This is a genomic window from Mesorhizobium sp. f-mel, assembly GCF_053850215.1.
In genome coordinates this window covers 1-47,526 of the sequence record NZ_JBSPTO010000035.1, presented here as the reverse complement: position 1 = coordinate 47,526, position 47,526 = coordinate 1, and the positions used below count along the sequence as shown (strand labels likewise).

At 58.0% G+C, this 47,526-nt stretch carries 29 protein-coding genes and 16 pseudogenes; 13 read left to right on the top strand and 32 right to left on the bottom strand.

Annotated features, from left to right (window positions below; all coding sequences use genetic code 11):
• Positions 1-731 (top strand): annotated as a pseudogene (locus tag ACWUKX_RS27750) (ATP-grasp domain-containing protein); the annotation flags it as partial.
• A gap of 230 nt (positions 732-961) precedes the next feature.
• Here the strand turns inward: ACWUKX_RS27750 and ACWUKX_RS27745 are convergent.
• Both ACWUKX_RS27745 and ACWUKX_RS27740 read right to left on the bottom strand, forming a co-directional pair.
• Positions 962-1,180 (bottom strand): SDR family oxidoreductase, encoded by a 219-nt coding sequence (locus ACWUKX_RS27745; RefSeq protein ID WP_456009876.1) that lies wholly within the window; start codon positions 1,178-1,180, stop codon positions 962-964.
• Positions 1,181-1,562: 382 nt separating this feature from the next.
• Positions 1,563-1,950: pseudogene (locus ACWUKX_RS27740) on the bottom strand (ATP-binding cassette domain-containing protein); the annotation flags it as partial.
• A 73-nt stretch (positions 1,951-2,023) separates the two neighbouring features.
• On the opposite strand from ACWUKX_RS27740, the pseudogene ACWUKX_RS27735 reads away from it, so the two are divergent.
• The 3 pseudogenes from ACWUKX_RS27735 to ACWUKX_RS27725 all read left to right on the top strand — a co-directional run.
• A pseudogene (locus ACWUKX_RS27735) lies at positions 2,024-2,647 on the top strand (IS110 family transposase); the annotation flags it as partial.
• A 66-nt stretch (positions 2,648-2,713) separates the two neighbouring features.
• Positions 2,714-3,788: pseudogene (locus ACWUKX_RS27730) on the top strand (IS630 family transposase).
• Positions 3,785-4,079: pseudogene (locus tag ACWUKX_RS27725) on the top strand (transposase); the annotation flags it as partial. The pseudogenes ACWUKX_RS27730 and ACWUKX_RS27725, both read left to right, overlap by 4 nt.
• Before the next feature lie 238 nt (positions 4,080-4,317).
• On the opposite strand, the pseudogene ACWUKX_RS27720 reads toward ACWUKX_RS27725, so the two are convergent.
• The 3 genes and pseudogenes from ACWUKX_RS27720 to ACWUKX_RS27710 form a co-directional block, all read right to left on the bottom strand.
• A pseudogene (locus ACWUKX_RS27720) lies at positions 4,318-4,580 on the bottom strand (transposase); the annotation flags it as partial.
• Positions 4,581-4,807: 227 nt separating this feature from the next.
• The gene (locus ACWUKX_RS27715) at positions 4,808-5,374 is read right to left on the bottom strand and encodes a GNAT family N-acetyltransferase (protein WP_456009872.1); all 567 of its coding nucleotides are present in this window, start codon (positions 5,372-5,374) and stop codon (positions 4,808-4,810) included.
• Between the two features lie 118 nt (positions 5,375-5,492).
• A pseudogene (locus ACWUKX_RS27710) lies at positions 5,493-5,685 on the bottom strand (IS630 family transposase); the annotation flags it as partial.
• A gap of 162 nt (positions 5,686-5,847) precedes the next feature.
• Between ACWUKX_RS27710 and ACWUKX_RS27705 the strand changes: the two are divergent.
• From ACWUKX_RS27705 to ACWUKX_RS27695, 3 genes and pseudogenes are all read left to right on the top strand, one after another.
• On the top strand, positions 5,848-6,156 hold the full coding sequence (locus tag ACWUKX_RS27705) for a transposase domain-containing protein (RefSeq protein WP_456009875.1): 309 nt from the start codon (positions 5,848-5,850) through the stop codon (positions 6,154-6,156).
• Positions 6,157-6,180: 24 nt separating this feature from the next.
• Positions 6,181-6,444 carry an IS66 family transposase zinc-finger binding domain-containing protein gene (locus ACWUKX_RS27700; RefSeq protein WP_456009871.1) on the top strand — a complete coding sequence of 88 codons (264 nt, stop codon included), beginning with the start codon at positions 6,181-6,183 and terminating at the stop codon, positions 6,442-6,444.
• A pseudogene (locus ACWUKX_RS27695) lies at positions 6,345-7,038 on the top strand (IS66 family transposase). The gene ACWUKX_RS27700 and the pseudogene ACWUKX_RS27695 overlap by 100 nt, the downstream one beginning before the upstream one ends.
• A gap of 208 nt (positions 7,039-7,246) precedes the next feature.
• On the opposite strand, the pseudogene ACWUKX_RS27690 reads toward ACWUKX_RS27695, so the two are convergent.
• From ACWUKX_RS27690 to ACWUKX_RS27680, 3 pseudogenes are all read right to left on the bottom strand, one after another.
• A pseudogene (locus tag ACWUKX_RS27690) lies at positions 7,247-8,071 on the bottom strand (M20/M25/M40 family metallo-hydrolase).
• A gap of 722 nt (positions 8,072-8,793) precedes the next feature.
• Positions 8,794-9,148: pseudogene (locus tag ACWUKX_RS27685) on the bottom strand (transposase); the annotation flags it as partial.
• 110 nt (positions 9,149-9,258) lie between these two features.
• Positions 9,259-9,935 (bottom strand): annotated as a pseudogene (locus ACWUKX_RS27680) (integrase core domain-containing protein); the annotation flags it as partial.
• A gap of 460 nt (positions 9,936-10,395) precedes the next feature.
• Between ACWUKX_RS27680 and istA the strand changes: the two are divergent.
• Positions 10,396-11,854: pseudogene (gene istA, locus ACWUKX_RS27675) on the top strand (IS21 family transposase).
• A gap of 15 nt (positions 11,855-11,869) precedes the next feature.
• Positions 11,870-12,260 (top strand): annotated as a pseudogene (locus tag ACWUKX_RS27670) (ATP-binding protein); the annotation flags it as partial.
• Between the two features lie 571 nt (positions 12,261-12,831).
• Here the strand turns inward: ACWUKX_RS27670 and ACWUKX_RS27665 are convergent.
• The 7 genes from ACWUKX_RS27665 to ACWUKX_RS27635 all read right to left on the bottom strand — a co-directional run bounded on the left by ACWUKX_RS27665 (position 12,832) and on the right by ACWUKX_RS27635 (position 22,103).
• Positions 12,832-13,422 (bottom strand): integrase catalytic domain-containing protein, encoded by a 591-nt coding sequence (locus tag ACWUKX_RS27665; protein ID WP_456009870.1) that lies wholly within the window; start codon positions 13,420-13,422, stop codon positions 12,832-12,834.
• Between the two features lie 832 nt (positions 13,423-14,254).
• Entirely contained in the window at positions 14,255-15,256 is a 1,002-nt protein-coding gene (locus tag ACWUKX_RS27660) for an ABC transporter ATP-binding protein (protein ID WP_456009869.1), read from the bottom strand.
• On the bottom strand, positions 15,249-16,259 hold the full coding sequence (locus ACWUKX_RS27655) for an ABC transporter ATP-binding protein (RefSeq protein ID WP_456009868.1): 1,011 nt from the start codon (positions 16,257-16,259) through the stop codon (positions 15,249-15,251). Before ACWUKX_RS27655 ends, ACWUKX_RS27660 begins: the two co-directional genes overlap by 8 nt.
• Positions 16,256-17,188, bottom strand: a complete 933-nt coding sequence (locus tag ACWUKX_RS27650; RefSeq protein ID WP_456009867.1) for an ABC transporter permease — start codon at positions 17,186-17,188, stop codon at positions 16,256-16,258. Before ACWUKX_RS27650 ends, ACWUKX_RS27655 begins: the two co-directional genes overlap by 4 nt.
• The gene (locus ACWUKX_RS27645; RefSeq protein ID WP_456009866.1) at positions 17,185-18,186 is read right to left on the bottom strand and encodes an ABC transporter permease; all 1,002 of its coding nucleotides are present in this window, start codon (positions 18,184-18,186) and stop codon (positions 17,185-17,187) included. The genes ACWUKX_RS27650 and ACWUKX_RS27645 overlap by 4 nt, the downstream gene beginning before the upstream one ends.
• A 1-nt stretch (position 18,187) precedes the next feature.
• Positions 18,188-19,816, bottom strand: a complete 1,629-nt coding sequence (locus ACWUKX_RS27640; RefSeq protein ID WP_456009874.1) for an ABC transporter substrate-binding protein — start codon at positions 19,814-19,816, stop codon at positions 18,188-18,190.
• Between the two features lie 559 nt (positions 19,817-20,375).
• On the bottom strand, positions 20,376-22,103 hold the full coding sequence (locus ACWUKX_RS27635) for a CocE/NonD family hydrolase (protein WP_456009865.1): 1,728 nt from the start codon (positions 22,101-22,103) through the stop codon (positions 20,376-20,378).
• 842 nt (positions 22,104-22,945) lie between these two features.
• On the opposite strand from ACWUKX_RS27635, the pseudogene ACWUKX_RS27630 reads away from it, so the two are divergent.
• Positions 22,946-23,116, top strand: a pseudogene (locus tag ACWUKX_RS27630) (IS5/IS1182 family transposase); the annotation flags it as partial.
• Between the two features lie 219 nt (positions 23,117-23,335).
• Here ACWUKX_RS27630 and ACWUKX_RS27625 read toward each other — a convergent pair.
• The 13 genes and pseudogenes from ACWUKX_RS27625 to ACWUKX_RS27565 form a co-directional block, all read right to left on the bottom strand.
• Positions 23,336-24,505: a M24 family metallopeptidase gene (locus ACWUKX_RS27625; RefSeq protein WP_456009864.1), complete on the bottom strand. Its 1,170-nt coding sequence runs from the start codon at positions 24,503-24,505 to the stop codon at positions 23,336-23,338.
• Between the two features lie 112 nt (positions 24,506-24,617).
• The gene (locus ACWUKX_RS27620) at positions 24,618-25,781 is read right to left on the bottom strand and encodes a M20 aminoacylase family protein (RefSeq protein WP_456009873.1); all 1,164 of its coding nucleotides are present in this window, start codon (positions 25,779-25,781) and stop codon (positions 24,618-24,620) included.
• A gap of 383 nt (positions 25,782-26,164) precedes the next feature.
• On the bottom strand, positions 26,165-27,043 hold the full coding sequence (locus tag ACWUKX_RS27615; protein ID WP_456009863.1) for a M24 family metallopeptidase: 879 nt from the start codon (positions 27,041-27,043) through the stop codon (positions 26,165-26,167).
• A 67-nt stretch (positions 27,044-27,110) separates the two neighbouring features.
• Positions 27,111-27,962 (bottom strand): alpha/beta fold hydrolase, encoded by an 852-nt coding sequence (locus ACWUKX_RS27610; RefSeq protein WP_456009862.1) that lies wholly within the window; start codon positions 27,960-27,962, stop codon positions 27,111-27,113.
• 32 nt (positions 27,963-27,994) lie between these two features.
• A complete protein-coding gene (locus ACWUKX_RS27605; protein WP_456009861.1) occupies positions 27,995-29,650 on the bottom strand; it encodes an MFS transporter in 1,656 nt (551 codons plus the stop codon).
• Positions 29,651-30,087: 437 nt separating this feature from the next.
• Positions 30,088-30,189: pseudogene (locus tag ACWUKX_RS27600) on the bottom strand (M20/M25/M40 family metallo-hydrolase); the annotation flags it as partial.
• Positions 30,190-30,307: 118 nt separating this feature from the next.
• Entirely contained in the window at positions 30,308-31,201 is an 894-nt protein-coding gene (locus ACWUKX_RS27595; RefSeq protein ID WP_456009860.1) for a polysaccharide deacetylase family protein, read from the bottom strand.
• A gap of 289 nt (positions 31,202-31,490) precedes the next feature.
• Positions 31,491-31,685, bottom strand: coding sequence for a hypothetical protein (locus tag ACWUKX_RS27590; RefSeq protein WP_456009859.1), 195 nt, complete (start codon positions 31,683-31,685; stop codon positions 31,491-31,493).
• Positions 31,686-31,837: 152 nt separating this feature from the next.
• Complete coding sequence (locus ACWUKX_RS27585; protein ID WP_456009858.1) at positions 31,838-33,022, bottom strand: M24 family metallopeptidase; 1,185 nt, start codon at positions 33,020-33,022, stop codon at positions 31,838-31,840.
• A gap of 407 nt (positions 33,023-33,429) precedes the next feature.
• On the bottom strand, positions 33,430-34,833 hold the full coding sequence (locus ACWUKX_RS27580) for an aminotransferase (RefSeq protein WP_456009857.1): 1,404 nt from the start codon (positions 34,831-34,833) through the stop codon (positions 33,430-33,432).
• A 13-nt stretch (positions 34,834-34,846) separates the two neighbouring features.
• Complete coding sequence (locus ACWUKX_RS27575) at positions 34,847-36,325, bottom strand: NAD-dependent succinate-semialdehyde dehydrogenase (RefSeq protein WP_456009856.1); 1,479 nt, start codon at positions 36,323-36,325, stop codon at positions 34,847-34,849.
• Between the two features lie 777 nt (positions 36,326-37,102).
• Positions 37,103-38,251, bottom strand: coding sequence for a M20 family metallopeptidase (locus ACWUKX_RS27570; protein ID WP_456009855.1), 1,149 nt, complete (start codon positions 38,249-38,251; stop codon positions 37,103-37,105).
• Positions 38,252-38,293: 42 nt separating this feature from the next.
• Positions 38,294-39,466 (bottom strand): aminotransferase class V-fold PLP-dependent enzyme, encoded by a 1,173-nt coding sequence (locus ACWUKX_RS27565; RefSeq protein WP_456009854.1) that lies wholly within the window; start codon positions 39,464-39,466, stop codon positions 38,294-38,296.
• 955 nt (positions 39,467-40,421) lie between these two features.
• Between ACWUKX_RS27565 and ACWUKX_RS27560 the strand changes: the two genes are divergently transcribed.
• From ACWUKX_RS27560 to ACWUKX_RS27550, 3 genes are all read left to right on the top strand, one after another.
• Positions 40,422-40,889, top strand: coding sequence for an Lrp/AsnC family transcriptional regulator (locus ACWUKX_RS27560; protein WP_456009853.1), 468 nt, complete (start codon positions 40,422-40,424; stop codon positions 40,887-40,889).
• A gap of 66 nt (positions 40,890-40,955) precedes the next feature.
• Positions 40,956-42,131, top strand: a complete 1,176-nt coding sequence (locus tag ACWUKX_RS27555; RefSeq protein WP_456009852.1) for a M20 aminoacylase family protein — start codon at positions 40,956-40,958, stop codon at positions 42,129-42,131.
• 300 nt (positions 42,132-42,431) lie between these two features.
• Positions 42,432-43,862, top strand: coding sequence for an amidase (locus ACWUKX_RS27550; RefSeq protein ID WP_456009851.1), 1,431 nt, complete (start codon positions 42,432-42,434; stop codon positions 43,860-43,862).
• Between the two features lie 612 nt (positions 43,863-44,474).
• Here ACWUKX_RS27550 and ACWUKX_RS27545 read toward each other — a convergent pair.
• The 4 genes and pseudogenes from ACWUKX_RS27545 to ehuC form a co-directional block, all read right to left on the bottom strand.
• A pseudogene (locus ACWUKX_RS27545) lies at positions 44,475-44,848 on the bottom strand (lipoyl synthase); the annotation flags it as partial.
• Positions 44,849-45,178: 330 nt separating this feature from the next.
• The gene (ehuA, locus tag ACWUKX_RS27540) at positions 45,179-45,955 is read right to left on the bottom strand and encodes an ectoine/hydroxyectoine ABC transporter ATP-binding protein EhuA (protein WP_456009850.1); all 777 of its coding nucleotides are present in this window, start codon (positions 45,953-45,955) and stop codon (positions 45,179-45,181) included.
• A gap of 115 nt (positions 45,956-46,070) precedes the next feature.
• Positions 46,071-46,739 carry an ectoine/hydroxyectoine ABC transporter permease subunit EhuD gene (gene ehuD, locus ACWUKX_RS27535; RefSeq protein ID WP_456009848.1) on the bottom strand — a complete coding sequence of 223 codons (669 nt, stop codon included), beginning with the start codon at positions 46,737-46,739 and terminating at the stop codon, positions 46,071-46,073.
• On the bottom strand, positions 46,736-47,526 hold a 791-nt coding region (gene ehuC / locus ACWUKX_RS27530; protein WP_456009847.1), incomplete at its 5' end, for an ectoine/hydroxyectoine ABC transporter permease subunit EhuC. The genes ehuC and ehuD, both read right to left, overlap by 4 nt.

Sequence of the window (47,526 nt, the reverse complement as noted above, 5' to 3'; positions counted from 1 at the left end):
ACGGGAAGCACATTTGGCCGTCTTCGCCGAGGATACTGGTCGAAGAATTCGCACAAGGCCCCTTTTATGGCGCTCATATAATGGGAAACGAGGTCATTGGGATTGGTGCCGCTGACTTCGGGCCCCTGCCGCATTTTGTCTTCCGTGAATCGACCTTTCCGGCCCAGCTGGCTGATGACGAGCATGAGCGTATCGCAGATGTTTCGCTGAGCTGCTTGCAAGCTCTCGGCCTTGCCTGGGGGCCAACGAACATCGAACTCCGGTGGACGAAGCGTGGCCCGGTCGTCATTGAAGTCAATCCGCGTCTTGCCGGTGGGACCGATCCTCAACTCATTAAGCTGGCTTACGGTATCGATCTCATCACCGAGCACATCAAGCTTGTTATTGGCGAGGAATGGGATTTGCGCAGAAGGCATTCGCACACGGCGGCCGCACGGTTCCTAGTTCCTGACCGCGATGGCACCCTCGAGTGGATCGGTGGCGACAGTCGGGCGGCTGCTGTACCAGGCGTCGCCGAGGTCAAGTTGTATGTTAAGCCCAAAACGCCGATCATCAGGAAAGGCGATTACCGAGATTTGATCGGGCGTGTCGTCGCTTCTTCACCCAGCCTTGCTCAGACCGAGGCGATACTTCAACGCGCCGTAGACTTAATCAGTTGGTCGAGCACTACTGGCGAACAGGACTCTGAGGCCTCTTCACCTCCCCGCACCAGCTCAGGTGGCGCCGGGTAACGATACCTTGTCGACGCCCGGACCCTACGAGCAACATTCCTGCGCCCGAAGACGATTGTTCACAACGGGGGGGATGCCTGCCTCATCCAGGGCTTCGGCAAGCAGGTGCGAGTCCAGTGACGCTTCCGGTTCGGCGATCGCAGCCGCGCCCGGAAAGTTGGCGCTAATGCGGCCTCGCCTTGCGCCCGCGCTTCCGTGCACCAGCCGCAGCCCGCCAGCTGAGTCGACAATCATTCCACGTCTTCGGTTGCCTCCTGATCGAGTTCGCTGACGAATCCTGCATCGCCGAACGAGGTCAAGCCGCCGTCCACGTACAGGATTGAGCCGTTGACGTATGAAGCGTCCGGCGAAGCCAGGAAGAGCACTTCGTCCGCGACCTCTACCGGCTGTCCCATCCTGCCCATCGAGATGACGGCGCCTAATCGGCCGCGCCGGGCATTGGCGGCGATGTCGGCAAGTTCGACGAACTGACGTCTGGTGCGGCTCCAGCACAGCGCCGGCGTTATCGCTCCCTGGGATCCGCGACGGATCGTAGCACCGCGGTTCAGTCTGCGCTACTTCGATTTCAATTAGCGCGCGATGGTAGCGGAGGGCGCACGCCTTTCCCCAATGACCTCCGAGAGCCGACCTTCGTTCTCCGAAGGCCCAGAGCGTACTACGCTGAGTCTGCAGAACTTTAAAGGACTTTATCTCGTGCGTTCTCGCTCCCGCCGCCCGACTGACCGTTCCGGTCGCGCCGATCATTCCGGCTGTCGCCGCCCGCACCTAAGGACTCACGGGGCGATGCGCCGCCCTGGCAACCGGGTGCACAGCGCGCGGCCCGCTCGGCGCTCAGGCAAGGCCCTTCGTCAATTCCAAAGCCTGCCGCTCGAAGAGGCGGCGATAGATGCCGCCCTCCAGACGGACCAGCGCGGTATGATCGCCATCCCTCGACGATGCGGCAACGCTCGAAGACGAACAGCCTGCCGAGCGCGCGGACGGTCGACAGCCGGTGTGCGATGACCAGCGTGGTCCGACCGACCATCAGCCGATCCATCGCCTTCTGAACCAGCACCTCCGACTCCGAATCGAGGCTCGATGTGGCCTCGTCCAGGATCAGCATCGGCGCGTTGGCGAGGAAGGCGCGCGCGATCACCATCCGCTGGCGCTCGCCCCCGGAGAGCTTCACGCCGCGTTCGCCGACCAATGTCCCATAGCCCTTCGACAGGCGCGCGATGAACGCATTAATGGGATGGTCCGCCCCGTCCCTCCTCGCTCATCATGTGGAGGTCAGATCAATGGAGGGAAGTAGCATGGCTCATCGTAATTTGCCGCGACCCGCGGCTGTCTATGGAATCGATATTGGCAAGAACATCTTCCACGTCGTTGGCCTGAGCTGCGACGGCACACCTGTTCAGAAAGCTCGCTTTCGGCGAGACCACCCTTCTGCAGTTCTTTACACGCGCAGATCCGAGTATTGTCGGCATGGACTCCCGCGCAGGTTCACAGTGGCTCGCCCGGAAGATAAAGCACTTGGTCACAAGGTGCGCTTGATCCCCGCGCAATTCGTGAAGCCCTACGTGAAGTCGAACAAGAACGACATCATCGACGCTGAGGCGATCGCGGAGGCGCTGCACCGGATCCGTGACCAAATGGTCGGCTCGAGGACGCGCTTGATCAACCAAATGCGGGCTTTCTGCCTCGAATACGGCGTGACGAGGAGAACGATTTGTCGCCGACAATGCGCCGGCTGCTGGGCGATCTAAGCGCCGATCTCTCTCGCCTTGAAGAGCGTATCCGCCAAGTGACGAAGGAGATCGAAGCGATAGCCGATCGAGAGGACGTCGCACGGCGGCTGATGACAATCCCTAGTAGGTGCGACTGCATTGCTCGCCGCTATCGGCAACGGGCAGCAGTTCCGCACAGCCCGCGATCTAGTTTACGCCTGACATAAGAGTCCGGCTGGGGATTCCCTTTTGTGAGTGCGCATGCGAGTCTGGCGCATGCGCACAGGAATATTGCTCACCGTTTCTTCGATTGATCGTCAGCGTCTGGGCGCGCTGATCAGAGATCGCAATGCGCGGCAGAAGCACGTTTGGCGCGCCGAGATCATTCTGTTGAGCAGCGACGGCGTGGGCACCGTCGAGATCATGCGGCAAACTGGTAAGTCCAAGACCTGCGTGTGGCGCTGGCAGGAGCGCTTCGCCGCGGAAGGCTTCGAGGGACTGTTGCGCGACAAGACGCGCCCCTCGCGCATTGCCCCACTCGGACCTGAAGTCGCCGAGCGCGTGGTGGCACTGACGTTGCAGGACCCGCCTGGCGAGACGACGCACTGGACCGCCGACATGATGGCGGCCGCGGCCGGCATCAGCGCCAGCGCGGTGCGCCGCATCTGGAAGGCGCACGGGCTGCAGCCCAACCGCTGGCGCCAGTTCAAGCTCTCCAACGATCCGCAGTTCGTCGACAAACTGCGCAACGTCGTCGGCCTCTATGTTGATCCGCCGGCTCACGCCATCGTGCTGTCGGTCGACGAGACGAGCCAGATCCAGGCGCTCGACCGCACCCAGCCCGGCCTGCCCATGAAGAAGGGTAGGCTCGGCACTATGACCCACGACTACAAGCGCAACGGCACGACCACCCTGTTTGCCGCCCTCAACGTACTCGACGGCACCGTCATCGGCAGGAACATGCAGCGCCATCGTCATCAGGAATTCATCCGCTTCCTCAACGCTATCGATGCCGAGGTGCCGGCCAGCAAGGCCATCCACGTCGTCCTCGACAACTACGCCGCTCACAAGCACCCCAAGGTGCGTGCCTGGCTCGGCCGCCATCAGCGCTTCACCTTCCGCTTCACACCGACCTCATGCTCGTGGCTCAACGCGGTTGAGGGCTTCTTCGCAAAACTGTCGAAGCGTCGTCTCAGGCGCGGCGTCTTCCACTCCGTCGTCGACCTTCAGGCGGCGATCAACCGCTGCGTTGCAGAGCACAACCAGCAACCTAAACCCTTCACTTGGACCGCCGATCCAGACCATCGCTGCCGTCAAACGCGGGCACCAAATGTTAGATTCCATCCACTAGCGGCATGGCTGGGTTTGGTGCCCAGACAATACTCGACTGGAGCGTTGCTGGCCATCAGCAAACGCGGTAACCGCTACGTGAGAAAGCTCCTGGTGCATGGAGCGCGATCCTGCTTTCGGCATCTGGACCGAACGCGCAATCGCTTGGGAAGCTGGCTCAACGGCCTTCAGTTCTCGCATGCATCCGAACAAGGCCGTCGTCGCAATTGCCGCCAAGATGGCACGCATTGTCTGGGTGGTTTTAGACAAGCCGGGAGCACTCTACGAACGCAGAGATCCTGCATTCGCCTGACGCTTACGGCTCGATTGCAAGGCTCGGGAATCGTGATGACGAGACGGTGGATCAGCATGCCGTAAGCCCTGTGCAAAAAAGCGGGCTTCGTGCCCGAACCATTTATTGGGAACGACGTGCGCGGATCTCATCATGGCCTGGCTGCAACAGCAGTCCACTCGCGAGAGGCCGGATACATTTATGCAACTGAAATCGTCATTAGTGATGTCGCGAACCCTTGCACCGACGGGGCGGACCATACATTTTTTGACAGAAGCTCGCGGAGCGCCGAGACTTCCAGCATCTGGTCGGCGAGCAGCTTCTTCAGCTTCGCATTCTCGTCCTCCAGAGCGTTCAGGCACTTGGCGCCGGAAATATCCATGCCGCCGAACTTGGCCTTCCAGTTATACAGCGTGGCCTCGCTGACCCATGCTTGCGGGCGAGATCGCCGGTCTTCGCCCCTGCCTCGTGCTCGCGCAGCACCGCAATGATCTGCTCCTCCGTGAACCGCTTCCGCTTCATCTGACCGTCCTTCAATCGAGGGACTCTAACTCCAGGTGGAGGAAAAACTCAGTGGCAGGTCAAGTGCGTTCGATGGTCGAGTTGTACAATGCCGCGAGGCCACTCTCCTCGCTGCGCTAGACCAGATAGCCTTTGCCGGGATGATCACCGCAACCGGCTTTCGACGCTCCGCGGATCAAAGGCTCAGCTCTGGGTCGTAGCACTACTGATTTTGAGTGACCCTGTATCTACGCAGTAGAAACGACTAATTTCTCCGGTTGTACAGCAGTCGTCGGGCACACCTCAAAATATCTCATCGACATGTTGTTGTAAGTTCTATCTCCAACATAGCAAAATCCGACTTTCCGAGCTTTACGGAGTGAACGCGTGTTCGTTGGACGAATGAACCCAGTGACCTTCTCAAGCTTTAAGTGCTCGAAAGCAAATCGCACTGTTGCCCTGCTGGCCTCGGTGCCAATCCCGCTCCCGGAGTATGCAAGGTGGAGGCAGGTTACATGTTCCACGTTGTTAGGATCTTCTGGAAGATTCAAGCCGCTGCACATCAATCCACAATAGCCAGCGAATTTTCTCGCATGCGCTTCATCTTTGACGAACACCATCCACAAGCCGAAACCATTGTGCTGCCAATGATTGATGAACTGAAGCAGTGCGGCTTTCGACTGCTCTAGCGTCGGATAGACTCCATCCCCGACGGCGTTTACCACAAACGGATCACTATGAAGTCCATGTAGAAGAAGCTCGTCGCTATGCGACGGCGGCCTTAGGATCAGGCGCGGCGTTTCTAAGATGTGCATGAGAAGATCCCTTTTCCAAGCGGCAGTTGTCACTGAGCGGCACCGACAACCAACGTGGGGACCATAATCTCCTAGAACGCGCCTTCCTTGGGTTAAAGTTGTGATAAATATCTGCAATCACGGCGGCGATGATCTTGTCGGATCGGCGGTCCAGGTGAAGGGCTTTGGCTGCTGGTTGTGCTCGGCGAGGAACGGTTGATGGCGGCCTGGAGGTCGACGACGGAGTGGAAGACGCCGTGTTTCAGGCGCCGCTTCGACAGCTTGGCGAAGAAGCCCTCTACCGCGTTGAGCCAGGAGCACGAGGCCGGGGTTCATGAAGCCCGCCGGACGCTCGCTTCGGCGCAGGCTGGTTGATCCGCAACCAAGTGAATCAGCCTGGATTCCGCTGTCGCCCGGCACTGGCGAATATCGTCTGATCCGATCATGGTGATGACGGCGGACCAGCTTTTCGACGATCCGAATTGCTGAAGGCGATGGTCCTGGCGCGCGATGTCGAGTATGCTCGCCTGACCCAGATCATCAAGGAATTGCAGCGTCACCGCTTCGGTCGCCGGGCCGAGATCCTGCCCGAAGATCAACTGCTCCTTGGCCTCGAGGAGGCAGAGCAGATCGAGGCTGCCGGCGAGGAAGACGCCGAACGTGCCGATTCTGCCGTGCGCAGGGTGCGCACCGCAAGCGGCGGACGAACCGGGGTGCGCTTCCGCCGCATTTGTCTCGCGCATCGAGAGGTCATCGACATCGAGGACCATGCCTACCCATGCTGCCGCAACGGACTACGGTGAGACTTCAGCGAGCGGCTCGACATCGTGCCGGCGCAGCTGCGCGTGATCGTCGTGCGCCGGCCCAAATATGCCTGTCGTGCTTGCGAGGACGTGGTCGTGCAGGCTCCGGCGCCCGCCCGGCTGATCGAAGGCGGTCTGCCGACCGAGGCGACGGTCTCCCAGGTTCTGGTCCCAAATATGCCGATCACGTGCCGCTCTATCGTCAGGCGCAGATCTATGCTGGGCAGGGTATCAATCTGGATCGCTCCACGCTCGCTGACTGGGTCGGCCGCGCGGCCGGGAATCTAGTTCGGTTCACGAGCGGCTGCTGGAGAAGCTGAAAGCCTCGCCGAAGCTCTTTGCCGACGAGACACGGCGCCAGTGCTGGATCCTGGCCGCGGCAAGACCAAGAACGGGCAGCGCCCGTGATGACCGACCATGGGACGGAAGCGACCCACCGGGCGTCGCCTATTTCTATGCGCCGGACCGAAAGGCGGAGCGACCGATTGTTCATCTCGCAGGCTTTGCCGGAATCCTGCAGGTCGACGGATATGGTGGATATCGGGTGCTCGCCGACAAGAGCGGCGTATGGCCCACGTGCGGCGGCGCTTCTACGAACTCGCCGCGGCTGGCCCAGCGCCGATCGCGAGCGAGGCGCTCCGTCGCATCGCAGAGCTCTATCACGTCGAGGACGACCAGTCGGCCGACGCACGTCGTGCCCGCGCCAGGAAAGGAGTCAGCCGATCCTGGCCGAGCTCCGATTTTGTCGTGTTCCATGAAGTCTCATGCACGGCCGCCGGCGCATCACATTTGCGCAAAATGAAAGTCGGCTCCTGTTCTCGAATGGAAACTACAAGCGCCTGCGGGACATACGACGATAGCACTGTGTACCCAGATCGATAGGTGATATTGTTGGGGTCCGAGACCACGAGTGTCTCAACGCTCCGGCAGTCCATTTCGGCTTTTACCGCGGCAACTCTGCGCAGATACTCCGAACGCGGAAAGGCCTGAGGTCCTCGGCTAATAGTCATGAATCCCTCCATTGGAATGTGACAGGATACGTTTCTAACGCCCAGAGTTTGTCGGCTTATAGGGTAGCTCGGGTTAATCCTCAAGCTGCCAGCGTCGACTCGACAAGGTTGACCCAATACCCAATGCCATAGGGGAGTGCCTCGTCATCAAAGTCATAGGCTGCATTGTGCAGGCCTGCAGACGATCCATTGCCCGCAAAAATAAGAGCCCCTGGCCGCGCCTGCAGCATGTAGGCGAAATCCTCGGATCCCATAAGCGGAGGGATCTCGTCATCGACGTTATCATCGCCGACCAGATTTCAGGCTGCGGCGGCCGCAACACTGCTTGGTCCGGTGTGATTAAACGTCAAAGGCTCAAGCCGGCGGTGTCTGAATTCGATCTTGGCACCGAAGCCGTTCCCAATTCCTCGGGCGCAGGCTTCGATCTGCAGTTCGGCGAAGTCTCGCAAAGCCGGCGACAGGCTGCGAACTGTGCCCCCGAGTTCGACGCTGTCGGGGATAGGTTGAAAGATTAGAGCCACTGCCCCCCTAAAATTGCGAGTTGATGCGAGATACTTGGCGGCTCCCAAGAGCATCGAGGTATGACCATCGTGTCCGCAGGCATGCATTTTGCCTTCATTCTCTGATATCCAAGGCTTCTTCGAAGCTTCGAGGATGGGCAACGCATCCATGTCGGCTCTCAGGCCAATTGTCGGACCATCTCCGTCGGCACCCTGAATGACGGCCACAATCCCGGTTTCGGCTATTCCGGTCTCAATGCGATCGATTCCGAAGGAAGCCAACTTCTCAGCGACATAACTGGAGGTAATATAAAGACCGTACTCCAGCTCAGGATTTTGGTGCAGGTAACGACGCCACTCTGTCGCTTCAGCTTGAATATCTCGGAATTCTTCAATGCCACGCATGCTGTGTAGCCTATGTCTCTTGGGAACGCGGTGATGATCTGGCATTAATGTGTCCCAACCGTTTAGATCATCGCTGGCACTTGTATCTCCTTGTGACATACATCTTGTCGCTCTGGCCTTGCATGACGATCGAAGGTCGGATCCGCCATTCGTTTTCCAGAGGATCAGTTGCCAAATGGAGTGTTTATATCGGCACCATCTTGGTTCGAGATAAACTCATGCGCATAGTCGGGCCAGATGACTTCAGAGCTGGTTCGCCACGTTTGTGGCCCTACAATTCTGATGAGAAGCGCACAACAATCGTGACTGACGATTGACGCTTGGATCTCATCCTGGTCGCCGCGCCGCACACCAGCGTCCTGTGATCGTGTGAACGCCAGGTAACAGCTTCCGTGGTTCGTTCCCGACCCCGCTTGAGCTTCTGCGGACGTACCTCGCTGGTCGTCCGAATTTCGAGCGTTGGTTCCAGCATGTAGCCCGTCATATTCATGAGCCTTGCGGTTCGAGCACCGCTGAGTGTTTGGGTCATGCAGGTGTGAGGCCTCTTTTTCACCGCAGCTGAGACTGGAGTTTTGGAACACGCTGAAGTCAAGGTTTAGGTTTCGGTGGGCCTTGATGCCTCGGCGCTCATGGTGCCGCGGGCTGCAGCGTGAGACCGATTTGTCCGAACAGGCTGGCGTCGGGACAGGCGGCGGCGAAGGCCAGGCGGACGCGCGAGACGGTTTCGAGCAGGTCGGCTGCGAGCACAGATCAATCCCGCTGTCGGGCAGCCGCCCGCAGGCGAGCTTGAAGGCCGGGTCGGTGCGCTGCCGATCGAGATCGTTGGCATCCTCGTGGCCGCATGCGATCGCAAAGATACGGGCGCGCAGAATGTCGGCCATAGCGTGCTCACCCGCTGTGGGTCGCGCGGATCGTGGTTCGCTGCGGCCAGCCTGTCGGCCAGTTGCAGGCGTCGCTCGGCTGCGGCCAAAAGCCTGACGCCGCCATCCGAAGTGATGCGTCCGTCATCAAACGCAGCTGTAATTTCTTGCGCCCAACGGCTGGAAATGAAAGCGGCAGCAACGTATCGCCGGTCATGGAGGGTGTGGCTCGCGACATGTGGCGGCAGGACTGGCTTAGTATAGAAGTTTGCATTTGATCGGACAGTTGGGGTCTGAGAATGGTCCGTTTTTGCCTGTCCGATGGGATTAGGCAGCGATCATTTTCTCCTTCGCCAGGGGGGCTGTGTCAAGGAAGGTCTGCATCGGCGTCTTGCCGAAGCACCAGCGGCCCTGATGTGGGCGCTCCTCATTGTAGCTTCTGACCCATTCATCCAGATCGGCCTGCAGCTCCTCGATCGAGCCGTAAATCTTCTTACGGAAGGCGACCCGGTAGAACTCGTCCAGCACCGTCTTGTGGAAGCGCTCGACGATTCGGTCCGTTTGCGGATTCTTGGTCTTGGTCCTGGAATGGTCGACATCCTCCACCGCCAGGTAGAGTTCGTATTCGTGGTGCTCGGGATTGCCGCTATATTCGGTGCCGCGGTCAGTCAGCACCCGGCTTAGCCTCACGTCGTGGCGTCGAAGAACCGCACCACGCGGTCGTTGAGGAGATCGGCGGCGGTGATCGGCGTCTAGCGGTCATAGAGCTTGGCCGAAGGCGACCTTCGAATAGGTGTCGAGGAAGGTCTGCTGATAGATGCGTTCCAACCCCCTTCATGTTGCCGACATAGAAGGTATCCTGGCCGCCGGAATAGCCCGGGTATTCACTCTCGAACTCACCATGCGCCTCCTTGTCCAGCTTGGCCCAGTGCCGCAAGTTGGGTCTCGGTGAGCACCAGCCCTTCCTGTGCGACCTTGGCCTCGAGCGCCTTGAGACTTCTTCGACGAAATCGGCGACCCACGCCGTATTGGCCGGAGTTGGCAGCACGAGCGTATGATATCAAGAAAGCCGGACATTGATGCGCGGCGAGAGCGTACGCCATCGAGTATCTGTCCCGTTCAAGGATTGGCCGAACAGGATGCAAGCGGACACGCGGGGTAGTAGACCCGGCGCTTGCTGGCCAGCAGAGCCATGTCAGGCGACATGCACAATTGACCCCTCTATTGCCTCACCGATCAATGTTACCGAGGGCTGCGGTGGCGACAGTGTGCGTATTTCAGGCGATCGTGAGCACGGATTTCACCGCATCGTGAGCACGGATTTCACGGGATCATGAGCAACGATTTCAGACGAGCGTGAGCAACGATTTCAGGTGATCGTGAGCACGTTTTCGGAGGTGCGGGATGCTTCGGCCGACAACTCAACCGGTTTACAGGATGCCTCGTTCAAAACGAGGAAGCCTGATGCCAACCCAGAGATTGTCGCTGCGCCGGATCAGAGAAGTTTTACGTCTAAGGCATGTCCAGGGCCTGACCGAACGCGTCATCGCGCACACTCTCGGGGTGAGCAACGGCGTCGTGCATGGTTATCTGCGGCGCGCCCGTCTTGCCGGGCTGAGCTGGCCCTGCCCGAAGGGATTGATGACGAAGGCCCCTTGAGCTGCTCCTCTTTCCGGCGCCCAAGGCTGCGTCGCAAAGTCCCCGGCGGCCGGTGCCTGATTGGAGCTATGTGGAGAGGGAGTTGCGCCGCCGCGGTGTAACGCGGGTGCTCCTGCGGGAAGAGTATCGCGCCGTCAATCCCGACGGCTTGGCTATACCTGGTTTTGCACGACCTTTGAGGCCTGGAAAGGGCGCACCCGCCCGACGATGCGCCAGACACACCTGGGCGGCTGAGAAGGTGTTCGTCGATTTTGCCGGCTACACCATCGACATCTTCGACCCGTCACCGGCGAAGCACGCCCCATGAAGCTGTTCGTCGCGACGATGGGCGCATCGAACTACACCTATGCCGAGGCCTGCCCGAGCGAGAGCCTCGCCGACTGAATCGGCGTGCATGCAAGCCTTTTTAGCTTTCTGGCTGGCGTGCCGAAGTTCGTCGTCTGCGACAATCTCAAGGCCGCTGTCACAAACCCAGATCGCTACGATCCCGGCCTCAACCGGACCTATGCCGAGATGGCGAGCCATTACGGCACAGCAGTCCTCGCGGCGCGGCCGAAATTGCCCAGCGTTGGGTGCTGGCGCGTCTGCGCAATCAGCGCTTCTTTTCCCTGGCCGAGTTGAACGCCGCCATCAGCGTGCTCGTCGCCGAACTCAACGCCCGCCAGATGCGTGGTTTCGGCTCCAGCCGTGCCGAACTCTTCGCCGAGCTGGACAGGCCGAAGCTGGGACAACTGCCGGACCAGCCATACGTCTTTGCGCGCTGGAAGCGGTGCCGCGTCGCGCCCGACTATCATGTCGAGGTCGACGGGCACTGGTATACCTCATCCGCGAACTCGTCGATGTGCGCATCGCCGACAACACCGTCGAGATCTTCCAGAAGGGTCAGCAGATCGCCAGCCACGCCCGCGCGCCCAACCGGCGCGGCCATACGACCCTTGCCGATCACATGCCGAGCGCGCATCGCCCCTACGGCCGGCGAGAAGATCGGTCCTTCCACGCCGCCTTCTTCGAGGCCGTCATCGCTGACCGGCCGCACCCCGAGCAGGGCTTTCGCACCTGTCTCGGCATTCTGGCACTGACCAAGAGTTTCGGTGATGCGCGTGTCGATGCAGCCTGCCAACGCGGCATCCTCATCAAGGCACGCTCCGTCGCCTCGATCCGTTCGATCCTCAAGAACGGCCTTGATCGCAGCTTCCTCGACGAGACCCCCGATCACCAACCCCTGCGCTACGGCAACATTCGCGGTCAGGGCTATTTCCACTGAACCAGGGAGAACCCAATGCTCACCCATCCCACCCATGAACGGCTGATCGCACTCGGCCTGACCGGAATGGCCAAAGCCTTCGAGGAGCAACGACGATCACCGGATCTCGATGCCCTGTCATTCGAGGAACGCATCGGGCTGCTTGTCGATCGCGAAGCCGCCGAGCGCGACACCAAACGGCTCACGACGCGCCTCAAATTCGCCGCGCTGCGACAAAGCGTATGCGTGGAGGATGTCAATTTTGCGCACGCCGCGCGGCATCGACCGCGCTGTCTTCGCCAGGCTCGTCAACGGCGACTGGATCGACCCCCACGAGAATCTCCTGGTCACCGGCGCAACCGGCGTAGGCAAGAGTTGGCTTACCTGCGCGCTCGGCCACAAAGCCTGCCGCGACAATCGCTCGGTGCACAGTGCTCATTTCACCTGCCATCGCGGCGGCAGGTGGCAGGGGCAAGCTCGTGGTCCAGCCCCCGTCGAGGATGGCCAGCCCAGCCATTTCCATGCGCCAGACCTTCACCAGCCGTTGCACCATTCTGATGTTCTTGTCTTCGAAGCGAGCTGGATCGATGTCCTTCAGCCGTTGTAGCACGGCGGCTGCCGAGAGGGCGGGATCTTCCTTCAGCCATTCCTTGATCCGCGCCTCAAAGGGCTCCTACATGCTGGGTCTTTTCGGCCAGGGCTTCGTCCGCCGATAGGGTCGCCGACGCGTTGGCCGTGTCTCGCGTTCTTCCAGGCTGTTTTCAAGTTCGCGGCGAAGCTCTGGAGATCGACGACCAACGGCTCCTCGATTTTCGCATTCAGGCCACGACGATCGACCCGCTTTCCAAGCTCTTCCTGTGCGGCGCGGATGCAGGCAAACAGCAGCACAGGGTCAGCTGTCTCCATTATTGCCCGTAGCCGCTCCTTATCAGTCTCGGCCACTTTCGGATGCGCAAGAACACGGGCCGCGGGTGGAACTGGCGGATGATAGCGCTTGATCACACGGGCGCCGATCCGTGTCTTCTCCTGCAACTTGAATGACGGTTGGAACAGATTGGCGTAAGCCGCACCACAGCGTAGAAGCGTTCAAGGGCAGCCGTCGCATCCATGCCGACAAACCGGCCATAGCCCACTAGGCGGCGCACGATGGCGCCGTTCTTCTGCTCCACATGCGCTTGGTCGTGCTCTCGATAAGCGCGAGAGCGTGTCACCTCCAAATCCTCGCTGCGGCACCAGGAAACAACCGACGCGTTCATGAACGCGCTGTCGTTGTCAAAGTGGACACCCAGCAGTCGAAAGGGAAACCGCGAGCGGGCCTGCTTGATCGCCATGATCACATTGCCGCTGTCGCGCGTGCGGACCGGCATGCATTCGGTCCAGCCGCTGGCAACGTCGGTCAGCACCATCGTCTGCACGAAGCTCCCCGATGAAAACGGGCCCGATTGGGCCACAAAATCGACCTCAACAAAGCCGGGCGGCGGATCATTCCAATCGCCGAAGGTGCGAACTGGCACCGAGCGGCGAACTGCCGAACTCATTCCTGCCCGGCGGCGCTGGCCGCCGCGAGCGACGATGCGGACCTCGATCAAAAGCCGATCTATCGTCGCCGGGCTTACTGGCAGCAGTTTGCCGCGGAGCGCCTCATCGAGTGCTAACCGGCCATGTCGCTCAAGCGCGGGCAATAAGACAGGGATCAACGGCTTAAGACGTTTGGAACACAGCCGCTCCGAAGCCTCCCACAACACGATCAGCGCTTCGCGGACATCGCTATCGTAACGGCGGCTGTGGCTCTTGCCCGCAGACGGCCTCTGCTCACGATGTTCATAACACGGATCGCGTGCTTGCGATGATAGCCCGTTACCGCCACGAACTCATCCAGAATGCGCCGCTTGTCATCTCGACACGCCCGCTCGATAACGCTCCACGATCGCCGCTGTCAGTTCCGACCGTGTCGCCATGCCGAGCCCGCCATCCGTCCCCCGAACCGGAATGGCACGACCTCTCCATCCCTTTCGGAACAGGGACAGTATCGGTAACATTTTGATTGAGGCAATGCGCCCGGAGGGTTGCAATGAAGTACCTCTTCCGGGCCGAGCGGCTTGCCTTCTCTTGCTGAAGAAGCGCAGCGGCCGACGAAGTCGGCAGTGCAGTCCATTTTAGCTGCCATGTTTGCCCTTGAACTGCGCGATCATCGGCGTCCCGTGACCGCTTGAACGCCATGGGTAGCAGTCTCCCTGGGACAAGATTCGCAAAGGAACCCGTTGGACGCCTCTTCATTGCTCTATTTCGCTTGTGTTCGGAAGTTCGAACTCGGTAGCAGCGTCCAGGCCCCCCCAATGCAGGATGGCGTGTCGGTCTGTGGATCGTGGGGCAAGCCGCCCAGCGAAAAAAGCGGGTCGCCCGAAAGGCTGCATACAGCCTTCAGTTCGCCCGCCAGCACGCGGCTATGTGTTGCGCCCCCACTTCGATGGCTGGCGGTTCTTGTTCTCGGCAGCGGTCGAAGGCCTGTGGGCAGCGCGGATGGAAACGGCATCCCTTCGGCATTCGCGCAGCACTTGGAACCTCGCCTTGCAGGGTGGGCAGTTCCCTATGACCTGCCTCGCCGCCAATCTGCGGCGTTGCGTTACGCAAGGCGACAGTATAGGGATGGCGGGGGTTGAATGTGATCTCGTCGGCGCTACCGATCTCAACCACACGTCCCAGATACAAGACCGCAATCCTGTCGGCTATCAGCCAGGCGAGCGGCAGATCATGAGTGATGAACAGCAGCGCCATGTTGCGCTTATCGCGCAGATCCACCAAGACCTGAAGGATTTGTGCGCGTATCGACACATCAAGCATCGACACAGGTTCGTCAGCCACGATGAGTTCTGGCTTGACGGCAAGCGCTCCGGCGATCACGACCCGCTGTCGCTGCCCGCCGGACAGTTCGTGCGGAAAGCGGGAAAGGAAGTCACCGGGAGGATTGAGCCCGGCGGCCGCAAGCGCCTCGCTCACACGATCTGCAAGCTGTTTGCCATTCTCGACCAACCGCAGGGAGCGCAACGGCTCCGCCACGACATCGAATACGCTGTGTCGCGGGTTGAGCGCCTGATATGCGTCCTGGAAAATCATCTGCACGCGATGCCGGTAAGGACGTAGGGCCGAGGTGCCTCGCTCCGAGGTCATGTCACGGCCATTGAACAGCAACCTGCCGCCTGTTGGCTGAGCAAGTTTGGTGATGACTCGGCCCACCGTCGTCTTGCCGCTTCCCGATTCCCCAACCAGGGCGACGATCTCGCCGCAACCTACATTGAGGTCGATCCCGTCCACCGCGCGCACGGCGCCAGCAGGTCGGCCCAGAACACGGTCGAACATCCCGCCCTGGATAGGAAAATGGACCTGCAGGTTCTCCAGACGCAGAATATCGGCGGTGTCAGGCATGAACGGCAACCTTGTCTTCTTGCGAGGGCCGGCAAAGGTGACAGGCGACCCGTCCCTGCCCCAATTTGTCGAGATTCGGGACTTCAGTCCCGCAAACCCCGATCGCTGACGGGCAACGTGGATGGAAGGAGCACCCTGACGGTCGATTCATTAAGTTAGGGGCATCACCTGGAATGGGTCGGATCACCTTTTTGCCATTAGCGGGGTTCGGGATCGAGTCGATGAGCAGACGGGTGTAAGGATGTTTGGGCTTGGCGAAGATCTCAGCGACAGTGCCATCCTCGACGATCCGGCCCGCATACATGATCATCACGCGATCGCAAGTTTCGGCAACGACTGAAAGATCGTGGGTAATCAGGATGAGGGCGAGATTGAGCTGTGATCGCAACTCAGCCAGCAGTTTGACTATCTGAGCTTGCGTAATGACATCCAGTGCGGTCGTGGGCTCATCGCCGATAATGATTGAGGGGCGACATGCGAGCGCCATCGCAATCATCACCCGTTGTCGCATCCCGCCCGACAACTCGTGAGGATAGGCGGCGCCGCGATCGGCCGGGATGCCGACAAGTTCGAGCAACTCCCTTGCTCGGGCGATCGCGTCAGCCTTCGGCATCCCGAGCTTCAGCATGCATGGCTCGGCGATCTGCTTTATGATTCGGTGAACGGGATTGAGCGCATTCATCGCGCCTTGAAAGACGACGGACGTCTCGCTCCAGCGGTGTGACCGCATTGCCACATCATCGTCGATCGGCAGTCGCTCTCCACGATAACGGACCACGCCATGGCTGACCTTTGCATTTGGTGACAGCAGACCCGCGATCGCCATTGCAGTCGTGGTCTTGCCACTGCCCGATTCTCCGACGAGGGCAACGGCTTCTCCGGCTTGGAGATTAAAGCTCACGCGGTCGATCGCACGCAATGAAACGCCCTTGAGTCCATAATCAACGGAAAGTCCGTCAACCGACAGAAGCGAGGCGACGGCGTTTTGAGAGATGTCGTTCATGGAATCAGACGCCGGCGTGGATTGAAGGTGTCGTCAAGCGCATTGCCAAGAAGTACGAAGCCAAGTGCAACCGTGAGCACGCAGACTCCCGGTGCGCCGAGATACCACCAGGCTCCAACACTTGCCGCGCCAGCGCGCTGTGCGAGGGAAAGCAAAGTGCCCCACGAAGGCTGCAGTGGATCTCCGAGTCCGAGAAATGAGAGTGAGGTCTCGATATAGATCGCGTTGGCGACGACGAGGGCGCCATTGGCGGCGATCTGCGGCACGAGGTTGGGCAGAATGTGCCGCACCATGATGCTGAAGTCACTGGTGCCCGCGACCCGGGCGCGATCCACGAAAAGCCGCTCCCGAAGCGACAGTGTCTGGCTGCGGATTACGCGCGCGATAAAGGACCAGCTGGTCAAGCCGATGACTATAACCACTACAAATAGAGAGGTACGAAAGCCAAGGATCTCACGGCCGCGGCCCACGACTTCGACGAACACTGGCGCAATCACTAGCGCCAGCACGAATGGCGGGACGATGAAGAAGAAATCAGTCATTCGCATCAGCCAATTGTCGACCCTGCCGCCGAAGTAGCCTGCCGTTATGCCGACCGTGGTTCCGACGATGACACTGATAACGGTCGCTATCAGTGCGATGGTCAGGGAGATCCGCGCACCATGGACCACGAGATTGAGAACATCCCGCCCGACCTCATCCGCGCCCAGCAGATGCTCGCTGTCGGGCGGTGTAAGGAAATCCCCGGTTGCGGTGGCTGCCGTCTCGAGTGGACCGACCAGCGGACCAGGTACTGCGGCAAATACGAGGAAGAAGGTCAAAGCCGCCACGCCAACCCAAGCGCCGCCCCGTTGAAAGAGCCGGCCGACGAAGGCTTTCATTGCGCGCAATCGGACCTGCCTACGAGTTTCCGCAACAACTTCGCTCATTGCCTTACCCTGGGGTCAAGAAGGCCGTAGGCCAAGTCGGTGACAAGGTTTGCGACAACGATAGAAGCACCGAGCAACAAGAAGACACCCTGAAGCACAGGATAGTCTCGAGCGTTGAGTGCCTCGACCGTCAGACCGCCGATCCCCGGCCAGGCGAACACGGATTCAACAGTAATGGCACCCGCCACTACATAGCCCAAGTTGAGCGTCACCAAGGTCAAGACAGGCAGCATTGCGTTGCGGAAGGCATGACGCATCAGCATCTGACCACTAGTCAGCCCCTTAGCCCGGGCTGTCACCATATAGTCCTCGGCCACAACCTCGCTCATGGCAGCACGCGCCACCAGCACATATTGGCCCATCAGCCCCAAGGCCGCCGTGGAGGCTGGAAGGACGAGATGCCGCACGTAGTCGGCTAACCAGTCCAGAAAGCCTGTGGTGGCCCCTGGCGAAGATGCACCGTAGCCCGGGAGCCAGCCTAATGACGTGCTGAAGGTCACCACCAGCAGCATGCCGAGCCAAAACGATGGCGTAGAGTAGAGCACCAACGAGGCACCGGTGGCGATATGATCAACAACTCTGCCTCGCCGCCAACCAGCGTAGATGCCGAGCATGACCCCAGAAACGATGGCGAGGACCTGGGCGACACCGACTAGCGCAATGGTGGCGGGCAGCCGCTCCAGCAGAAGGTCTGCGACACGCCTGCCCTTGAACTTGAAGCTATAGCCCAAGTCGCCCTTTGCCGTTGCCGAGACATAATCGAGGAACTGATCCGGGAAGAGCGGCCGATCGAGGCCCCAGCGCTGGCTCTGCGCCTCGATCTGCTCAGCAGTCACAGCGGCGCGCGCGCCCCCCAACAGCAGTCTAGCAGGATCGCCCGGAATGACTCTGAACAAGATGAAGTTCAGGATCGCAACCATCAGAACCGTCACAACCGCCCTAAGGATGATACCTCCAATGCGCCGGCTGGTCGGACCTGCCTGTCCGTTGTTAGCCACCTCAGACCGGCCTCAACCGATCAAACGGATAGTAGGCCTGCTGCGACACAATGTCTGTCGTCCCCCATCCTCCGAAGCAATCCTTGCGACGCGCCTCAAGCACGAACGGATAGCTCAGCATGATGTAGGGCGCTTCGGCGTAGATGAGGCGCGCCGCCTGATCCACCAGTTTCTGGCTCTGCTTAAGGTCGACGGTGACCGCGACATGAGATAAAAGTTGATCGAACTGTTCGCTGCTCCAGTAAGAGGTATTAGAGACGTCAGCACTTTTTCCGAATTTGAGTATGCCAACAGCGCTGGGAGAGTTCCAGCTAGAAGAGACAAGCAGATCCCAGCCTCCTCCACCCTTCGCCGGAGTTGCCGCCCGGGCATCAAGTGCGCCGGAGTCTAGCTGTGTCACCGACACGGGAATGCCGATTTGCCCCAACCAGCCAGCGATAAGCTGCACGGCCGCGATTGGGATTTCGAGAGTACCAGACACTGTTCCGGTGATCAGCTCAAGCTGGAAGCTCTTGCCCTCCTTGTCCTCTCGGACGCCGTCCCCGTTTGCGTCCCGATAGCCAGCGGCATCCAGCCGGCGGCCAGCCTCAGCAAGATCAAAGTGGCGCGTGACGTCGCCTAGGTCAGAGTAGTAATCGGTAGCCACTGGCATCACCACCCCCACACCCGGATCTGCGTGACCGCGGTACGCTCGATCCACGATGGTCTTCTGGTCGATGGCGTAACCGATCGCATCGCGAAACGCCCGATCCTGCAGGGCCTTGGTGCTGCCTGCGCCATCTCCCGACGCCGTGTTGAATGCCAGATAATCTCGCTGCTCGACGCGCGATTCACCCACGACGATGTCAGGATTCTTCGAAAGATCGACCCACTGGGCAGCCGTCAGGCTCACTCCATAGTCCAGGTTGCCGCTCTTCAGGCCTTGAGCGATGGGATCCGCCGTGTTGAAGTTGTGGTAAATCATGCCGGCCGTCCCTGGCCGCCCCGTGCGGAAGTACGGATTCGGGGAGAGGCGTACAAACTGGCCCTGCCGGAACTCGGAAACGATCATCGGCCCCGTGCCTACCAGCGGCGGGTCGTTGCGGAAGGTGCTGACCACGTCCGTATAGCTGATATCCTTCCAGATGTGCTCGGGGACAATCATATTAGCGTTGTCGATCGGCCAGCGGGTGGGGACCTTGGTCGTAATTTGCAGCGTCTCGTCGTCAAGGGCCACTATCGATTGCACCTGATCGAAGCCACTGGTGTTGTTCCAGCCACTGCCGGTCAGTTCGTCTGGCCTGCCCACTGAGGCGCGGATGTAGTTATAGGTGAACGCAGCGTCCCTGGCCGTGGCAGGCTCGCCATCCGACCACTTCATGCCGGGCCAGATTTTGAAGGTCCAGGTGACATTGTCATCGGCGACGGACCACGATTTGGCGAAGCCCTTTCGATCTTCGTGTCGCTGGGGATCCACGCCGACCAAGAAGTCGTAAGTGAAGACCAGCGGCCAGAAGTTGCTCCAGGAAGCGAAGGGATTCATAGTATCAGGGGCGCCGATTGCGCCAATGCGCACGATGTGATCCTCGCACGAGGACGAGGCGAACGCCCTTGAGCACATGCTCCAAGTTACTGTCGATCCGAGCAGCATCGCTTTCAATGCAGTGCGGCGGCTAAGTTGCCATTTCTCCACCTTGTAAGTCCTCCCAAGCTCACGTTGCGCCGTTAGCCTCACAAACAAAATAACAGCATAATTCTTCGCCTTCCGCGAAATCGGCCTCTTTTTTGCAGGGAAGCTGCGTTTATTTCCAGCTTACGCCAATTTCCGGCGAGCTCGCAGCAGCCCCCTGGTGCGAGTCAGTCACACCCAGGGAAATTCTCCGTGACCTAAAGGGCTAAAAGGCGCACTGTGCTCGCCCGCAATTCAGCTGCTGCGTCACGTGTTTTGAAGATGGGAACAGACGCCGCCGGAAACACAGCATCGAGCGTTTCATCGACTACTTCAACAAGACCAGGGAACGCCTTTCAAATGGACCTGGCCGGCAAACCCTTGACCGCACACCAATGCGTCCAAACTTCCACCGACGGTCCTAGTCGTTGAGTGTGTTCTCATTGACGACTCAATGACCGCCTAGTGTGAACTGCGAATTGGCGGCACTCCGAACGCCCTTGGCGCCGATAACTGCCGGGTCAATTTGTTCCGAGTCGACCTACTGAATGGGCAGCCCCCCCGGGACAAATTCAGCTTCTTTTCGACAAGGCTGATTTCGCTGCGCGCCCCGTGCAGGTGCGGGCGCTTGCGCTTTTACACCCGGGATGATGGGAAGGAGAATTTTCGACGGATATCTCTCCGAGTGAAAAACTCTATTGATGGAAGCGGCGCCGGTCGGCATCACGCCGGAGATAGGATTCGGAGCGCCGATGGTTAGCTCAAGGCAATGCCCTTGCCGGACTACGTGAGCAATTGGCGACACTAGCGACATTCGTATCTCGTAAATTTCACCTGGAACGAGTTTCTCCCTTTCGCAAAATACATGAACGACTTCGTCAGAATAGGTCCGCGTTTCGTCGACGGCGCGAAGGGAAGCGCGCAGACGTCCTGCTACTAGGAAGAGTACATTGCCGGCAGGATCGACGTCCTTCAACGTCAATTCCAGGTCGGTGTCATCTCCATTATCGATGCTGAGATATAACGTGACTTCCGGGTTTCCAAGCAGCGCCATCTCGGCCGTCGCCGGGGCAGTCCGATAATTCAGTACGCCTCCGGCATAAGGCTTAATCGCGAACAGCTGATTGCTTCGGTAGAATTCTGTACCCGCGGGATAAAGGTAGGCGCGAGGGCCCTCGTTCGAGCTAGCACCGGGTTTATCAGCTGAAATCTTGGCATCGGCCGTTAGATAGTAGCAATGTCGCTCGACTGCCGGTTCTGGCCAAGACTCGTGTCTTGTAACCCAACCCGCAACTGACTTTTTGGAGTCTCCATCGGGTTCCCAGACTTCCCAATAGACGGTGACGGGCAATTCCTGTTCTATTCCGTTCTCAACGCCCTTCACCCAGCGATCCAGGAATCTCATCCGCTCTTCGTCCACAATTCTATAACTCTGTGGCCCAGGCCCACCAACTCTATGATCGCCATTCATCAGGACAAGTTTCTTATGCTTGACGTTCGGCATCAGCTGAGTAAATAGGCGAGCACTTTCCTTAACCGCTGCACCGGATTCGTCCTGCCACGAGGCAATAAGCATAGTGGGCACAGCGACCTTGCCGGCGACCTCATCGCGGGCCAAATAGATCGAATCCCACCACTCATCCTTCAATGGGCGCTCTCGCACTTCGTTGAAGAATGAACGTTTGACGAGTTGCCGGCTGCCTCTACGAATTGCCGCGCATTCAGTATCGCCGGCCCTGAGCCGGCTCTCCACTCCGCTAACCTCGTGAACGTATTGACTATCAATGGACCATGTTATCGCTCCGACCGTCGGCATTCCGCCCACAGCGAAGCAATCCTCGTAGGCATCCTCGACGCCGCTTCCCACAATGGCCTTGAGATGAGGAGGCTGTTCTGCTGCGATCCAGAATTGAACCGTACCGGCAGATGAATTCCCGACAAGCCCAACATTGCCGTCGCTCCAGGGCTGCTCGGCGATCCATTCAACGATTTCCGCACCATAGATTCCTTCCTTGCGGTCGCCCCAATGCTCGATGATGCCTTCCGAACAACCCGTCGCAGGGAAGTTGGCGCCAACGAAAGCGTAGCCAGCTTCCAGAAATGGCTTCACTAGATTGAAAGGTGAGGCACTCGCCGCGTATGGGTCGTAGAGGAAGACTGTAGGATATCGGCCCGACTTTTGCCGCCATGAAACATAAGCGATCCGGGTTCCGTCCTTCATAGGCACGTAGCCGATGTCGCGGATCACGTCAGCTTCATCAAGCTTCATCTTTGACCCCCATTTGATCTTTTGGCCTTAAACTTCGCGAGTGTGAACTCTTCATCGTATGCGTCCGAGGCTGAGATTGAGTCACTTGCGCCAATCCTGAACGAGTCCCTCAGCAATAGGGGTCCGTTCTGGAGTGCACGGTTCCGTTTCTTAAACGGTAGCATCGTCCAATGTGCGGCTTGCGCGAATTCTCGTCCGCGCACGCAGAAAACCTTCGTTCTCTTGCTTCAGCGCATACATCCCGGTGATGGCCAGCGCGATTCATGGCCTACGATGATTGGGCAGACACCAAAATCACCTCGATTCAGGTTTATGCATATTTCGACATCGACGTCAGGTTGCCTGTTCAGCCTTCGTTCATAACTGGACTCTGTTCTCCATGCGAAGTAATGCCGGAAAAGCAGTATTGCGTCTTTCGTTACCCGTCGGCCGTCTGGAAGAGGTGTCTCCATGCCAAATCAAGATGGTTAAACCATTGACGAACTGAACTGGTCGAGCCGAAGGCGGTGCTTGCCGCCTGACGCCACCAAAGGTTTCCTCCTGTCACCCGACGCTTGATCCCGGCGGTTTTTTTGCGATGATTGGCCAGAGGCCCTCTTTCCCACTTCAGTCGGATCGTAGCCAGCGGTGAACAGTCAGTGCCGCGAAAAAAGGTGACGATTAGTCGGCCGTGAACTATCCGCAAACCGTTGATCTGGCATCCTGATTAGGGCGGAGGTCGGCTTTGGAATTGCAGGATTTGCGGTGTTTGGGCACTGTTTTCTTGCAATTCGATTTTGCGATTCCCTTGTGCTGCGGAGCGTGATTCAGTCGGTCGGCGGCGGCGAATCGAGGGGAACGCAGTGTCTAGGCCACGCGAGAAGCGCGAGAGGGGAGAGCAGGATCTTTTCCGCTCCAGGCTCGATCAGATCATCAACATGAAGCACGAGCTGGTGCGCCTGGCGCAGGCGATCGACTGGCCGGTGCTGGAGGAGTGTTTCGGTGCGGTCTATTCGGACGGTCCCGGCATGCCGGTGCGTCGAATTCCTCCAAAGGAGGCTCGCGGAGGGGAAACAGCAAGCCGGTCGCGGCAACGAGGTTGTCCCCGCCGGGACGGTGGTTGTGGCGACCTCGTTGAATCATGCGTCATGTGAACGTCGTTGCACACGTTGAGGCGTCCAGCCGTAAATTAAAGGGCCGATTCACATTCGGCCTCTTTGAAGAGCTGCTTGCCTTTTCGATCGCCACCCTGACTAGAGCTCAAAAATCTTTCGCGGTGCACTCGTTAGAACGTCCACTCCCGACTCTGAGACCCGGAAGGTTTCGCTAATTACATAGCCGAAATCTTCGTCGATCCAATTCCCGAGCATCAAATGGAAAGTCATGTTTGGGGTTAGGACCGTAGTATCGCCGTCCTTCAAGCTCGCCGTTGGTTCCAGCCAGCCAATGCCGTGGGCGTAACCACAACGCGTTTCCTTATGAAGTCCTTGCTTTCCGATTGTCCGATAGAAGGCATTGGCCACATCACTGCACGTGGCTCCGGGCCGTATTGTTTCGAGTGCAGCCTCAAGGCCTGCCACTTGGATCTCATGGACCCGGCGTAGCCGGTCCGACGGAGCACCTATCGAATACGTCCGCATGAGACCAGCATAATAACCATGCCGCGAACCGCCCAGTTCGAGATTGATCTGCGAGCCTTGGCGAAATACATCATCGGCCCACGGGATGTGGCAAGTACCTGTGCGCGGCGACGCACATAGGTACACAGGAGGTATCCTCGTTCCAGGCTTCCCGTTCGCTCCGCGCACCAAGGCTCCTACGATTTCCGCAATTGCGTCGGCCTCGCGCGCACCAGGGCGAATCACCTCAACCGCACGCAGCACTGCAGCATCGGAGATAGCGGCACACTCCCTCATCACCGCGATCTCGAGATCGGATTTGACAAGCCGTATCCAAGTCACAAGTTTACTGCAGTCGACGATCTTGGACGCCGGCAGGCGCGATTTGAACTTATCGGGCGCCCGCGGCGGCAGATCATCCAGCTCAAAGCCTATGCTCTGCTTCGCATAACCAGCTTCTTGAATATAGTCTATGACTGCGTCATATCCATCTTTCTCCGAGTTTCCGATCAAGGATTCAGGATAGGCAATTATTTTGTCGTGTTCCATGAAAGTTTCATGCAGGGCCGCCGGCGCATCACATCTGCGCAAAATGAAAGTCGGCTCCGGTTCTCGAATGGAAACCACGAGCGCCTGTGGGACATAAGATGACAGCGATGTGTAGCCAGATAGATAAGTGATATTGTTGGCGTCCGAGACCACGAGTGTCTCAACGCTGCGGCGGTCCATCTCGGCTTTTACCGCGGCAATTCTGCGCAGATACTCCGAACGCGGAAAAGCCTGAGGTCCTCTGCTAACAGACATAAATCCTCCATACGAATGCAAGACGACACGTCTCTAACGCACAACTGTTGAGTACTTCGCGGTACTGATTCTTAGCTCAAGCGTATGTAGGCTTTAGCTCTGTTAACAATCGTCAAGCTGCCAATGTCGACTCGACTAGGTTGACCCAATAACCAATTCCATAGGGAAGTGCCTCGTCATCAAAGTCATAGGCTGCATTGTGCAGGCCTGCAGACGATCCATTGCCCGCAAAGATAAAAGCACCCGGCCGCGCCTGCAACATGTAGGCGAAGTCCTCGGAGCCCATCAGCGGAGTGATTTTGTCATTGACGTGATCATCGCCGACCAGATTTCGGGCTACAGCGGCCGCAACATTGCTTGGTCCGGTGTGATTAAACGTCAAGGGCTCGAGCCGTCGGTGGCTGAGTTCAATCTCCGCACCGAGGCCGTTCGCAATCCCTTGCGCGCAGACTTTGATCTGCTGCTCGGCGAAGTCTCGCAAAGCCGGCGATAGGGTGCGAACTGTACCTCCCAGTTCGACGGAATCGGGGATAATGTTGTATGCTTGGCTGGCATTGAACCTGGTAACCGATATGACAAGCGCTTCGGTTGGGTTGGTGTTGCGCGACACCAAAGTCTGCAGGGCCAGAACTATTTGCGCACCAACGACGACAGGATCGATAGTCGTGTGCGGCGAAGCGGCGTGGCCGCCCCTGCCCTTCACGATAAGATCAAATTCGTCGAGCGCAGCCATAATCGAACCATCACGTATCCCAAATGTACCAATGCTCATGCCTGGCATGTTGTGCATGCCAAATACCTGGGAGATGTCATAGCGGTCCATTATTCCTTCCTGCACCATCCTTTGAGCGCCGCGGCCAGCCTCTTCGGCGGGCTGGAAGATCAGAGCAACGGTCCCTTTAAAGTTGCGAGTGGCTGCGAGGTACTTGGCAGCCCCCAAGAGCATCGCGGTATGACCATCGTGTCCACAGGCGTGCATTTTGCCTTCGTTCTTTGATGTCCAAGGCTTCTTTGACGCTTCGAGGATGGGCAACGCGTCCATGTCGGCTCTCAGGCCGATTGTCGGACCACCTCCGCCGGCACCCTGAATGACGGCCACGATGCCGGTCTCGGCGATTCCGGTGTCAATGCGATTGATTCCGAAGGAGGCCAACTTCTCAGCGACAAAACGGGAGGTATTGTGAAGCCCGTACTCCAGCTCAGGATTTTGGTGCAGGTAGCGGCGCCATTCGGTCGCCACAGCTTGAATATCTCGGAATTCTTCAACGCCATGCATCTTGTTTAGCCCACATCTCTCAGGATCGGTATTGATGACCAATGGAACAACTTTCCTACCGTCTAGAACGCTTCACCCCTACCGCACCGTTCTACTCTGGCGCCACAAGTTGCATCACAATGAAACATGAGTTGCGAGTTCGCTCTCAATAGGATCAGTTGCCCCTGATCGCTTAGTCAAATGCAGTGTTTATATCGTCCCCATCTTGGTTCGAGATACTCCGGGCGGTGTATCTTTCCCGGCGGCGCAAGGACGGCACCTCGCTCGGCCGGCGACTACGACAGCGCGCCTCACGCAATCAGTGGCAAATCGAGTCTCGAACGACACCAGCTCATGTACAAGCAATCCGGTCTCGACTACCGTACGCTGCGATCGCCACCAATTTAAGATAAATCGGAGGGGGCTCCAACTGAGAACGTGCGCATTATCGCCCAGACGTAGCCGTGGCGGACACCGCCTATCTCAAGGTTGATCTGACCATGGCGGATGACATCTTCGCTCCACTGAATGTGGGACGTACCCGTACGTGGAGAAGAGCAGAGATACATCGATGCAAGGTCGGTGCCAGCTTTGCCGTTTGCCCCGCGAGCGAGTTGAGCTGCGACCTCTGCGATAATGTCGGCTTCACGAACGCCAGATCGAATAGCTTCGGAGGCTTTCATGACTCCCGCATCAGCGATTGCGGCGGCCTCACGCATCAGCGATAATTCGAGGTCAGACTTAATCGTTCGGGTCCATGCGACAGAATTGGTGCAATCGACGATCCGAGTGTTTGGCAACCGTGACTTGAACTTCTCCGATGACCTTGCTGAGAGATAACCAAGCTGCACGCCCACTGTACGATTTACAGCACCCAACTCGTTCAAAAAGTCGATGACCGCGTCGAAGCCGTCCTTTTCGGGATTGCCGATTAGCGCTTCCGGATACCCGATGATTTTGCCGCGGCTCATGAAGGTCTGGTGTACCGCTGCAGGTGCATCCTGACGACGCAATATGAATGTGGGTTCTTCGTCTTTCAAAGAAACCACAACCGCCTGCGGCACATATCCCCATCTAGCCGTATAGCCTGTCAGACACGTAATGTCAGATGAGTTTCCAACAATGTGTGTGTCGATTTCAAGCTGGTCCATTTCGGTCTTCAGCGCTGTGAGCCGCCTCAGAAATTCGGTACGAGGGAAAGCTTGGGGTCCTTTAACAGCCGGCATATCTGGCTCCTTCAGACGGTTGGCCTTTTGATGACTTAGGGGCGCTTGTTCTTTCATGGGGTCGCCACCCGCTGCCGCTTCCCCAACAGCGATGTGCGCGCGAGTCTCGGCCTTCGCTGTGGACTTAGCGCTGCCACTGACGGATGAGCGTGTTCACGGCTTCGCTTTGGTCGATGTGGATGTCATGCCCTGCATCATTCAGCAGGTGGAAATCTGAACTGCTGATCAGCTTTGCCAGGTTGAGCCCTTGCTCCGGCGTCACGGTGGGGTCGTTCTTGGACCAGATAACCAATGTCTGGACCTGAAGCCTTGCAAGATGCGGTAAGATGTATTTCTGCTGGAGCAGCGCATAGAGACGCAGGTTTGTCTCCTCTTCCGGCAGGCTCTGGAAGATCTTCCATTGTCCCCGCGCCGCAGCCCGCCGGTAGGCCGCCCGCTTGGCGTCTTCCACATCTTGCCCGTAGGCGCGGGTGGCTTTTCGCCACGCGGCGAGGTATTCCTCTTCGCTCGGCATCCGGCGCGAGTAGTCGTAAGCCTGCCGGCAAGCTTGGGCCCAGGCTTCGTCACGTTCGTCTCCAAACACCGGTGACACTGAATTGGCGGTCAGGAGTACGAGCTTGGAAATAAGATCAGGGCGCACGATCGCCACCCGCGCGGCGACGAAGGCTCCTTCAGAATGGCCGACTAGCGTGATTTGCTTCAATCCCAGCGCTTCGATAAAGCTAATCACATGATCCACACGACCGAGCCGGTTGATGTATTTGCCATCAGCGGGGTAATCCGTCCCACCGAAATGGAGCTGATCAATTGCAATCACCCTGAATTGATCGGATAGCCCGTTCAACTGGCGAACAAAAGAACTCTTACCCTCTTCGCCGAAATCGGCACCGTGCAGGAATACGATATTCTCGCCGGTTCCATTCACGCAATACTTCGTTTCGACGCCACCAACCGATATGCCATGTTCGGTGATCATTGTTTCCTCAGCAAAGGGTGAGCCATAAAGCATTAATGCCGGAGAAAATAAGGTGCCGATTGCTCAGGCTTGCGGGCCGAGCTTGTCGGTCGCTCGATCAAAAGCATGATTTTAGGTGGAAGCTGTCCTGCGTGCAATTTTACGACACGTTCACCCAGTTCATTGTCTGCTTCCGTGAGACGATGGTTGAGACGAAGGTAGTCGGTCCAGGTCGGCGTACGGAATGTCTCTATCCATTGCATAGGCTCCTGAAGGTTGCGCTGCAGGGTCCAATGCCGAGCGCCGACGCGGCTGTGCACATGCCGGCGCGCGCGCATGAGGTCCAGGAAAGCTTCGCGATTTTCCTCGGGCACAAGGTACTCCACTCTGACCACGATGGGACCGCTTCTTGGCTTGAGATTGAGGGCGACTGGCGGTGCGTCGAACTGCTCCAAAGGGTCGGGCTCGGATTCGCGGCGCTCGCAAAGGGGAAACAGGACGCCAGTCGCGGCGACGAGCAGCAGGGCCCCAGCCGAACCCTCCAGCGCCAAGGTCAGGGAATGGTTTTCGGCCACCGTCCCCCAAATCCAACTGCCGGCGGCGATGCCGCCGTCTATCAATGCATAATAGATCGAAATTGTGCGCCCCACGACCCAGCGCGGGCTTGCCAACTGCACACTCACGCCAATGCCGGACCAGGCGGTGACCCAGCCTGCGCCGCCCAAAGCGAGCGCAATTGCGGCCACTGGAATCGAAGAGGTCAGTGCAAGGGAGAGGGAGCACGCCGCGCAGGCGACGCACGCGAGCGTCATCAGCCGTTCTTGAGACCGTCGCCGCCTGAACACGCTGTTGGAGACGCCGGCGAACACGGCGCCTGTTCCGAAGCCGGCCATGAGTGTTCCATAGGCCACAGGTCCTCCTCCCAGTTGATCGCGAACGACCAGGGGCAGAAGTGCGAGTATGGCGATGCTAGCCAGACCAAACAGGGTCCCGCGGGCGATCGCCGCCTTGATTTCCGATGACATCGCCGTGAAGCGCAGCCCGTCATAGATCGCCGTCCTCATCGGTTCACGCGGCAGAGTTGAGGAGCGAACCTTCCACTTGCAGCGCCATATGGTGACCAAGGGGACCAGATAAGTAAGCGTGGTCAGGGCAAAAGCTGTCAGAAGTCCGAACGAGGCAACCACAATGCCGCCGAGCGCCGGGCCCACGGTCCGCACGGTGTTGAAGCCGACGGAAAGCAGGGTGACGGCAGCGGGAACATGGCGTCGATCCACCATGTCACCGACCGAGGCCTGCCAGGCGGGATCGTGAAGAGCGCCTCCGCATGCGATCAAGAAGCTGAAGCCGAGGATCAGCCAGGGGTCGACAAAGCCGACCGCCACTGAAGCGGTCAGCATTGCAGATGCTATTACCATTAGGCACCGGCCGGCGAACATGACCCTGCGACGGCTGAAATTGTCGGCGAGAGCGCCGGCGAACACGGACAACATGAAGGCGGGCAGGTTCGATGAAGCCTGGACCAGGGCAACCATCAGATCGGATGTCGAGATCGTGGCCATCAGCCAGCTGATGGCAACAGTCTGCATCAGCCAGCCGAGACTCGATACCTGCGTGGCAAGCCAGATCGACCGAAATGTCGCGTTCCTGAGCGGCGCAAATGTCGGTAGCGGAAATGGATCTGTATCTGCGCCCGCCGCCTTGCTCATTTAAGCTGACTCTTGCATGTGTTCCAGTTTCCAACATCGCGCTGAACCGCAACTAAAGCCGTTGACTTCAACCAGTTGAAGGCCCGCTGAGTTGCTAGTAGGCGTAAATGCCCGGCAGGAGATTAAGCTCGCTGCCGGGCCCGGTCGCCTTGGGAGGTGGCGTAGTTCGGAATACTTTGCAAAGTTCTGACTCACCGCATCAGGCCAGCCTACAATATGAGGATCAGACCGCTCGATGAGCCTAGCGTATTGAATGGGCTGATTTTCGCTAATCCATTGTCCATCAACGCAGGAGATCGGCGTAATAGCCTAGATTTGCAGAGAAATTGGTGGTCGCTAGCGCGCAGTGGGGACATTGCTCCAAGCTAACCAAGGTGGACCGACGGGGCTGCTTTAACGGGCACGAGATGGGCAACTACGACACTTCACCCATCTCCCAGCATGGCGGTGTGGCCGTCATGCCCGCAGGCATGCATGACGCCCTTGTTCTCGGAGGCATAGGGCAGATCGGCCGCTTCCTCGATCGGCAGCGCATCCACCACGTGGATTTTTGCCGCACAGGTAATGTTCTATGGCGTCTCTGTTCCACGTGCCCACGTGCGACTTGGTCGTTCACGAAAGTGAGCGAACTTTGCAGATTTGCGGTCTTGCACGCGTTCAGAGGCATGAGGCCGCACGCTCCGCGACCTGATGATGTGTGGTAAACCAAACGTCGCCCTTTGCTTTAGCGCATCGAATTAGTTCTTCTACGATCCAGATCCTTGACCGATATCCGATGACGTGTGGATGCAGAGTTAGCTGGAATAAATCGGCGTCTTGATAGGCCCCTTCGAACTCCCGAATGAATACGGATAGCACGTCATCGAGCGATAAATCTGGTCGCGACGACCCATCGGGACTCATCCAAAGATAAGTGGCGTCGTCTCGAATCCATTCTACCGGTATTTCAATGACTCCTGTTGGTTCCTCGTCTTCCAGCAGCTCATAGCAACTGTCATCGGCCATCAGGGATGAGTCGTATGTCAATCCCATCTCGCGTATGATCTGGAGAGTTGCGTCGGAATAATCCCAGGATGGAGTTCGAATCCCGGTCGGACGTTTGGACGTGATTTTTTCAAGGACGTCGGCGCTCCTCATCATCAAAGAACGCTCGCTCTCCACGCTCAGTTCCGAGTTCAGCTCGTGTATCCAGCCGTGCATCCCAATTTCATGGCCTTCACCGACAGCTGCCCGTTGTTCGTCCGGATACAGCTGAGCGATCACTGCTGGAACGAAAAAGCTAGCTGGAATGTCGTACTTTCTTAAGAGTTCCAAAGCCCGAGGCATCCCTCGTCGACTGCCGTACTGTCCCCACGATAGTCTACCCAGGGACCGCCCTCCCCTGCGCAATTCATTCGACTCGTGATCGACGTCGAATGAGACAGCGAAAGCGCAGCGCTTGCCGTCGGGCCACGTTGGTCTTAATACCTTGCCCGCTCTGACCTTGTTGACGCGCCGCCGCCATTGGCTCTCGGGCCATTCCCAGGGATTGAGCACGGTCGAATTGGGCACTTAGCTACTCCTGAACGATATACGCATCGAGGTTCCGCGGAAGAACTTGATCTAGGCAACGCCGAAACAGCGCAGCCAATGGCGGGAGACCCGAACGAGGCGACGATCAGCCCCAAGGCGTTCGCCACGAAAGATCCGCGAGGGTTGTGATAACGGGACCATGACGCCTCTGGCGAGCGCAGCGATCCTGTAGCCAAGTGCCAGCTCGTCATCTCTTCCCCCGGATGGGCGCCCCCGGCAGGGCCGGGGAGGCAGTCACGCGTATAGGTGGCAATTTCCGGCCTCCGCTTCAACGCCTGCAGAGCTCGGCGGTCGTGGGGCCGCCCGGCATGTTGGCTTTGCTGAAGCCGTATTCGCCGACCGACGCCATCATCTCGTCGGAGCCAAGATAGTCGTTCAACAAGGCGTTGAATGTGTCGACCGCAACCTGCTCGTTGGGCCGGAAGACGAGTGCGGCATAGATGGACGGCGGGGAGAGGTGCACAAGGCGCTCTAGACGGCTTGATTCAATACGGCCAATTTCCCCCGTTTGTTTGGGCGCGCTTGGCGGCGATTGGCCCGAGGCGTCTTCCCTCCCCTATCCGTTTCTCGGTGCACCTGGCTCGAATACACACGCTCCAAAAAGTGAAGTTACAGTTAGTTCTTGATTAGCACATCATACGGGATATCATGCAACTTTTCGTGCCCTGTTTTCGTCACCCTTATACACTGACTGATCGAAATACCGAAATCATCGTAGTACAAACCGGGAATACAGTGTAGCGTCATATTTTGCTCAAGGACCGTCTTGTCTCCCGGGCGCAGACTGACTGTCTTTTCTACCCAAGTTGAAGGAAAGCCAATACCCACGGAATATCCAATGCGTGAATCTTTTTTGACCCCATATTTCGCTATCGTTTTTCTCCAAGCGGCTTCAACCTCCTCACAGGTCACGCCCTCCTTGACGACAGCAAGCGCCTCTTGCAAGCCCTCGATGGCGGCATTTGCATGGTAAAGAAATTTTTCGGAAGGCTGCCCGAGGCACATTGTGCGTGATACGGGGCAGTGATAGCGCTTATAGACACCGGCTGTTTCCATATACATATCGTATCTGTCCGGGTACCTGCTTTCATCCCACGTAAGGTGAGGAGCTCCGGCATATTCGCCACCAGGAAACACAGGCGGCCCTACCTGCCAATCGCCCCCGAATTCCTCTGTTCCCCGGACGCTAGCCTCAAGTACCGCAGCAGCCACGTCGCACTTTCTGGCGCCGGGTTCGAATGCGTCGACGCAGGCCTCCCAAGCTTTTCTAGTAATCTTGCCGGCGCGCCTCATCATCTCGATTTCGTTGTCCGACTTGATAATCCTTACCCAGTTTACGATAAAGCTGCCGTTCACAAGCTTCGCTTCGGGCAATCCTTGCTTGTATTTTTCGTATGCGAGCGGCGCGATGAAATCATGCTCCATTTCGATAGCAATTGTTTTTTTGCCGTATCCTAGTTCTTTAATCAGGCCCGATATCCAATCCATCGGGTGCTTAGTCCTGCTGTTGGTGTATTCATCGGCGTACCAATGGACATGATCTCTTGATAGCCACGTTGTCACATGCGCGCCGACCAACGCATCGTTGTAGCGTCCTATGTACCGCGGCATATCGTCGTCCAGCGCAACCAAGATAACTTGCTCAACATAATAAGAGAGCGCGTTGTATCCCGACACGTAGTACATGTTGGCCGGATCAGTGATCAATAAGGCATCAATTCCTTGATCATTCATAGACTTCTTTACTTTTTCTAACCTTGCAAGGTATTCTGCTTGGCTAAAAGGCAGTATATTCTTCATTTCGATCTCTCCTTGTATAGGTTAACCGTTTCATTCACCACGCAAGACGGACGGGTTTGTGAACTACGCGGCCTTCCACAGTTGGCTTAGACCCATGTACCCCAGCGCTCCCATTCAGCGCCGGGCGATGGGTTGGAGCACCAGAGGCGTCACCCACGCGGATCGATCTTGAGCGCGGGAGTGCGGGTCATAAGTGCCGCGAGCCGTGACCTGGACTGCGCTTACTCTCGTCATCGCAAGGTTCGCGTGGATGAAAGTCCTCTTGAGGTCACAGCGTGCAATCAAGGGAACTTCCCCAAGACGATCGCACGTCGGTCTGAGCACTCCGCTTGGCGCTTGAGTGCAAAGAACCTGTCCGACTGCCCCTTCTGCTTCTCACAAACGGATGCCTTCCCTCACCCTGCGCTTTAGATGTCATTGCCTTTCCTTACGAGTTCATCCATAACCGAGCGCACTGCGCTTTCGGCGATTGCAACAATCTCTTCCGCCTCAGCTTTGGTTGTTACGAGAGGTGGGGCAAACCCAAGAATATCGCCATGCGGCATCGCGCGTGCGATGAGGCCGCGATCGCGAGCGGCCTTCGAGATTCGCGCACCAATCTTCAACGTCGGATCAAAACGCTTCCGGTTGTCACGGTCGGCAACGAACTCGATTGCGCCCATAAGACCGACCCCACGCACTTCCCCCACGATCGGTAACTGTGCGAATTTTTCATTCAGCTGCGCTTGGAAGAACGCGCCGACGTCACGAGCATTGCCAGGGAGGTCTTCCTTCTCGACGATGTCGAGGACCGCGTTCGCCGCGGCCGCGCCGATCGGATGACCAGAGTAGGTGTAGCCGTGCGAGAATGCGCCGACCTTGTCGGCCCCATCCTCCAACACTTTATAGACCTTCTCACCAACGATTGCGCCAGAAAGCGGAAAGTAGGCGGACGTCAGACCTTTCGCGATCGTGATGAGGTCGGGTTCGATGCCATAGTGCTGTGAGCCGAACATGGAGCCGGTGCGGCCGAACCCGGTGATTACTTCATCGGCAATCAGGAGCACATCATGCTTTTTGAGGACTGTCTGAATCGCTTCCCAATAACCTTCCGGCGGAGGCGTGATGCCACCGGTGCCAAGCACCGGCTCGCCAATGAAGGCTCCGACGTTGTCCGGGCCGAGCCGTTCGATCAGTTGGTCAAGTTCCTGGGCTCGCCGCTTTGAGAATTCCAGCTCGGTCTCGCCCGGGTTTGCGCCCCAGTAGTGATGCGGGACACCGGTGTGTACAATCTGCGGAAGTGGCAGGTCCATGTGGTCGTGATAGAAACTCATGCCCGTCATCGAGCCGGAGACGACGCTGCAGCCGTGATAGCCGCGTTCACGGGAGATGATCTTCTTTTTGGTCGGCTTGCCGCGAAGATTATTATAATACCAGACGAGCTTGGCCTGGGTCTCGTTGGCGTCCGAGCCGGACATGCCGTAGAAGACCTTGCTCATCTTGCCAGGCGCCATCTTGACGAGGCGATCAGAGAGGATAGCGAGTTCGTCGGTCGTGTGCGCCACATAGGAGTGATAGTAGGCCAGGCGATGGGCCTGACGCGAGATCGCATCGGCGACCTCCGTGCGGCCATAGCCGACATTGACGCAGTAGAGGCCGGCAAAACCATCGATAAAGTGGTTGCCATGCGCGTCCTGAATGCGAATTCCCTTCCCTGTCTCGACGATCGTCGGTTCGCCGAGCTTTCCGGTGGCGAAGTCCTTAAGCTGCGTGAAAGGATGCAGGACCGAGTTGCGGTCCTTTTCACTGATTTCTTTGATATCGATGGTCATTGGATGGTTCCTTTCAGGCCGCGATGTTGCCGATACAGACGTATTTGGGTTCGAGATATTCGGTGAGACCGTGCCTTGAGCCCTCGCGACCAAGGCCGGATTGCTTCCAGCCGCCGAACGGAATGCCCGCGCCCGTAAATTTTGGAGTATTCACGGCAACCATGCCGTACTCGAGCCGGTCGGTGAGCCGTACGGCGCGGTTGAGGTCTCGGGTATAGACGTACGCTGCAAGTCCCATCTCGGAATTGTTGGCTCGCGCGACCACCTCCTCTTCGTCTTCGAAAGGCAGGACTGCAGCCACAGGTCCAAACGTTTCGTCCTTTGCGATCAGCATGTCATCGGTCACATCGGCAAGAACGGCCGGCGTGACGAAGTTCCCGCCGAGCGGATTATCCTGTGCGCCGGTTACCATGCGAGCCCCGGCTGCTAGAGCCTCGGAAATCTGTTGCCTGCACTTTTCAGCACCAGAAGCCTTTGTCATCGGACCGATGCCGACACCCGGCTCCAATCCGTGTCCGACTTTCAGTTTGCTGGTGGCCTCGGCAAATTTTTCTACAAAATGCTCGTAGACTCCTCGCTGCACATAGATCCGGTTGGCCGCGAGACAGTCCTGGCCGGATGTCGCGAACTTGGCTGCCATACAGCCGGCAACCGCAGCGTCGATCGGCGCATCGCCGAATAAGATGAAAGGAGCATTGCCGCCAAGTTCGAGCGAGACTTTCTTCACCGTCTTCGCGGATTGCTCGAGCAGGATCCGGCCGACCTCCGTCGAACCCGTAAAAGAAAACGCACGCACGTCGGTATGCTTCAAGAGTCGGCTGGCAAGTGGCGGAGCTTCGCCCGTGATCACCTGAAACACACCGGGCGGGATCCCGGCGTCCTCAGCAAGGCGGGCAAGCGCGAGCGCCGACAGCGGCGTTTCGGGTGCCGGCTTTACGATCATTGTGCAGCCAGCGGCCAACGCGGCTCCGGCCTTTCTGGTGATCATTGCCGACGGAAAGTTCCAAGGCGTGATAGCGACGGTCACTCCGATCGGATGCAGATGCACGGCCAGCTTGCTTTCGGCGAGATGGCTGGGGATGGTTTCGCCATAAGCCCGCTCGCCTTCCCCCGCAAACCAATCAAGAAAGCCGGCAGCATATGAAATCTCCGCAGCCGCCTCGGCGAGTGGTTTACCTTGCTCGGCCGTTATGATGACAGCCAGGTCTTCGGCGCTTTCTCGCATACCTGCCGCCCATTTCCGCAGATATGCACCACGCTGTAACGGAAGCATGTCGCGCCACTTGAGGAACGCTGCCCTTGCAAATCGGACCGCGTCATCAATCTCGGAGTCTCGGCAAGCCGCAACTTGAGCCAGCTCGTCGCCGTTTGCGGGATCGAACACACCGAGAGTATCTGGCTTCGAGAGCCAAGCGCCATTCAAATACGCGCATCCACGCAGGAGATCTGGCCGTTTGAGCCCGCGCAGTGCCGTGATTGACGTGCCCCTCATCTAAGACTCCAACTGTCTGCTTGATGCCTCTAGGTTATTGCTGCCTCAGCACCGATCGGCAGCGCAGTTGCGGCCCTTTGTGCGGCATTCCTGCAAACAACAGCGAACTCGTGCGGAATTGAGCGAAAAATCAATTGAGTAAGAACGCACCTCAACCCGCTGCGGATAGACGAACGGCTTGTAACCGCTCGGATCCCACCAAGCCTGAGCACATCCAAATAATGCGTCGGCGTTTCGTGCTCGATCGCTGGTCAGGCAGCCAGCCAAGTGCTTTCGCCACTTACAGACGCAGGCGGCAACTCTGGCTATTGACCGACGAAAAACACGTTGAACGGTACGCCTCGTTAGCCGTTCGCTTTTTATAAAGAGCGAATGCCGCTCAATCGCAGCCGCGCCTTGACGTCGTGAACCGTCAGGCCAAACCGGATCGGACAGTTGTGTTCACTGTCGGTGGTGTCAATGAAGCACTTCCTCGGCAGGAGAGCCCGGCATAGTGCTTCGGCGCCGGCAGCATCTGTTGCCGCGCCTCACATATGGCTTGACGTAGGCCTGTGGCAGAGCCGGACCTCGTGTCCGGTCTCGCTCGCGCGCCAAGTGCGAAGACGACCACGGAGCGGCGATCGGCTGTAGCCCAACCTACTGCCGATCTACACAGTTGCGGGACGCCGCCGATCCCTAACCTTCGAAGCAACGCTGCCAGACTCATTGCGAGATGCTTTTGCATCCAAGTCAACTGAATTCAGCAATCGAGAGGACACGCAGTGGTCTCAAATCCACCTAATAACTGAGCATGATCCGTTGGTATATTTCGACCGCTTTGTTGAGCTGATCTATGTCGACGAACTCGTTGTTCGTATGGGCCTGGGCAGTACACCCTGGGCCGATGACGACGCAAGGAATGCCGGCCAAGGATAGCTGATTTGCATCGGTACCACCGCTGGCACCTTTCTGCTCCCCGGTCCCGGCCACCGCCGCACATGCCGCCGCTGCGACGTCTGCAATTCTGCTTGACTCGGAACTGATCGGAGGCGGATCTTCCAACGCAGGGAGCAATGAGCGCACCTTGATTTTGTGCTCTCCTTGCCGGAAGCTTTCCAGAATTTCCTCTACCTCCTGTATCGCTTCCTGAGGGGTCTCTCCTGGTATAAGGCGTCGATCGATCCAGATACGGCAAGCTGGCGGCACGGTGGTCAGCTCCAGGCCCCCTTCGATAAGACTCACGGTTAGAAGTGAGGAGCCTACCAATGGGTGGTGCGGCCGAGACATCAGCTCCCGATGATGCTCGTCAAGCGCCAGTATTATCCGGGCCATACCTGTGATTGCGTTGACTCCGAGATGAGGCCTCGAACTGTGAGCCGGCACACCCTCAACTTCGATTTGCCAGCGAACCGAACCCATGTGAGCCACGATAAGCTCTAACTCGCTTGGTTCACCGACTACCGCAGCTTCATAGGATACGCCCGACTGAGCGATAGCTCGTGCGCCAAGTTTGCGGTACTCTTCGTCAATGCTGGCTGCGAGTACTACGGTGGCTTTGGGTTGTCGCTCCCCAAGCGTGCTAAGCGCAATCAACATAGCTGCAAGTGAGCCTTTTGTATCGCAACTACCTCGACCGTAGATCCGCCCTTCCCTTTGCTCCCCAGAGAATGGATCAGAATCCCATTTATCAATTGGAACGGTATCCATATGAGCGATAAATAGAATGCGCCTTTCGGGCTCCTGCCCTGGAACCCAAGTCAGGAAATTTGAGCGACCGTCAGTCACCTCCTGGAGTTCATACGGCATGTTCCGTTCCTTGCAAAACCGCTCGAGGAACTTGGCTACCGCCTTTTCTCCACTACCCTTTGGCGACAACGATGGATTGATGCTCTCGATGTTGATGAGTTCTTGAAGGAGCGGTACAGTTTCGGCTGGCTGGATTGACATACACTCTCCTAGATCCCGTGAACTGATCTTATTACGCCCATCTCAAACAGCTTTTGCGAGATCGACTACGCGATCGACTTCGTCTCTGGTGTTATAAAGATGCAGCGAAAACCGAAGCATGCCTCTGCGTATCGAGACAATCACATGGTTGTTGGCAAAGTGCTCGTGAAGCGAGTGAATGCGACGGTCGGCAGGGCGCCCTTCAACAAGTGCCGATGGATCGCCAAGTGCCACGATACTTCCAGTGTGACTACCCGGAGACCCGCCGCAGACCGGCAGCCCCAGTTCCAAAAAACCAAAGGCGAGGCGCTTTGCGAGTGAGGTTACGTGTTCTTCGATCGCAGCGGTTCCAATCTCAAGCAGCTGGCCCATGGATGCATATGCAGCCAGCATGCCGGGGAAGTTGTAGTGCCCGATATCGAAACGGGGGGCGCCGTTGCGCAACTTCACAGAACTAGGGACTGGAGCCGATTCCGGTGCGTTTCCGAAATCTACGCTGAAGCGGGCAAGATACGCCGGATTCAACCGGTCGGCCCACTCCCTGCGGCAGTACAAGAACCCTGATCCATAAAGGCCCATCAAGCCCTTCACAGTGGACACCGCCAAGCCGTCTATGCCAAGTTGAGTAACGTCCGTGTGGAGTATTCCAACAGATTGCGTTGCGTCAGCCAAAAGGAAGACGCCATAGCGTCTGCAGGCTTCGGATATCGGCTTCAGGACGGTCCGAAACCCTGGAACCATTGTCATCGTCGCAAGGGCAACAACACGGGTACGAGAATCAATTGCCTTTACGATAGCGTCGGGTGAGATCGAGCCGTCCTCCGGCTCTACGAAACGCAATTCAACATTGTAGCGATTCTTGATCTGAAGCCACGGCAGGATATTATTTGCATGCTCCAATTTCGGACAAAGGACGACGTTATCTCCAGGTCTCCAATCGACCGCATTAGCGATGATGTTGATGCCTTCTGATGCATTTTTAGTAATAGCAATTTCATCTTGGGCTGAATTGATGAATTGTGCGAATCTGGCACGAGTATGCTCTACATGTTCCAACATGCTTTCTTCGTCGTTCAGACCATGCAGTCTATTGCTCAAATGCTGCTCGATCGATGCCCATGTTGTTCTTGAAATGAGGCCCTGGTTCGCAACATCCATGTAGATGGCGTTTGCCGTGGCGGGAAACTCGCTTCGGATGACATCCAGGGGAAGCAAATGGGCCCCTCTCCCCGGGACGCTGCTGACGATTGAGGAGGTCTTTGAACTATTTGGCAGTGGCGAGCTTTGCATAGGTCAGGATCCGTGGAGGCAAAGAGATTGGTCAATTGATGACGCATGTTCGCTGGCCGCCTACTCTATATACTGCGCTTTACGGACTTCCGGCTAATATCTGGTTGGTGACGCCGCATTCCGGCGCAAAGTTATAATTTGTGCAGGAATCGCGTACGAATCTGAGGCAGCATCGTGGAGTGCTGCAATTGCCTGGCGAGCGGTATTTGGGGAACTTGTTGCACATCGCTACGCGCGTCAGCCAGCGCGATCATCATCCCCGGGCGCGCCGCCTCCACCTCCACCTAACCTCTGAACTCCGCCAGCCGTCTTTCCGGCACAGTGGCCTTCGTTCATCAGACCAACGACGGCGCCGAACCGCACGACCCAATCGAGGCGGATCCGGCAATGCCTCGATTAATTTTAAACGTTTCGGTGTCCAGCTTGGGTGCAGACTGAAACAAACCGCCCGCGAGAATATCGCATAGATCAGGCGGGCGATCCGGGAGAATTGTGTTGCAAGCAATGATCTTTCCAAAACCTGAGATTGTTCAATAAAGCTCCAGTTTCAGTTCGCTGACCTGCTCACCCAGGCTGTGCTCCTTGAGAGATCCGGGCTATCTGTAGAATTGCAGCTTCTCACGATCCGATCCCGGCTATTCCTGAAGAATTGGCAGACCGGCGATCCAGGCGCCCGCTAAGGTTCTTCCGGAGGCGAGCGCGGTCGTTCAGCCTAGGCTTTAGGGCAATATCCTGCATGACCGGCCAAAAAAACGCCGATTTTCGGCGGCTCGCAGGGGCATTTGGGACAATGAGGCCGGTTGGCACCTGCTACATTTTGTCCTTGCGGACAGGCGCGTAGGCTGTTGTCTGACCCGATATCGTCGATGAGAGATCGCGAATGGATCTGGACCGAATTGATCGCAAGATTCTCAACGCCGTGCAGCGCAACAATCGCCTTACGACAGAAGAATTGGGTGAGCTTGCTGGACTATCGGCTACTGCTTGTCAGCGAAGGTTAAAGCGCCTTCGGGACGCCGGCGTTATTGAGGCGGACGTTGCCATAGTTTCGCCAATGGCGGTCGGTCGGCCCGTGCTCCTGCTCGTCTCCATTACTCTCGAGCGCGATCGAGCAGATATTATCGATCGTTTCAAGCAGGCAATTCGGCGCACACCTGAGATCATGAACGCCTACTATGTAACAGGTGAAGCCGATTTTATCATTACGGTTTCTGCTGAGGACATGACTGAGTACGAGGCATTTACCCGTCGCTTTTTTTACGAACATCTCGAGGTAAAGGCATTCAAGACGACCGTCGTCATGGACCGGATTAAGGCGTCTTTTGCTCTGCCAATTGCTGAAGAATAGGGCTGCCGAAGGGCTCCTAGCCGGAGACAGCACCGTCCTTACACCAATGCAAGAAAGGAAACTCTCGTGGCCGTTCTCAATAGTGTCGCCGACCTTCTCCCCGAGATAGTGGCTTGGCGCCGAGATATTCACGCACATCCCGAACTGGGCTTTGACGTCCACCGCACTTCGGCCTTCGTGGCCGAGCGTCTGCGCGAATTCGGCTGCGACGAGGTCGTGACCGGCCTCGGCAAGAGCGGCGTCATAGGCGTTATCAAGGGCAATAGGGCGGTGAGAAACGGCCACTCCAAGGTCATCGGTTTGCGCGCTGACATGGATGCGCTGCCGATCGAGGAAGCGACCGATCTGCCCTATGCCTCCAAGAACAAGGGGCTGATGCATGCCTGCGGTCATGACGGTCACACCGCGATGCTGCTCGGCGCAGCGCGCCACCTTGCCGAGACCCGGAATTTTGCCGGAACGGCAGTCATGATCTTCCAACCTGCGGAGGAGATCGGTACGGGCGCGGTCGCCATGATAGAGGACGGTTTGATGGAGCGCTTTCATATCGAACAGGTCTATGGAATGCACAATCGTCCAGGCATGCCGATTGGCGCCTTCGGCATCCGGCCGGGTCCGGTAATGGCGGCAACGGACGGCATCGAGATCAGAATTGAAGGCCGCGGCGGTCATCCCGGCAGGCCGCATGAATGCATCGACCCCATCATGGTCGGCGCGCAGCTTATGACGGCCTTGCAGCAAATCTTGGCTCAGAACATCGACCCGGTGGAGTCGGCGGGAATTTCTTTCCACCATTTTCAGGCCGGGCAGAGATTGGTGCCGGTGATTCCACATACAGCAGAGCTGCTGGGCACCATGCGCACGCTGAAGCCGGAGGTACGTGATCTTGTCAAGAAGCGCGTGAGCGAGGTGGTCGCCGGCATCGCCCAAACAACCGGAGCCAAGATCGATCTTACTGTTCAGAGCTACGACGCAATCCTCTTCAACCAGCCCCTCCAGACCGAGCTTGCGATGGCGGCGGCGAAGTACGTGGCCGGTGAAAACAATGTCGTTGACGCGCCGCCGGTTTTGGGTGGGGAAGATTTCTCATTCATGGCGCAGGCGCGGCCGGCTGCCTTCATCTGGTGCGGGAATGGCGACAGCGCCGGCTTGCATCACCCCGCCTACAATTTCAACGACGAGGCCATTCCCTATGGAACATCGTACTGGATCAAGCTCGTAGAGAATACGCTAGTGGCTTGAGGTATTCGCGACCGGGAATAGTATTGGTGATCAGGACTGACCAGATGCACGATCGCTGAACTGCTCCAATTTCTTGCTTCAACTGGAAAATGTGGTCCGTTCCTATCTGAGTGGCCATGAAACGGCCCATGCCCTGACCGACTTTCCAGCCATATCGTTGCGAGAATTTGATGCACACTGCCGGCCGGCGAAATAAGATCAAAACAACGTCAACGCAGCATAACAAGGTCGAGAAGGCCACAGAATAGTCAACAGCTGCCGCCGTATGCCTTAAAAACAAAATGTAGCGGACCTTGTAAAATGAAGACTCATTCATCTTCGCCAACATTTCTTGACGATCTGACGGCATGCGAGTGCCTGGAGCTGTATCGGACGCGGCAGGTGTCGCCCGTTGAAGTCGTCGATGACTGTCTCAGCCGCATCGACGAAAACAACCCGACGTTCAACGCATTTTGCCTCGTCGATCACCAAGCGGCGAGGTCTGTTGCCCGGGCTTCGGAGGAGCGCTGGATGAAGGGGGAACCAGCCGGAGTTCTCGATGGCATTCCGGCCACCCTCAAAGATCTCACCTTGACGCGCGGCTGGCCGACGAGGCGCGGCTCACTGTCGGGGCACGCCAACGGGCCTTGGATAGACGACGCGCCTGTTACAGCGCGCATTCGCGAGGCCGGCGGCATTATCCTTGGCAAGACAACCACTCCGGAGTTTGGCTGGAAAGGTGTTACAGATAGCCCAGTCTACGGCATCACCCGTAATCCTTGGAACGCTGACCTGACACCGGGCGGGTCGTCGGGGGGGGCCGCAGTAGCGGCAGCCCTTAATCTTGGCTTTCTTCATCAAGGCAGCGACGGTGGGGGATCGATCCGAATACCGGCGAGCTTCACAGGAACCTTCGGCTTTAAGCCGACCTTCGGCATCGTTCCGCAATGGCCTGCCAGCGCAATGACCACGCTGTCTCATTTGGGCCCGATGACTCGCACGGTTGCTGACGCGATCCTGATGATGAACGTCATTACTCAAAAGGATAGTCGCGATGGTTATGCCGGACCCGTCTACCCCAAAATCGAGGTCGATCCGGAAAAAACACTTAAGGGTCTGCGCATCGGCTACAGTCGGGATCTTGGATATGTGAAGGTGGCGCACGACATCCAAAGAGTTACCGAAAAGGCAGTCGACCAGCTTCGGGCTCTGGGAGCCGAAGTGGTGGAAATCGATCCGGGGTTCGCAAATCCGGTTGAGGCGTTTGCTACCTTTTGGTTTGCCGGCGCCGCCCGTATCCTGTCGCGAATGGACAAAAAAGAATGGCAACTCCTGGATCCCGGCTTTCTGGAAGGTGCCGAACGCGGCCTTAAAATCACGCTTGCCGAACTCCAGGAAGCGGAGGCGATGCGGTTTGCGCTTTCCGCTCTCATGGCCAAGTTCCACGAAGATTACGATCTCCTGGTCACGCCGACAATGCCTGTAGCACCGTTCGCAGTCGGACGGGACAAACCCGATGAGAGTTTCAGCGGGTGGGTCGACTGGACGCCCTTCACCTATCCCTTCAACCTGACACAGCAACCTGCAGCGTCCCTTCCCTCAGGGCTGGATGATCAAGGGCTCCCCGTTGGGCTACAATTGGTCGGTGCGCGCTATTCCGACACCACCGTTCTTGCGGCGGCATATGCGATCGAAAGCCGCCTGGGACATCTTTCTTTGGGGAGGAATAGCTTGACCGCTTCCATCCGTTAAGAGAGGTGAGTCCATCGCTGCAATGGATCCAGAAATTGTGACGGGGATCCATCCTCGAGATCATCCGCTCGCTGGCCGACCAGGAGATGAAACTGGTCATCGTGACCCACAAGATGGGGTTCGCCCGCAATCTTGCTAAGGTTGTGCGCTTCACGCCAGGCACTGCAATGTATGCCGGTTAGTCGGCTTGAACACGTGAAGACGAAGAATGCGGCGTGAATCTCTTAAACGGTACGTGCACGCGCCAAGCTTGAGGACAGGCCTAACACAACCGCCTTGAGCGAGCAGTGCCGCGCGCCCGAGCGCGAGCTCGTTCATGTCCGCCGATAGAAAACGCCCCGACCCGGGGCCGGGGAGCCGGTCACGAGGATAAACGGCGAAGCCTAGTTGGCTCCAACGATCACAAACTTCGGCGGCCGAGGTACCATGCCTGCGTCACACGCATGATGTGCATGGAACGTATTTTCGAAACTGGCCGACGACCCGGAGCGGCTCTTGAACGCTGTACGGCGCAAACGATTCCGTATTCGTGGAGCGTATCGCGGGCTCAACGGGTATACGGCGCGGCGATCGAGGTGAAGCGTTGCAGTCGATAGCCGCACAACAGGTTGCTTAAAACTCGGCATGAAACCAGCCGTCAGGGCCCGATTTCGCCAGCTGCGCCTCGCGTGCCCCGCGCAACCGCGCAAAGTCATCGCCGGCGTGATGCGAGGAGCGTGTCAGCGGGCTCGAAGCGACGAGCAAGAAACCCTTGGCCTTGCCGACCATCTCGTAGGACTTGAATCCTCCGGCAAGACAAACGAATCACCAGGTGGTGCTTCTTCGACGGCTGCAGATACTGGCCGATGGTCACGACGTCGACATTGGCCGAGCGAAGATAGAAGATAGTCCATGAGCTGCAGGATCTCCTTCCGCTCCTCGCCAAGGCCGACCATGACTTCCGACTTGGTGAAGATCGAGGGATCGAATTCCTTCACGCGCTGCAATGTCGCGCGTCTGGCATAGCCTTTCGAGATCGGCGCCTCGACGCGGATCCAGTCGGTTTGGCGCAGCACATCCTGGTCGGGCCGATGCGCCTTCTCGGGGTGGCGCGAACGCGGAAACCCTGTCGAGTACGGTAACCATCTTGCCTCACTGGCCGCCGCGTGCCTTGGCGCGACCGGATAGCCAGATTGATACCGGCGGCAAGCGCAAAGTCCACGCCAACTCGTCCATAAAACCGGTCTCACCATAGCAGCGAACCGGTGTAACCTCTCCACGCTGACAAATTCCGGCAGTCATGGTGACAGCTCAACCAGCGGCACCATGCGCGAAGCTTACCTCGCCTCCAGAACGGCATTAAGGAACTGACGCGTCCGCTCGTTTTGCGGATTGCCTAACAGCTGGCTGGGCGGGCCCTGTTCGACAATCTTGCCGCCATGAAAGAAGCAGACGCGATCGGAGAACTCCTTGGCGAAACCCATCTGGTGCGTGACCATCAGCATGGTGAGGTCATATTGGGCGCCGAGCTTGCGGATGACGTTGAGCACCTCTCCAACGAGCTCAGGGTCGAGCGCCGATGTCACCTCGTCGAACAGCATTACCTTGGGCCGCATGGCCAACGCCCGAGCGATCGCCACACGCTGCTTCTGACCGCCCGAAAGCTGAATCGGGAAATGATTCTTCTTGTCGCCGAGACCCACCATATCGAGCAGCTCAGCCGCACGGGCTTCCGCCTCCTGCTTTGATAGCCCGAGGACAGAGACTGGGGCCTCCATGCAGTTCTGCAGCGCAGTGATGTGCGGGAACAAGTTGAAGTGCTGGAACACCATACCGATCTTGCCGCGTACGCGACGCAGATGACGGTCGCTCGCCGGCACCATCTGGCCGTTCTTCTGCATGTGGGTGAGCGGTTCGCCGTCGACCCAGATCACCCCATCGTTGATCCGCTCCAGTGTCATGAGCATGCGCAGAACGGTGGTCTTTCCCGAGCCGGAGGGGCCAATGATGGACACCTTCTCGTTGCGAGCGATCTCGAGATTGAGTCCATCGAGCACCGTCAGCGCGCCGTAGCGCTTTGTGACGTTCTCGAAGCGGACCATAGGTTCGTTCATGATTTTTTCGTTATAAGTGATATCGAGACTTAGCCCGTTCGGGCTGGTTAACGACTTATGGCGCTTCGTGATGTTCTCGAAGCTAAGCACAGATTCGCTCATAGCAGAAGGCTCCCTACTGCAGGTGGTAGCGGCGGTTGAGCCAGACGCTTACCAATTGCACGATGGCAGAAGCTACCAGGCTGAACACGAGGAAGAAGAAGCCGGCCATAGTGATCGCTTCGATGTAGCGATAGTTGTTGCCCCCGAAATTCTTTGCCTGCTGCAGCATCTCGAAGATCGAGATGGCCGCCAGGACCGGCGTGTCCTTGAACATGCCGATGAAGTAATTGCCCAGAGCAGGAACGACGGGCGGGATCGCCTGCGGCAAGATGATTGTCCGCCACGTCCGCCGCCGCGAAAGGTTCAGCGCTGTGCAGGCCTCCCACTGGCCGCCGTCTACGCTCTCGATGCCGCCGCGGTAGACCTCGGAGCAATAGGCTGCATAGTGGATGCCGAGTACGCCGATGCCTGCCGTCCAGGCAGGAATGATGATTCCGAACTGCGGACCAACGAAATAGACAAAAAACAGCTGCAGCAGCAAAGGCGTTGAGCGGATGAACTCCACGATCTCGGCCATAGCGGTGCAGATGTAGCGATTTGGCGACTGGCGGATCATCGCGAAGACCAGGCCCAGCACCAGCGCGATCGCGAACCCAAGCAGCGTGGCCTCAATGGTGACGATCGCACCCTGATAGAGATATGGGAAGGCCTCCCATACGTAAGACCAATCCCAGACGTTCAAGCCAGCAGCTCCCGTACGAAACCGCGCGAAGTGCGGCGTTCCAGCCAGCGCACGAAAGGCGTAATGAGGGCGCGCGCAAAGACGTAATAGCCAAAGAGTGCGACTGCGAAGAACAGCATGTAATTGCCGGTGGCGTCGGCCGCCTGCTTGGCGGCGCTGGTAAATTCGGTGACGGTGATGAAGAAGACGAGCGAGCTACCCAGAAGCACGTGGATGAACATATTACCCCAGACCGGCAGCATGGCGCGCATCGCCTGCGGCAAAATGATACGCCGCATCATGATGAGCCGTGAAAAATTTAGCGCTGTTGATGCCTCATACTGTCCCCGGTCAACGGCCTGAATGGCGGCGCGGACGTACTCGGCTGCATAGCCGGAGGCATTCATTCCGATACCCAAGATTCCGACAGTCCACGGTGATAGGAAAATACCGAAGATTGGTAGTACAAAGAACCACCAGTAGAGCTGGACCAGCAAAGACGTACCGCGGAAGAATTCGATGTAAACGATGCTGAACCATCGCAACGGCCAATGGGGAGAGACACGGGTCAGGCCGACGATAAACCCCAGGACGATCGTCACGAGGAATGCGCCAAGGGTGACGATAACCGTGATCATGGCGCCCTTAGCTAGCACCGTTACGATGAAGCTGAGATCGACCTTGCTCATATGCCCTCCCCGCTGAACCGCCTCCCAGGCCAGAGCCGGGAAGCGGTCAGGCCCTATTGTTTCAATCCTTGCAGAGGTCAGCGGTTTTGCTGCCGTCCGGCAGCATCGCTTTGGTGTAG

Bases quoted from the DNA above. Each gene is read 5' to 3' on its own strand.
- ACWUKX_RS27715 (WP_456009872.1), bottom strand. From the start codon at position 5,374: ATGCACATCTTAGAAACGCCGCGCCTGATCCTAAGGCCGCCGTCGCAT.
- ACWUKX_RS27705 (WP_456009875.1), top strand. From the start codon at position 5,848: ATGGTCCTGGCGCGCGATGTCGAGTATGCTCGCCTGACCCAGATCATC.
- ACWUKX_RS27660 (WP_456009869.1), bottom strand. From the start codon at position 15,256: ATGCCTGACACCGCCGATATTCTGCGTCTGGAGAACCTGCAGGTCCAT.
- ACWUKX_RS27655 (WP_456009868.1), bottom strand. From the start codon at position 16,259: ATGAACGACATCTCTCAAAACGCCGTCGCCTCGCTTCTGTCGGTTGAC.
- ACWUKX_RS27650 (WP_456009867.1), bottom strand. From the start codon at position 17,188: ATGAGCGAAGTTGTTGCGGAAACTCGTAGGCAGGTCCGATTGCGCGCA.
- ACWUKX_RS27640 (WP_456009874.1), bottom strand. From the start codon at position 19,816: ATGCTGCTCGGATCGACAGTAACTTGGAGCATGTGCTCAAGGGCGTTC.
- ACWUKX_RS27635 (WP_456009865.1), bottom strand. From the start codon at position 22,103: ATGAAGCTTGATGAAGCTGACGTGATCCGCGACATCGGCTACGTGCCT.
- ACWUKX_RS27625 (WP_456009864.1), bottom strand. From the start codon at position 24,505: ATGTCTGTTAGCAGAGGACCTCAGGCTTTTCCGCGTTCGGAGTATCTG.
- ACWUKX_RS27620 (WP_456009873.1), bottom strand. From the start codon at position 25,781: ATGCATGGCGTTGAAGAATTCCGAGATATTCAAGCTGTGGCGACCGAA.
- ACWUKX_RS27615 (WP_456009863.1), bottom strand. From the start codon at position 27,043: ATGAAAGAACAAGCGCCCCTAAGTCATCAAAAGGCCAACCGTCTGAAG.
- ACWUKX_RS27610 (WP_456009862.1), bottom strand. From the start codon at position 27,962: ATGATCACCGAACATGGCATATCGGTTGGTGGCGTCGAAACGAAGTAT.
- ACWUKX_RS27605 (WP_456009861.1), bottom strand. From the start codon at position 29,650: ATGAGCAAGGCGGCGGGCGCAGATACAGATCCATTTCCGCTACCGACA.
- ACWUKX_RS27585 (WP_456009858.1), bottom strand. From the start codon at position 33,022: ATGAAGAATATACTGCCTTTTAGCCAAGCAGAATACCTTGCAAGGTTA.
- ACWUKX_RS27580 (WP_456009857.1), bottom strand. From the start codon at position 34,833: ATGACCATCGATATCAAAGAAATCAGTGAAAAGGACCGCAACTCGGTC.
- ACWUKX_RS27575 (WP_456009856.1), bottom strand. From the start codon at position 36,325: ATGAGGGGCACGTCAATCACGGCACTGCGCGGGCTCAAACGGCCAGAT.
- ACWUKX_RS27570 (WP_456009855.1), bottom strand. From the start codon at position 38,251: ATGTCAATCCAGCCAGCCGAAACTGTACCGCTCCTTCAAGAACTCATC.
- ACWUKX_RS27560 (WP_456009853.1), top strand. From the start codon at position 40,422: ATGGATCTGGACCGAATTGATCGCAAGATTCTCAACGCCGTGCAGCGC.
- ACWUKX_RS27550 (WP_456009851.1), top strand. From the start codon at position 42,432: ATGAAGACTCATTCATCTTCGCCAACATTTCTTGACGATCTGACGGCA.
- ehuA (WP_456009850.1), bottom strand. From the start codon at position 45,955: ATGAACGAACCTATGGTCCGCTTCGAGAACGTCACAAAGCGCTACGGC.